Below are 57671 nucleotides of genomic sequence, written 5' to 3' on the forward strand. Positions count from 1 at the left end.
ATATCGGTATGTTTGGCGCTGCCGTGCACGAACGGGTTAATGCCCATCGCCACCCCTTCCGGGTTTTTGTGCACCAGCAGCTCGCAGCCGTAGGCTTTCGCGGTACGATCGCGGAACTCGTACATTTCGCGGAATTTCCAGCCGGTATCCACGTGCAGCAGCGGGAACGGCAGCGTGCCCGGATAAAACGCTTTACGCGCCAGATGCAGCATGACGCTGGAATCTTTACCGATGGAGTACATCATCACCGGGTTAGAAAACTCGGCGGCCACTTCGCGGATAATATGGATACTCTCCGCTTCGAGCTGCCGCAGGTGTGTAAGACGTTTTTGGTCCATAACCGTTCCTTAAGCCAAATTTACGACAGAAGAACCAAAGCCTTCTGTATCGGTTGTGTGTTGGAACCAGGCGAGCGTGCTGTGCAGCTGCACCACTTCACCCACCACGATCAGGGCGGGCATAGGGGCGTCTTTCGCCAGGGTTGCAAGATGTTCCAGCGTGCCCGTCGCAACGTGCTGATCGACGCGCGTGCCGCGAGAAATGACGGCAACGGGCGTCGTCGCCTCGCGACCGTGCTGAATAAGCTGTTCGCTGATGTCCGCCGCCTTCATCGTGCCCATGTATATCGCCAGCGTCTGGCGGCTCTGGGCGAGATGCGACCAGTCGAACGGCGTGCTGTCCGCCTTGTAGTGGCCGGTCACAAAGGTGACGCTCTGGGCGTAATCGCGATGGGTCAGAGGAATACCGGCGTAGGCCGTCACCGCAGAGGCCGCCGTAATGCCGGGCACCACCTGGAACGGTATGCCCGCTTCGGCTGCCGCCTGCAGCTCTTCGCCGCCGCGGCCAAAGATAAACGGATCGCCCCCCTTCAGGCGCACCACGGTTTTGCCCGCTTTGGCTGCGTCAACCAGCATCTGGTTGGTGTCGTGCTGCGGCACCGAGTGCTCGCCAGCCCGTTTGCCCACGCAGATTTGCTCCGCGTCGCGACGGATCAGTTCGCGCACGCTGTCGGTGACCAGATGGTCGTAGAACACGACGTCCGCGTCCTGCAGCACCTGCAGGCCGCGCAGCGTCAGGAGCCCGGCATCGCCAGGCCCCGCGCCCACCAGGATGATCTCCCCACCCGTGCTGCCGGGGTTATCCAGTTCATCCTCGAGGATTTTCTGCGCAGCCGTTTCATTGCCGGCATGCATCAGGCTGGCGAAGCGGCCGCGAAACACGCGTTCCCAGAAGCGACGGCGTTCCGTCACGCTGGTCAGGCGGGTTTTCAGGTGGTTACGCCAGTAGCTGGCTTTCTCCGCCATGCGCCCGAGGCTGGTCGGCAGCAGCGCTTCGATTTTTTCACGCAGCACGCGCGCCAGCACCGGTGCGGTACCGCCGGAGGAGATCGCCACCAGCAGCGGCGAACGGTCAACGATCGACGGAAAGATAAACGAACACAACGGCTGGTCGTCCACCACGTTCACCAGGCGGTAACGGGCCTGCGCGGCGTCGGAGATCCGCTGGTTCAGTTCACGATCTTCGGTCGCCGCAATTACCAGCACCACGCTGTCGATTTGTGACTCGTCGAAATCCGCCTCTGCAACGACCTGCACCTGGGCCCCTGCGCGCTGCAGAAACGCGATTTTGCGATCGGCGATTTCACCCGTGCCAACAACCAGCACCGGTTTCTCTTTAATCGCAGCAAATAAGGGCAGATAGTCCACAGGCAACAACTCACTAACAACGAGGAATAGAGGGACTATAGGGGGCGGCTTAGACCGAATGAAATTACGAATTGGAATGAGTAGTTACTCAATGGAATAACGCCGTAAAAATGCTAATACCAAAAAGTGCTTAACGCGCGAAATTTCGGGCATTTAAGAGCAATTCAAATTGTGTATGGACGATCACAGTTTCATACTAGGCGGGTTATTATTTTGCTCTGTTTTTAAGGACTCACTATGTTTTCCGCAACGCGCCACCGTATTGCTGCCCTGGCGCTCGGCGTTTGCTTTATTCTTCCTGCTCAGGCAAAAAACCAACCTTATGGTGAAATCGCCAATATGCAGGCGCGGCATATTGCCACCGTTTTCCCTGGCCGCATGACCGGCTCGCCTGCGGAAATGCTCTCCGCGGACTATCTTCGCCAGCAGTTTGCTGAGATGGGTTACCAGAGCGACATCCGGTCGTTTCACAGCCGCTACGTCTATACCTCGCGAAATAAAACGAAAAACTGGCATAACGTGACCGGCAGTACGGTGATTGCGGCCCACGAAGGAAGCGCAAAAGAGCAAATTATTATTATGGCGCACCTTGATACCTACGCTCCGATGAGCGATGCCGACACGGATAACAACCTCGGCGGGCTGACGCTGCAGGGCATGGACGACAACGCTGCAGGCCTGGGCGTGATGCTCGAACTGGCCGAGCGGATGAAAGATATTCCAACCCAGTATGGCATTCGTTTTGTTGCCACCAGCGGTGAAGAAGAGGGCAAACTCGGCGCTGAGAATCTCCTTAAACGCATGAGCGCCGAGGAGAAGAAAAATACGCTGCTGGTGATCAACCTCGACAACCTGATCGTCGGCGACAAGCTCTATTTCAACAGCGGGCAGAGTACGCCGGGTACCGTGCGAAAACTGACGCGCGACCGTGCGCTGGCCATTGCCCGCAGCCATGGCGTTTATGCCACCAGCAATCCCGGCGGTAACCCGGATTATCCGCGAGGCACAGGCTGCTGCAACGACGGGGAAGTGTTTGATAAGGCGGGCATTCCGGTGCTGTATGTGGAAGCGACAAACTGGGCGCTGGGCAAAAAAGATGGCTACCAGCAGCGGGCTAAATCGAAAGCCTTCCCGGACGGGACAAGCTGGCACAACGTGATGCTGGATAATCAGCAGCACATCGATCGCGTGCTGCCGCAGCGGATTGAGCACCGCAGTCGTGATGTGGTGAAGGTGATGCTGCCGCTGGTGAAGGAGCTGGCGAAAGCGGGGAAAGCCTGAGGCCGTTAAGCCCGGTGGCGGCTACGCCTTACCGGGCAAAAAGGTTATCACCCTTCGTGCAACCCGCACTCGCGCTTCAGCCCGAAGAATCGCGTCTCTTCTTCCGCCATTCCCGGTTCCCACTTACGCGTGGTGTGGGTATCCCCCACTGACAGATAGCCCTGATCCCACAGCGGATGGTACTTCAGCCCGTGTTTTTGCAGATACTGGTACACCGTCCGGTTATCCCAGTCGATAATCGGCAGCACTTTAAACACCCCGCGCTGCACTGCCAGCACCGGTAAGGTTGCCCGGCTGCCGGACTGCTCGCGGCGCAGGCCCGCAAACCACGTCTGCGCATTAAGCTCTTTCAGCGCCCGGTTCATCGGCTCGACCTTGTTGATCTCATTGTATTTCTCAATGCCCTCAACGCCCTGTTCCCACAGCTTACCGTAGCGCGCCTCCTGCCAGGCCGCGCTTTCCGTCGCGCGGTAGACCTTGAGGTTCAGCCTGAGCTTGTCCGTCAGCTCGTCAATAAACTGATAGGTTTCCGGGAACAGGTAGCCGGTATCGGTGAGGATCACCGGAATGTCCGGACGGATCTGATTCACCAGATGCAGGCTGACCGCCGCCTGAATACCAAAGCTCGACGAGAGCACATATTCTCCCGGCAGGTTTTCCAGCGCCCACGCCACGCGCCCTTCGGCGTCCAGCTTTTCAAGGTGGGCATTGGTTTCTGCCAGCGCCAGAATACGTTCGACTTTTGGCAGGTCATTAAGGGCGTTTAGATCGAGTTCGGACATAGTTACCTCTCGTGGTTACTCCCAGAAATCCCTTGCGGGATCGAGCACCGGGCGAATGATGCCCGCACGCACCGTAAAGTCGCCGAAGCCTTCACCCGCTTCGCGCTCTTTCGCCCAGCGCCCGACAAGCTCGTCGATGGAATCAAGAATTTCCGGCTCGGTGATGTTCTCGCGGAACATGCGCGGAATGCGCGTGCCGATACGGTTACCGCCCAGATGCAGGTTATAGCGCCCCGGCGCTTTCCCCACCAGACCGAGCTCGGCCAGCATCGCGCGACCGCAGCCGTTCGGACAACCGGTGACGCGCATAACAATATGCTCGTCCGGAATGCCGTGTTTTTCCAGAATCGCTTCCACTTTGTCGGTAAACGACGGCAGGAAACGTTCCGCTTCGGCCATCGCCAGCGGGCAGGTCGGGAACGATACGCAGGCCATCGAGTTTTCACGCTGCGGCTTAACCGCATCCATTAACCCGTGTTCGCGCGCCAGCTTCTCGATCTTCGCCTTCTGGCTTTCCGGCACGCCGGCAATAATCAGGTTCTGGTTAGCGGTAATGCGGAACTCACCTTTGTGGATCTTCGCAATTTCCAGCAGACCGGTTTTCAGCGGACGTCCCGGATAATCCAGAATACGGCCGTTTTCAATAAACAGCGTCAGGTGCCATTTATTGTCGATGCCTTTTACCCAGCCAATGCGATCGCCGCGACCGGTGAATTCGTAAGGGCGGATCGGCTCAAATTTGATGCCCGCACGACGCTCCACCTCCGCTTTGAACGTCTCCACGCCCACGCGCTCCAGGGTGTATTTGGTTTTCGCGTTTTTACGATCGGTACGGTTACCCCAGTCGCGCTGGGTCGTCACCACCGCTTCCGCCACGGCCAGCGTATGCTCGAGCGGCAGGAAGCCGAACTCGCTCGCGGTACGGGCGTAGGTTTTCTTGTTACCGTGTTCGATGGACAGGCCGCCGCCCACCAGCAGGTTAAAGCCCACCAGCTTGCCGTTTTCGGCTATCGCCACGAAGTTCATGTCGTTGGCGTGCAGGTCGATATCGTTCTGCGGCGGGATCACTACCGTGGTTTTAAACTTGCGCGGCAGGTAGGTCTGGCCAAGGATCGGCTCTTCGTCGGTGGTCGCGACTTTTTCCTGATCGAGCCAAATCTCGGCATAGGCGCGCGTACGCGGCAGCAGGTGCTCAGAGATCTTCTTCGCCCACTCGTAGGCTTCGGCGTGCAGCTCGGACTCATACGGGTTCGAGGTGCAGAGCACGTTACGGTTCATGTCGTTGGCGGTCGCCAGCGCGTCCAGCCCGACCGAGTGCAGCATCTGGTGCACCGGCTTGACGTTCTTCTTCAGAATGCCGTGGAACTGGAAGGTCTGACGGTTGGTCAGACGAATGCTGCCATAAATCGTGTTTTCACCGGCAAACTTGTCGATCGCCTGCCACTGTTTGGTGGTAATCACCCCACCCGGCAGACGGCAGCGCAGCAGCATCGCGTGACGCGGCTCCAGCTTCTGCTCGGCACGCTCGGCACGGATGTCGCGGTCGTCCTGCTGATACATGCCGTGGAAGCGGATCAGCAGGAAGTTGTCGCCTTTGAAACCGCCGGTGAGACCGTCATTCAGATCTTCAGCAATGGTGCCGCGCAGATAGTTGCTTTCCAGCTTCATGCGCTCGGCGTCTGTCAGTTTACCTTCGACCACCAGTGGCCCTGGATGTTTTTCGCTCATTAGTAGACATCTCGCTGATAACGGCGCTCAACGCGCAGCTCACTTAAAAATTCATCCGCCGTTTCGGCATCCATACCGCCGAATTCGGCAATCACTTCCAGCAGTGCCTGCTCAACGTCTTTCGCCATGCGATTGGCGTCGCCGCAGACATAAATGTGGGCACCGTCATTGATCCAGCGCCACAGCTCTGCGCCCTGTTCGCGCAGTTTGTCTTGTACGTATACTTTTTCTTTCTGGTCGCGGGACCAGGCCAGATCGATGCGGGTCAGTACGCCTTCTTTCACATAGCGCTGCCACTCAACCTGGTAGAGGAAATCTTCGGTAAAGTGCGGATTGCCGAAGAACAGCCAGTTCTTACCCGACGCGCCGTCTGCCGCGCGCTGCTGCATGAAGGCGCGGAACGGCGCAATGCCGGTGCCCGGGCCAATCATGATGACCGGTGTTTCCGGGTTTGCCGGCAGGCGGAAGTTGTCGTTGTGCTCGATAAAAACGCGCACTTCGCCCTCTTCTTCCACGCGATCGGCCAGGAAGCTCGACGCCCCACCCGCGCGCGCGCGGCCTTCGATGTCGTAGCGCACCACGCCGACGGTAACATGCACTTCACTCTCCACTTCGGCCTGCGAAGAGGCGATGGAGTAGAGGCGCGGGGTTAGCGGACGCAGCAGGCCGATCAGCGCATCGGCATCCAGCTGAGCCGGAGAGAAACGCACCATATCGACAATCGGCGTCGTCGCGGCGTAATGCTGCAGTTTCGCCTTGTCGCCCACCAGCGGCAGCAGGGATTCGCTGCGCGTTAAGGTGGCATAATTTTCGACGATATTCGGGGTGTTCACCGTCAGTTCAAAATGCCACTGCAGCGCCTCGGATAACGGCAGCGATTTGCCGTCAACGGTCACAGGCTCGTCGCCTTTCAGCCACAGCAGCTCAACCAGCTCTTTCACCAGCGCCGGATCGTTCTGATACCAGACGCCCAGCGCATCGCCAGGCTGATAGCGCAGCCCCGAGTCGCCTAAATCGATTTCGATATGACGCACGTCTTTTTCTGAGTCGCGGCCGGTAATTTTCTGGTTCACCGACAGGCTCGCCGTCAGCGGCGCCTCTTTGGTGTACGGGCTGGTGTGGATGTCGTTGACAGCACCCGTCGCGGTGAACGCGGCCTGTGCCGACGTCTCTTTCGGCACGCGCGCTTTTAGCACTTCAACGATGCGGGCGCGCCATTCAGCGGCGGCGGTCTGGTATTCGACATCCGCATCAACGCGGTCCAGCAGACGCTCCGCGCCCAGCTCCGCCAGCCTGCTGTCGAAGTCTTTGCCGGACTGGCAGAAGAATTCATAGGAGGTATCGCCCAGGCCAAAGACGGCAAACGCCGTCCCATCCAGCTTCGGCGCTTTTTTCGAGAACAGGAACTTATGCAGCGCCACCGCTTCTTCAGCAGGTTCACCTTCACCTTGCGTAGAGGCGACCACCACCAGCAGTTTTTCCGACGCGATTTGCTTGAATTTATAATCCCCGGCGTTGACCAGGTTCACGTTCAGTTTAGCGGCCAGCAGGTCGTCGCGCAGCGCTTCGGCCACGCGGCGGGCGTTGCCCGTCTGCGAGGCGGAAATCAGGGTAATGGCCGGAATCTCAACGGCCGTAGCCGGTGCACCCGCCACAGCGCCAGGCTGCTGATTGAGCATTCCCCAGAAATAACCGGAGACCCAGGCAAGCTGAGTGGGAGAAAAATCAGAGGTGGCAGCCTGAAGGCGCGCCAGTTGCTCCGGGTTCAGGGGAAGCAAATTTGAAGGTGGGGCCTGTGTTGTCATGCGTCGTTATGTTCCAGTAGCCAAGCGGACTTTAAGCGAATAAATCCAAACTGAAGATAAGGTTAACGGCGAGGATAATAACAATTAAAGAAGGGATGGAAATAATAAATAACCAAATGGACTAACCTGTTTTGGTTGTCATGCTTAGCGATAAAACCGATTAAATAATTATTTGAAATATAAGAACAAATAGCGATAAACACCCCGAATACGAGGCGGTGGACGCTCAGAGCCGTTTTAGTTAATGCTAAAAATTGTGCTTTCCGGTACTATGCGGCGGTTTTTTCCGCATTACTGAGAGCGATCATGTCCACCACACTGTTTAAAGATTTCACCTTCGAAGCCGCCCACCACCTTCCGCATGTCCCTGAAGGACATAAATGTGGCCGTCTGCACGGGCATTCGTTCATGGTGCGTCTTGAGATCACCGGTGAAGTTGATCCGCATACCGGTTGGATCATGGATTTTGCCGAGCTGAAGGCGGCGTTTAAGCCGACCTACGATCGTCTGGATCACTACTACCTGAATGAGATCCCGGGACTTGAAAACCCGACCAGCGAAGTGCTGGCAAAATGGATTTGGGATCAGATGAAGCCGCTGGTACCGCTGCTGAGCGCGGTGATGATCAAAGAGACCTGCACCGCGGGCTGCATTTATCGCGGGGAGTGATTCTCCTCTTCCCCACGCACGTTTAGCGGCGTGAACTCATAGAGCACAAGCGCGTTACTTTCCAGCGATTCAGTAATTTGCCAGCCGTCATAAAGCCGTTCATCGCGTAAGGAAAGCGTTGGGCGCGCTTTGTGCGCAATCCAGCGCCACATCTCCTCATCAGGCCCGCTGTCGCTGTGTACTCCTTCCAGCAACGGATAGAGCGCACCGTTGTGCCGATCGAACAAATGGCTCTTAACGCGCCAGTGACCGCGCATTCCTCGTAGCTCAAGATGATACTGCTGGCGAAAACGCTGAATAAAGGCCTCCTCGCTGGAGAGCAGAGGATTGAAGACCACCACGTTACGCAACAGCAGCTGATATCGCCCCTGATGGCGGAGCAGCAGCACGCTCTTGTCGTTAACGAGCACCTCTCCCCGCAGACGCTGCCACAGCCAGAGTACCCAATAGATGGGCCGTGGAAGGCCGTGATTATATTGAAGCGCAAGGCTTGATGTATCGAGGGTGTTGTTCGCCCTCGCTTCCCCCTGTAAACCAGAATTAAGCCAGAATCCCGCCAGCCATACCTGTTCTGAAAGCCCGAGCAGATTCTGCATCAACAGCGCACCGCGAAAAAACCAGCCGTTGGTCGCCCGCGTATTCCCCGTAAGAGTGTTCCATGAGAGTAACCATACCGGCAGCGTCCGCTGCCGCTGGCGAAGGGCGGCGAGGATCTGGCGGACCTTTAGCACCGGGTAATTTTCAGAAGAGGAAAGATGCGCGGGATCCAGCTGCGCCAGATCGAGCAGCTCGTTGGCATCTGCCGGACATGCGAGGAAATCAGCCTCGTCCAGAATGTCAGAACGGAACAGCGCGTCACCGCTCAGCTCGCTACCAACGGGAGAGAAGCGATGCCACACCCCCAATTTTGCCTGCGGAAGGTAGGCCCTCAGCGCCGCCCGCTGCGCCCGCCAGGCGTGCTCCTGGGTTTCCGCGTTTGCCTGGGGAGACCAGTGCATGACGACGTGCCAGCCAGCGGTAATGTCGGGCAAAAATCGGTTAACCGAAAGCTGCAAAAAGCGCGTCAGGAGATCGCATCGGGTAGTGACCCCCGTGTGCAGCAGGACCGTCCAGCCTTTTTTCGCCACCCAGGTAAACAATTGCTGCAGATGATACCAACAGGCGTAGCCCGCCATTTGGGGATCGTCCCATCCCGTAGCGAACAGACGGCTGCTGAGAAAAGGTTCGGCGATATCAATGCCCTCAATCGGGATCGCCTCGTGTAGCGCCTCCAGATGCCGACGAACATCCTCTCGCAGCAAATCGTCTAGCTCGCGCAGGGTGATGACCAGCCGCGTGCGGCGCAGCGCGGAAGAGAGCGGATAAAGCTGCTGCACATCCAGTATCCGCTCCTGACACGGGGAGTAGGTTAGCGGCGAGGGTTCCCAACCGCGGGTCTCAGCGTCGTTAAGCAGGCTAAATAACGTATCCACCGCAACAGGGAAACGCTGTTCATCCACCGTCGTGCGCGGGCGGAACGCAAGGGGACGATGACGCCCGGCCTTACGAAACTCACCCGGAGACATATTGTGATAGCGCTGGAAACTATCGGTCATCATACGTGTGCTGGCAAATCCGTTCTCCAGCGCAATCTGATGCAGAGGGCGGCTGGTGAGACACAGGGCGTCAGCCGCTTTTTCCAGCCGCAGGGCAGTGATGTACTGCATAAAACTGGCTCCCGTCTCTTTTCGAAAGAGACGAGAGAGCCACGCTTCTGAGACGAACTCACTCTCTGCGATTTCGGCCAACGTAATGCGGCGGGTGTAGCTGGCGTCGATCCGCTCCAGTACACGGGCGATGCGCTTGCTTACGTTGGCGTGCTGGTTCCGGGGTTTCTGGCGGACGGGCTGCTGAAAGCGACCAATCAGCAGCAGCAGGATCTCGCTCAGCCAGCGATTCGCCTCCAGCCGGTAGCGATGCGGATCGTTGACGAGCGTCACCACCAGCAGCTGGCGCAGCAGGTGCCGAAGCTCGTCACACTGCGGCCAGCGCCCGCCTGACTCCTCCGGAACCGCATAATCATGGGCAAAAAAATCATTGTACAGCTGGATTACCCAGCGTCCGGATAGAACGACACGCAGAGTCACATTCGCGTTCTGGCTGATAAGCCTCCATCGCTGATGGCGGTTTATCACTACAAGGCCATTTGTCGGAACCCTTACTTGTCCCGCCTCGGTTTGCAGTTCAGCTTGCCCTTCCAGCACCCACAGTATCGTCAGCAAATCGCCTTCATCCTGCGCGAACAGGCGAATGTCCTCAACGGCTATCGCAAACTCATTTCCACGATGTTCCATTCGCCCCCTCCACGAAGACAAAAAATGAAGCACTCTTTTTTGTCATAACCGAATCGTATGAAAAACAATCAGAAAAAAGGCGTCGATTTACAACAAAAAAGGACATTTTCCGGCAATGCGATCGACATAAACTCGAAACTAACACCATTTGGCAGGAAAAGGATAACAAAAATGACACATCCAATTGTTGACGCGCTGCGAGGCTCCGAGGCTCAGTTCACTGAATTACGCCGCGAGTTTCACCGACATCCCGAAACAGGCTTCGAGGAGCACAAAACCAGCGACCGCGTCGCGTCACTCCTGGAGCAGTGGGGCTATGAGGTCAACCGGGGAATGGCCAAAACCGGGGTGGTCGGCACCCTTAAGGTAGGAAACGGCAGCAAACGTCTGGGCCTGCGCGCCGATATGGATGCGCTGCCGATGCAGGAAAATAGCGGCAAAGCGTGGAGCAGCACGGTTGAAGGTAAATTTCACGGCTGCGGGCACGATGGCCACACCACTACCCTGCTTTATGCCGCAGAGTATCTGGCCCGAACCCGCAACTTTAGCGGCACGCTGCATCTGATTTTTCAGCCAGCCGAAGAGCTGCTGTATGGCGGGCGCGTCATGGTTGAAGATGGCCTGTTTGAACAATTCCCCTGCGACCATATTTTTGGCCTGCACAACATGCCCTCCCAGCCGCTTGGGAAAATTGGCCTGCGCGATGGCGCCATGATGGCCTCCTCTGACACCGTTCATATTGAGGTGAACGGCGTAGGGGGTCACGGCGCCGTTCCGGAACACACCGTTGATGCCACGCTGGTTGCCTGCCATATCACCCTCGCCCTGCAGTCGATTGTGTCGAGGAATATCACCCCATTCCAGCCGGTCGTCGTAACCGTGGGCAGCATCCAGGCGGGACATGCCCCGAATATTATCAACGATAAGGTATTAATGAAGCTGACCGTGCGCACGCTGGACGAAGCGGTGCGTCAAACCGTCCTGCAGCGAATCCACGACATTGCCGTGGCACAGGCTGAAAGCTTCAACGCCACGGCCACGATTCGTCACGTCAACGGCAGCCCGGTGCTGCGCAATAGCCCGCAGGCCAATGACATGGTGCGCACGGTGGCGACCGACCTGTTCGGTCAGGATGCCGTCGCGTCGGTGAATGCTTTTATGGGAAGCGAAGATTTTGCGTTCATGCTCGAGAAAAACCCCAACGGCTGTTACTTCACCCTCGGCGCTGGCGATGAGCCGGACCGCTGCATGGTGCATAACCCAGGCTACGACTTTAACGACAAGCTTCTGCTTACCGGCGCGGCACTCTGGAGTGCGTTGACCGAGCACTATCTGCGCTGATTCGCACCAACCCCGGAGGGCCGCACGATGAGTACCGTACCCCTGACAGGCACACCGTCCTACGCCGGTAACGATCGGCTGCTGGCCGGTATTGTGATGAGCGTTCTGACCTTCTGGTTATTTGCGCAGTCGGTGATAAACGTTGTCCCGGCAATGAAAAACAGCCTCGCTATCTCCCTTGAAACCCTCACGCTGGCGGTCAGCCTTAGCGCCTTGTTCAGCGGCTGTTTTGTCGTTGCCTGCGGCGGCTTTGCCGATAAGTTTGGCCGCGTGCGTATGACCTACATTGGCCTCGCGCTGAGCATCATCGGCAGCGCCCTGCTTTTTTTCTCGTGGGAGCCGGTTCTGTTTCTGCTGGGGAGAGCGATACAGGGGCTGTCAGCGGCCTGCATCATGCCCGCCACCCTGGCGCTGATTAAAACCTGGTATCAAGGCAACGCTCGCCAGCGGGCAATCAGCTTTTGGGTGATTGGTTCATGGGGCGGCAGCGGGCTGAGCTCGTTTGTCGGCGGCGCCATCGCCACCACGCTCGGCTGGCGATGGATCTTTATTTTTTCCATGCTGGTGGCGACGATGGCACTCCTGCTGATCCGCGGCACGCCGGAAAGCCGAAGCGACGGCGCACGTCGCCATAAGCTGGATATTGGCGGCCTGGTGAGTTTTGTCCTTATGCTGGTGCTGCTGAACCTGTTTATTAGCAAAGGCCACGGTTGGGGCTGGAGCAGCGGCCTGTCGCTGCTGGTGCTGGGGGGCGCCGCGCTGGCAGCGGCCTGCTTTGTGCTCACCGGGCGACGCAAGGGTGACGCGGCGCTGATTGATTTTGCCCTGTTTAAAAACCGGGCCTACAGCGCCTCGGTATTCTCTAACTTTTTGCTCAACGGCTGCATTGGCACCATGATGATCGCCAGCATCTGGCTGCAGCAGGGCCACCGTCTGTCGCCATTGCAAACCGGCATGATGACGCTGGGGTATCTGATTACCGTGCTGGCGATAATCCGGGTAGGGGAAAAGCTGCTTCAGCGCTACGGCGCGCGCCTGCCGATGATGACCGGGCCGCTGCTGACCGCAACGGGCATCACGCTCATCTCCTGCACGTTTTTAAGCAAGGAGATCTACATCGTCACCGTCTTTCTCAGTAACATTTTATTTGGTCTGGGGCTGGGATGTTACGCCACGCCGTCAACAGATACGGCGGTGATGAACGCGCCAGAAAACAAAGTCGGGGTGGCCTCGGGGGTGTACAAAATGGGCAGCTCGCTGGGGGGAGCGATGGGGATCGCGGTTACCGCATCGCTCTATGCGCTGCTGCTGCCGCTGGGCATGGCCAGCGCCGCACAGTATGCCCTCCTTTTCAACAGCGCGATGTGTCTCGCTTCGGTGGGAGTGACCTGGGCGTTACTCCCTTCAGGTCGGGCCCCGCGATAGGCGGGGCCACGAAAGGGTCAGGCAATATTCAGGTACTTGTGCGTCTGCATCGACAGGCGCCAGTTGCGCGCAATACAGGTTTCAATGCACAGGCGCGTCGCGTCGTCTTTCTGGCTGATCGGCTGTAGCGCAATGACGCGCTGCTTTTCATCCGTCAGCGTTGCCAGCAGTTCATCCAGCGCTTCGATATCACGCACGCGCCCAACCGGGTGCTTAATCTCATCCGCGCGTTCCAGCGCCTGAGACAGCACGTCATACCCGCCGCGCATATTCACTTTTGGCGATACCGTCACCCAGGTGGTGTGTGAACAGCGCACTTCATGGGTGCCGCTGGTTTCAATCTGGCAGCTGTAGCCGTTCTTTTCGAGCAGCTCGGTCAGCGGCGTCAGATCGTGGATGCAGGGTTCACCGCCGGTGATCACCACGTGACGCGCCGTCCAGCCCTGACGACCAATAATGGCCAGCAGATCTTCTGAACTGCCCGCGCCCCACTTATCGCTCTCTTTGGTTTTCGCCAGAATGCTAAACAGCGACACTTCCCGATCTGCGAGCTTATCCCACGTATGTTTGGTATCACACCAGGCACAGCCAACCGGGCATCCCTGTAAACGAATGAAAATAGCGGGAACGCCGGTAAAGTAACCCTCGCCTTGCAGGGTCTGGAACATCTCGTTAATCGGGTACTGCATAGTCATCTCAGTAAAGGGGATAAACGATAAGTATCGCAGATCCCCGCCGGATGGTCATGCTCCATCGGTGCTTTGCGCGCCAATCGCCGCCATAAAACGCTCGGTAATTTGCTGTGGACGGGTGATCGCACCGCCGACAACGACAGTATGCGCGCCCAGCGCCAGGCATCTGGCCGCGCGTTCAGGCGTATCCACGTTGCCTTCGGCAACCACGGGAACCGTCACGGCGGCCAGCACGGCCTTCAGGAACGCGCAGTCGTTCTCCGGAAGCGAATGGCCCACCGTTTCCGCCGTGTAGCCGTAAAGCGTGGTGCCGACGCAGTCGAAGCCCAGCGCCTGCGCCGTCACGGCTTCGTCCACGGAGGAGATATCCGCCATCAGCAGCACCGCGGGATAGCGTGAGCGGATGCGCGTGACCAGCGTTTCCAGTAATTCCCCACCAGGACGCTCCCGCGCCGTCGCATCAAGCGCAATGATTTCCGGAGAGACGGCCATGAGCTCATCCACCTCTTTCATTGTCGCGGTGATAAATACCTCACTTTCCGGGTAATCCCGTTTGATGATGCCGATAACAGGCAAAGAGACCTGCTGCTTAATGGCCTCGATATCCACCACGCTGTTGGCACGAATTGCGGCGGCCCCGCCCTGTGCCGCTGCCAGCGCCATTCGCGACATAATAAACGGGCTATGCAGCGGTTCATTTTCCAGCGCCTGACAGGAGACGACCAGTTTTCCCTTCAGGGTATCCAGTACAGTTTTCATTACGATAAGATCTCTTCCACTTCGTTTTTGATAATCGTGACGTGCGGGCCATAGATGACCTGAACACCGTTGCCGCGCACGATAACGCCGCGCGCCCCGGTGGCTTTCAGCGCCGAGTCATTCACTTTGCTGCCGTCCTTGACCGTAACGCGAAGACGCGTGGCGCAGCAGTCCACCTCTTCCAGATTGTCTTTTCCGCCTAATCCGGCGATCACCGCAGCGGCGCGTTCGTTTTGCGGCAGGCTGACCTCGTCAGCCATCGCCTCCTTTTCCCGACCCGGCGTGGCAAAATCAAAACGGTTAATCAGATAGCGGAAGGTAAAGTAGTAAAGGAAGAACCACGGTACGCCGACCAGCGGTACGAACATCCAGTTGGTTTTGGCCTCTCCCTGTAAAATGCCGAACAGCACGAAGTCGATGAAGCCGCCGGAGAAGGTTTGCCCGATGGTGATATGCAGCATGTGCGCGAGCATGAATGCCAGCCCGTCAAACAGCGCATGGATGACGTAAAGCACCGGCGCAATAAACAGGAAGGAGAACTCAATAGGCTCGGTAATCCCGGTAAGGAACGAGGTTAACGCCGCAGAGAGCAGCAGCCCGGCAACGCGCTTTTTGTTCTCGGGTTTTGCCGTGTGGTACATCGCCAGACACGCGCCGAGCAGGCCAAACATCATCGTAATAAAGCGCCCGGACATGAAGCGTGACGTGCCCTCATAGAAATGCTGCGTGTTCGGGTCGGCCAGCTGGGCGAAGAAGATCCGCTGCGTGCCTTCCACGAGGTGTCCGTTGACGATTTCACTCCCGCCAAGCGCGGTGGTCCAGAAAGGTAAATAGAAGATGTGGTGCAAACCAAACGGGCCCAGCATGCGGAGAATAAAGCCGTACAGCAGGGTGCCCAGATAACCCGTAGCATCCACCAGCCCGCCCAGACCAAAAATCAGCTTCTGGAAATGCGGCCAGACCACGGTCATGAGCGCACCGACGAGTATCGCCGCCAGGGAGCTGATAATGGGGACAAAGCGCGAGCCGCCAAAAAAGCCCAGGAACTGCGGAAGCGCAATTTTATTAAACCGATGATGGAGCGCGCAGGTCACCAGTCCAATCATCACGCCGCCAAACACGCCGGTTTCCAGCGTCTGAATACCCAGCGTCATGCCCTGCCCCACGGCCCCCGGGTTCTCATGCGCCAGTTTGCCGGTGAGGATCAGCAGCGCGTTGATGGTGGCATTCATCACCAGAAACGCGAGTAATGCCGCCAGCCCGGCCGTGCCCTTATCGCTTTTTGCCAGCCCGACGGCCACCCCAACGGCAAACAGCACCGAGAGGTTCGCAAACACGATGGATCCAGCGCTGCTCATGATGGTGAAAATGGCCTGCAGCCAGCTCACGTCTAAAAACGGATAGGCTGCCAGCGTGTTGGGATTCGATAACGCGCCGCCTATCCCCAGCAGCAGACCCGCCGCAGGCAACACGGCAATCGGCAACATAAAGGATTTGCCAAAGCGCTGCGCTTTTTCAAACCATCCTCCTGAAGAAGCCCCACTGAATATTTGCATCATTTTTTCATCCCCTTATTAAACGATGAAAATTTTTACCATATAAATATTTAATAGTGAAAATTATCATCACAAACCAGGACGACGATCATACTTTTTCAAAATGACTGGCATCTTTCCCCCGCTTTCCGCCACACTAGTCGCAGAGAAACGCATTAAGGATCGAGCATGTCAGACCATGAAAACCTGCTGCTGAAGCTACGCCAGGAGGCTTCCGGGTACAGCCCAACACAACAAAAACTCGGCGAGTTTGTCCTCAGCGATCCTGCCCGGGTGCTCTACCTGACGATCACCGAGCTGGCGCGCGAGAGCCACACCAGCGAGGCCAGCGTCACGCGTCTTTGCCGGACGCTGGGCTGCAAGGGCTATAACGAATTTAAAATGGCGCTTGCGCTGGATATTCAGCAGGGCCAGCCCGCGCGTCAGGCGGGCGATGAGATTGATAACGTCGTGGATGAGTCGGTGCAGGCTTTGCAGGATACCGCCCGGCTCCTTGACCGCACGCTGCTTGAAAAGGCCGCACTGGCGCTGCACCAGGCGCAGTCCGTGCAGATTTATGGCGTTGCGGCCAGCGCGATCCTTGGGGAGTATCTCCACTACAAGCTGTTGCGGTTGGGCAAACCCGCGCAGCTGTTCAGCGATATGCACCGCGCGGCCATGAATGCGACAACGCTTTCAAAAGAGACCCTGGTCGTGGCTATCTCCAGTTCGGGTTCAACGCGGGATTTACTCCACGTGGTGAAGCTTGCCCGCAAGCGCGGCGTTAAGGTTCTGGCACTCAGCAATACGCCCCGCAGCCCGCTGGCATCCCTGAGCGACATGCTGCTGGTTGCGGCCAAACCAGAGGGTCCCCTTAGCGCTGGCGCACTCAATGCTAAGGTTGGGGTTATGCTGCTGGTCGAGCTGCTGACCACGTCCATGATTGCGCTGGATGGTCATTACGGCGACGTTAGCCAGCAAACAGCCAGCGCCACGCTTCCCCTTTTGCTCTGAAAATCATTCGCAGGCTAAATAAATCGGCCTGCGACTTATATTGTCTGATTTTCGTTAAGTGGGGTTTTCATCATTTATCCGGTAAATATTTGGTGTAACAAAGTATTATATTTATTACATTTTGAATTAAGTCCACCATTCGGCACAGACCTTATTAAATCAATTAAATTCAACGAGTTAAAATTTAAATTTTAATAGATTGAATTTTTACCATTGCGATAATGTCCAATATCTTCACCTGATTTCCTTTCCTTAAAATAAGCTTAAGACGCCACTGATTTCGGCGTTTTATTATTTAAATGCCGTTTACTTTTGCCCGCCTACAATCCGCCTCATCAATCATAATGAGACGGTATTAATGAAGATGTTATTGATTACAGGCGTGACCGGATTTCTGGGCGGTGCAGTTCTTGAAAAAATTCTGACCAACGATCAATCCATAGAACTCCTTTTGCTTGCGCGCGCCAGCGATCCGCAGAGCGGGCTGGAGCGCGTGCTGGAGAATATGCGCAAGTTCAACGTTCCTGAGGACAAACTGGCCTCCCTGAATGTGGACAATATCCTGATTGGCGACCTCAGCCAGCCAGAAGCCTTCCTGAACGATCCCCGTCTGGATCGGGTCACGCATGTCGTGAACTGTGCGGCCGTCGCCTCATTTGGTAACAACCCGCTGATCTGGAAGGTCAACGTTGAAGGTACGCTCGCGCTGGCGCGTCGTATGGAGCAGGTCACAGGACTGCAGCGTTTCCTCCACGTCGGCACCGCGATGTCATGCACGCCGGAGCAGGATTCCCTGGTCGCCGAAAGCGCCGAATTCAGAGAGAATGCTGAACACCTGGTGGAATACACGTTTTCGAAGTCAACCATCGAACAGCTGATGCGCCAGGAGTGCCCTAACCTTCCCCTGCTCATCGCCCGTCCGTCCATCGTTGTCGGCCATACCCGTCACGGCTGCACGCCGTCGAGCAGCATTTTCTGGGTCTTTAGCATGGGCCTGATGCTGCAGAAGTTTATGTGCTCCATGGAAGACCGGATTGACGTTGTGCCAGTGGATTACTGCGCCGACGCGCTGTTAATGTTGCTTACCAGCAACGCGCGTCCGGGGGAAGTGGTGCACATTTCTGCGGGTGAAGAGAACAGCGTTCGCTTTGCGGATATCGATCAGGCGATGGCGCAGGCGCTGGAGAAAGCCCCCGTCGGAGATAAATATGCCCAGGTCAGCTACGAAACGCTGGTCCGAATGCGCCGCGAGCTGAAACATATTTTTGGCCCGTGCAACGAGCGTCTGATGCTGAAAGCCATGCGGTTATACGGTGCGTTTGCCACGCTTAACGTGCGTTTCAGCAACGATAAGCTGCTGAGCATGGGAATGCCCAAGCCGCCCCGGTTTACGGATTATATCGCCCGCTGCGTGCAAACTACCCAGGGGCTGACCATTCCGGAGCAAATGGCGGTCGATTTTAAATAGCCAAAAAAAATGCCAGTCATTCGACTGGCATTTTCATTTTAAGGCTTAAGCAATTATGCCTGGCCTTTGATCTCTTTACGACCGTTGTATGGTGCTTTTTCACCCAGCGCTTCTTCGATACGAATCAGCTGGTTGTATTTAGCAACACGGTCAGAACGGCTCATAGAACCGGTTTTGATCTGGCCTGCAGCGGTACCCACAGCCAGGTCGGCAATGGTAGCGTCTTCAGTTTCGCCAGAACGGTGAGAGATAACCGCGGTGTAGCCAGCGTCTTTCGCCATTTTGATCGCCGCCAGAGTTTCGGTCAGAGAACCGATCTGGTTGAATTTGATCAGGATGGAGTTAACGATGCCTTTCTCGATGCCTTCTTTAAGGATCTTGGTGTTGGTTACGAACAGGTCGTCACCAACCAGCTGGATTTTGTCGCCCAGTACTTTAGTCTGGTATGCGAAGCCAGCCCAGTCAGACTCGTCCAGACCGTCTTCGATAGACACGATTGGGTACTGTTTGGTCAGGTCTTCCAGGAAGTGAGTGAACTCTTCGGAGGTGAACGCTTTGTTGCCTTCGCCAGCCAGAACGTATTTACCGTCTTTGTAGAATTCAGATGCTGCACAGTCCATCGCCAGGGTGATGTCTTTGCCCAGCTCGTAGCCAGCAGCTTTAACTGCTTCTGCGATAACAGCCAGTGCTTCTGCGTTAGAACCCAGGTTTGGCGCATAGCCACCTTCGTCACCAACAGCAGTGTTCATGCCTTTAGCTTTCAGTACTTTAGCCAGGTTGTGGAACACTTCAGAACCCATACGTACCGCTTCTTTCAGGGATTTCGCGCCAACTGGCTGAATCATGAATTCCTGAATATCAACGTTGTTGTCTGCGTGCTCACCACCGTTGATGATGTTCATCATTGGTACAGGCATGGAGTATTTGCCTGGGGTGCCGTTCAGTTCAGCGATGTGCTCGAACAGTGGCATACCTTTAGCAGCCGCAGCCGCTTTGGCGTTCGCCAGGGAAACAGCCAGGATTGCGTTCGCACCGAAGTTAGATTTGTTTTCAGTACCGTCCAGATCGATCATGATCTTGTCGATGCCAGCCTGGTCTTTAGCGTCTTTGCCAATGATTGCCTGAGCAATAGGACCGTTTACAGCGCCAACCGCTTTCAGTACGCCTTTACCCAGGAAGCGAGATTTGTCGCCATCGCGCAGTTCCAGCGCTTCGCGAGAACCGGTAGAAGCACCTGATGGAGCAGCAGCCATACCAACGAAACCACCTTCCAGGTGAACTTCGGCTTCAACGGTCGGGTTACCACGGGAGTCGATGATTTCACGACCGATGACTTTAACGATTTTGGACATTAGATTTTCCTCAGTACAAGTTAAACTAAAACTCCAGACAAACAACGCGTACCAAAGGTACGCGTTGCCGTTCTAACTTTTTTTACTTCGCCTGACGCTTCTGGTAGTCGCTGGCGGCTTTAACGAAGCCTGCAAACAGCGGATGCCCGTCACGTGGCGTTGAAGTAAATTCCGGGTGGAACTGGCAGGCGACAAACCACGGATGGTTTGGCACTTCAATGATCTCGACTAACTGATCATCCCCGGAGCGTCCCGCAACACGCAGGCCCGCGGCTTCAATAGGTTTCAACAACATGTTGTTGACTTCATAGCGGTGACGATGGCGCTCGGTGATGACCGGCTCGCCATACAGCTTGCGAACCACGCTATCGTCAGTCAGCTGGCAGGCCTGTGCGCCAAGACGCATGGTGCCACCCAGATCGCTCTTCTCGGTACGGACTTCGACGTTACCTTCTTCGTCACGCCATTCGGTGATAAGCGCCACAACAGGGTACTTACAGTCTGGCACAAATTCCGTAGAGTTCGCGTTTTCCATTCCCGCTACGTTGCGCGCAAATTCGATCAGCGCAACCTGCATACCCAGACAGATGCCGAGGTATGGAATATTGTTTTCACGCGCATAGCGCGCGGTGGCGATCTTGCCTTCTACACCACGGTAGCCGAAGCCGCCAGGTATAAGGATAGCATCCAGATCTTTCAGGATTTCAACGCCACGCGTTTCAACATCCTGCGAATCAATCAGCTTGATGTTCACGGAGACACGGTTCTTCAGACCACCGTGTTTCAGCGCTTCGATCACTGACTTATAGGCATCCGGCAGCTCGATGTACTTGCCGACCATACCGATAGTCACTTCGCCTGCCGGATTGGCTTCTTCGTAAATAACCTGTTCCCATTCAGACAGGTTAGCTTCCGGACAGTTCAAGCTGAATCGTTTACAAATATAATCGTCCAGGCCCTGAGATTTCAACAGGCCCGGGATTTTATAAATGGAATCGACATCTTTCATTGAAATAACGGCTTTTTCAGGCACGTTACAGAACAATGCAATTTTCGCACGTTCGTTCGCCGGAACCGCGCGATCGGAGCGGCAAACCAGGATGTCTGGCTGAATACCAATAGAAAGCAGCTCTTTAACAGAGTGCTGAGTCGGTTTGGTTTTCACTTCACCTGCAGCTGCCATGTACGGCACCAGGGTCAGGTGCATGAACAGCGCGTGTTCACGGCCAATGTCTACCGCCAGCTGACGAATCGCTTCCAGGAATGGCAGGGATTCGATATCACCCACGGTACCGCCGATTTCAACCAGCACCACGTCGTGGCCTTCGCCACCCGCCACAATGCGTTCTTTGATGGCGTTAGTAATGTGCGGGATAACCTGAACGGTTGCACCCAGGTAGTCACCACGGCGCTCTTTACGCAGAACGTCGGAGTAGATGCGGCCGGTCGTGAAGTTGTTACGACGGGTCATTTTGGTGCGGATGAAACGCTCGTAGTGGCCAAGATCCAGATCGGTTTCAGCGCCGTCTTCAGTAACGAACACTTCCCCGTGTTGGATTGGGCTCATGGTGCCCGGATCGACGTTGATGTACGGATCCAGTTTCATCATGGTCACATTGAGGCCACGGGCTTCAAGAATGGCTGCGAGGGAGGCTGCGGCAATGCCTTTACCCAGAGAGGATACGACCCCGCCGGTCACAAAAATATAGTTCGTTGTCATGCTGAACCTGAGAAGTTAGGGTGAAACGATGGAATAACCAGGACGGGAAAGTAGTATACCCGAACACGGCGAGCGCCACAAACTTTCATTCTCCGTCTCCATTCCAGGCCATGACAAACATAAGGAGTGAGAAAATAGCCCCTTTTGGGTAAATGTTTTTGACGCAAATCAAGCGCTTGTCATTTAAAAAATCACACAAATTGCGCTTGATCGCAAAATTTCGTTAGAGATCAGATTCCTGGCGCTTTACTTCCTGCCAGACTTCTTCCATCGCGTCGAGGTCAATACCGCTCATTTCCAGGCCGCGCGAGGCGACAATCCGCTCTACTTCGCGGAAGCGGCGTTCGAATTTCAGGTTGGCTTTTTGCAGCGCCGTTTCCGCTTTTACACCCAGGTGGCGAGAAAGGTTGACGGTCGCAAACAGCAGGTCGCCCATCTCTTCCTCAAGCTTTGCTTCATCCACCACCGCCTGCTGCGCTTCATGCATGACCTCGTCAATCTCTTCGTGCACTTTATCCAGCACCGGGCCGAGAGAGGTCCAGTCAAACCCCACCGCGGAGCAGCGTTTCTGGATTTTGTGCGCACGCATCAGTGCGGGCAAGCTCAGCGGAATGTCGTCCAGCGCGGAGTGCTGGGATTTTTCTGCCCGCTCGGCGCTTTTGATCTGCTCCCAGCGGGCCAGGACTTCGGTGCTGTTTCCTGCGGTAGCGTCACCGAAAATATGAGGATGACGGCGCTCAAGCTTGTCGCTGATTGCTGCGCAGATATCGTCAAAGTTAAAGCGCCCTTCTTCCTGCGCCATTTGGGCATAGAACACCACCTGGAACAGCAGATCGCCCAGCTCGCCGCGCAGGTCGTCAAAGTCTTCGCGGGAAATGGCGTCCAGCACCTCATAGGCCTCTTCAAGGGTGTACGGGGCAATGGTAGCGAAAGTCTGCTCTTTGTCCCACGGGCAGCCGTTTTCCGGGTCGCGCAGGAGCTTCATGATGCCGAGCAGGCGGTCGATTTGAGTCATGGTTATGTCCTGATAAAAAAATGCCGGGTGGCGGCGTTGCCTAACCCGGCCTACGGAAGAGGATGTTTAGCCGCCGTGCAGACGACGCGCGTCAATCACATCCGGCACCTGGTTCAGCTTGCCAAGCACGCGGCCCAGCACCTGCAGGTTATAGATTTCGATGGTCATATCGATGGTGGCAAGCTGCTCGCGGGTATCGCTGCGGCTGGCGACGCCCAGCACGTTGACCTTCTCGTTGGCAAGAATGGTCGTGATGTCGCGCAGCAGGCCGCTGCGGTCGTTGGCAGTAACGCGCACCACCAGCGAGTAGCCAGCGGAATAGCTTTCCCCCCAGACCGCTTCCACGATGCGCTCCGGCGCATGGGACTGCAGCTCGGCAAGCTGGTCGCAGTCGGAACGGTGAATCGAAATTCCGCGCCCCTGGGTGATAAAGCCGACGATATCGTCGCCTGGAATTGGCTGACAGCAGCGGGCAATGTGATGCATCAGGTTACCTACACCCTCGACCACCACGCGGCCGTTGTCTTTACTGCGCTGCTGCGGCGCGTAGGTTTTCTGCTGCAGCTGCTTCAGCGCCGCAGCATCCTGCTCTTCCGCGCTTGGCTTATTGAACTGCGCCTGCAGGAAATTCACCATCTGATTCAGACGAATATCACCGCCGCCAATGGCCGCTAACAGCTCGTCAAGCTCGTTGAAGTTGTAGCGCGGCAGCAGGAATTTTTCCGCCTCTTTCAGGCTGATTCCGATATGCTCCAGCTCGTCGTCGAGGATTTGGCGACCGGCAAGGATGTTCTTGTCACGATCCTGCTTACGGAACCAGGCGTGAATCTTCGAGCGCCCGCGGCTGGTGGTGACGTAGCCCAGGTTAGGGTTAAGCCAGTCCCGGCTCGGGTTGGGCTGCTTCTGGGTAATGATTTCAATCTGGTCACCCATCTGCAGCTGATAGGTGAACGGTACAATACGCCCGCCGATTTTCGCCCCGATGCATCGGTGTCCCACATCGCTGTGGATATGGTAGGCAAAATCAAGCGGTGTAGAGCCGGCCGGCAGGTCGACAACGTCCCCTTTCGGCGTAAAGACATACACCCGATCGTCAAAGACCTGGCTGCGCACCTCGTCGAGCATCTCGCCGGAATCGGCCATCTCTTCCTGCCACGCAATCAGCTTGCGCAGCCAGGCAATGCGGTCTTCGTGGCCAGAACGCGCCCCGCCGGAGGTGCCTTCTTTGTATTTCCAGTGCGCGGCAACGCCCAGCTCGGCGTCTTCATGCATCTGTTTGGTGCGGATCTGAATCTCAACCGTTTTACCGCCAGGGCCAAGCACCACGGTATGGATAGACTGGTAGCCGTTCGGTTTTGGGTTGGCGACATAGTCGTCGAACTCATCGGGCAGATGACGGAAGTGAGTGTGTACTATCCCCAGCGCGGCGTAGCAGTCCTGCAGACGCTCCGCCACGATGCGCACGGCGCGCACGTCAAACAGCTCGTCAAAGGCGAGGTGTTTCTTCTGCATTTTGCGCCAGATGCTGTAGATATGCTTAGGCCGACCATAGACTTCGGCGCGCACGTTCTCTTCTTTCATCGCCTGGCGCAGGCCGCCGACAAACTCCTCGATATAGTGCTCGCGGTCGATACGGCGCTCGTGCAGAAGTTTGGCAATCCGTTTATATTCCGCCGGGTGCAGATAGCGGAAGCAGTAATCTTCCAGCTCCCATTTCAGCTGACCAATCCCTAAGCGGTTCGCCAGCGGCGCATAGATGTTCGTACACTCTTTGGCAGCCAGCACGCGCTCGTCTTCCGGCGCATCCTTTACCTCTCGCAGGTGGGCAATACGCTCGGCCAGCTTGATGACCACGCAGCGGAAATCATCCACCATGGCCAGCAGCATCCGGCGAACGTTATCGACCTGCTCTGAGGAGACGGAATCGGTATGAGCGGCTTTAAGCTGACGAATGGCCGCCATATCGCGCACGCCGTGGATCAGCGCGACGACGGATTTCCCGACGCTGTCGCGCAGCACGTCTTCGCTGACCACGTCCGCATCCGCGAGGGGGAAGAGCAGCGCGGCCTGCAGCGTTTCGATGTCCATGTTCAGCATGGACAAGATTTCAACCATCTCCACGCCGCGCCACAGGAGAAGATCGGCGTCGGGATGCCCCTGCGTGGTGCGCAGACAATAGGCCCAGGTTTCGGTTAAGCGTTCACACGACTGCTGGCTGGAAATTCCCAGACTTGCGATCCATTTTTGTGGGTCAAACTCCCCAGCTTTATTGAGATGTGCACTTCTTACCGCAACCATTGTCCTCTCCTTTAGGGACCAGGGCCTGTCGAAGTCGACAAGCCAAACAAATTAGATGTGCTCGAACAACACCATCGATTCCAGATGCCCAGTGTGCGGGAACATGTCCAGCATTGCCAGACGCTGAATCTGGTAACCCGCGCTGAGTAATGCCTCGCTGTCCCGGGCAAGCGTTGCCGGGTTACAGGAAACATAGACCACACGCTTCGGCGCGAGTTTAATAATATGTGCCATCACGCCCGGGGCACCGGCACGTGCCGGATCGAGCAAAATTTTATCAAAGCCCTGCTTTGCCCACGGCTGTTGGGTGACATCGTCCTCAAGATTTTGATGAAAGAATGTCACATTTTGCAAGCCGTTCTGCCGCGCGTTCTCCTGCCCTTTCGCCACCAGCGCCTCAACGCCTTCCACGCCGACGACGCTGGCCGCTTCTCGCGCCAGCGGCAGCGTGAAGTTGCCCATTCCGCAGAACAGATCGAGCACCCGATCGCTTTTCTGGACATCCAGCCACGCCAGCGCTTTCGCCACCATCTGCTGGTTAACGCCATCATTGACCTGAATGAAATCCCGCGGGCTAAACGTTAAGCGTAGCCCGTTTGACGCATACCAGGGCGCCTCACCGGTAACCTGCTCAAGTATCTCGCTTTGTGGTGCCAGGAAAAGCGCCAGGTCGTGGGAATGCGAAAAGCGTTCCAGTTTTTCGCGATCTTTTTTCGACAGCGGTGCGGTGTGGCGCAGCACCATCAGCGGGCCATTGTTTGCCATGACCAGTTCGACGTGCCCGAGATGGCGTACGCCGTCCAGCCCGGAGAGGCAGATGCGCACTTCCGGAAGCAACGCCTCAAGATGGGGCGCCAAAATGGGGCACTGCTTCACGTCAACGATGTCGCTGGAGCCGGCCTTGCGAAACCCCATCTCCAGACGATCCGTTTTTGGCTGATAGCTGAGGCTCAGGCGCGCGCGCCGACGATAGCCCCAGGGCTCGTCGGCAACAATTTCGTTAACGTCATGTTTGAGCAGACGCGCCAGCGCGCGGCTTTTACTTTTTTGCTGTAATTCTGTGCTCGCATGCTGTTGCTGGCAGCCGCCGCAAACGCCAAAATGCGGGCAGCGGGGCTTCACGCGCTCCGGGCTATCGTTGAGACGACGCTTAACCTGTCCGCGCGCGAACTGGCGTTTATCTTCCGTCAGCGTAATTTCTGCTCGTTCTGCTGGCAGTAAACCTGTTATAAACAGAGCCTTACCATTGTGACGTGCTACTCCCTGACCAAACGGATCGAGGTCCGTGGCTTCAACAGTAATGATTTCACGCGTCGTCACGCGTCGCTTTGCAGAGTAGAATTGCGCCATCGCCGAGATTTTTCTCACATAAACATAATTATCTTAATTGTCCCATAACGGAACGCCATGACCAACTACAGCCTGCGCGCGCGCATGATGATTTTGATCCTCGCCCCCACCGTTCTTATCGGTTTGCTGCTGAGTATCTTCTTTGTGGTGCACCGCTATAACGATTTGCAGCGGCAGCTGGAGGATGCAGGCGCCAGCATCATCGAACCGCTGGCCGTATCCAGCGAGTACGGCATGAACCTGCAAAACCGCGAATCCATTGGGCAGTTAATCAGCGTACTCCACCGCCGCCACTCGGACATCGTACGCGCCATTTCCGTGTACGACGAACATAACCGGCTGTTTGTCACCTCGAACTTTCATCTCGATCCGGCGGCCCTGAAGATCCCGGACGGTACGCCGTTCCCGCGCCACCTCACCGTATTGCGGCGCGGCGATATCATGATCCTGCGCACGCCGATCGTGTCGGAAAGCTATTCCCCCGATGAGTCCGCGCAATCCGACGCCAAATCCAGCAATAATATGCTGGGATATGTGGCGCTGGAGCTGGATCTCAAGTCGGTACGGCTACAGCAGTACAAAGAAATCTTCATCTCTGGCGTGATGATGCTGTTCTGCATTGGCATTGCGCTGATCTTCGGCTGGCGCCTGATGCGCGACGTGACGGGCCCCATCCGCAACATGGTTAACACGGTTGACCGCATCCGCCGGGGACAGCTCGACAGCCGTGTGGAAGGGTTTATGCTGGGCGAGCTGGACATGCTGAAAAACGGCATCAACTCGATGGCGATGTCGCTGGCGGCCTATCACGAAGAGATGCAGCACAACGTTGACCAGGCGACGTCCGACCTGCGCGAAACGCTGGAGCAGATGGAGATCCAGAACGTTGAGCTGGATCTGGCGAAAAAGCGCGCCCAGGAAGCGGCGCGTATCAAGTCGGAATTCCTTGCCAATATGTCGCACGAGCTGCGCACGCCGCTCAATGGCGTGATCGGCTTTACCCGCCTGACGCTCAAAAGCGAGCTCAACCCCACTCAGCGCGATCACCTGCACACCATTGAACGCTCGGCCAACAACCTGCTGGCGATCATCAACGACGTGCTGGACTTCTCCAAGCTGGAAGCGGGCAAGCTGATCCTGGAAAGCATTCCCTTCCCGCTGCGCAGCACGCTTGATGAAGTGGTGACGCTGCTCGCGCACTCGTCGCACGATAAAGGCCTGGAGCTGACGCTTAACATTAAAAACGACGTGCCGGATAACGTTATTGGCGATCCGCTGCGCCTGCAGCAGGTCATTACCAACCTTGTCGGGAATGCCATTAAATTCACCGAAAGCGGTAATATCGACGTCCTGGTAGAGAAACGCTCGATCAGCAGCAATAAGGTTCAGATTGAAGTCCAGATCCGCGATACCGGCATCGGTATTCCGGAGCGCGACCAGTCGCGTCTGTTCCAGGCGTTCCGTCAGGCGGACGCCAGTATCTCCCGCCGTCATGGCGGCACCGGTCTGGGGCTGGTGATCACCCAGCGTCTGGTGAACGAGATGGGCGGCGATATCTCTTTCCACAGCCAGCCAAACCGCGGTTCAACCTTCTGGTTCCACATTAATCTGGACCTTAATCCGAACGTGCTGACCGACGGTCCGATGACGGACTGCCTGAAGGGCAAGCGACTGGCCTATGTTGAGCCTAACGCCGCGGCGGCGCAGTGTACGCTCGACATATTAAGCACCACGCCGCTGGAGGTGGTCTACAGCCCAACCTTCTCCGCCCTGGCCGTTGAGCATTACGACATCCTGCTGATGGGGATCCCGGTCACCTTTACCGGCGAGCTGACCATGCAGCAGGAGCGGCTGGCGAAAGCCGCGTCGATGACCGACTATCTGCTGCTGGCGCTGCCTTGCCACGCTCAGCTGAATGCAGAAGAGTTAAAAAATGACGGAGCCGCCGCGTGTCTGCTAAAACCGCTCACCGCGACCCGTCTCCTTCCCGCGCTCACGGAGTATTGCCGTCTTAGCCAGCATGCCCTTCCGCTGATTAACGATGAGCAAAAATTGCCGATGAGCGTGATGGCGGTGGATGATAATCCGGCCAACCTGAAGCTGATAGGCGCATTGCTTGAGGACCAGGTTCAGCATGTTGAGCTGTGCACCAGCGGCGCGCAGGCGGTTGAACAGGCTAAGCAGATGCAGTTCGATTTAATCCTGATGGATATTCAGATGCCGGGCATGGACGGCATCCGGGCCTGCGAGCTGATCCACCAGCTGCCGCATCAGCAGCAAACGCCGGTCATTGCGGTCACCGCACATGCGATGGCGGGCCAGAAGGAGAAGCTGCTGAGCGCCGGGATGAACGATTACCTGGCAAAGCCCATCGATGAAGAGAAACTTCATAGCCTGCTGCTGCGATATAAGCCGGGTCATATCGGCGGGACGTACACGGTTTCCAGCGAGCAGGCTGAGGTAAGCGTTAATCAGAACGCCACCTTTGACTGGCAGCTTGCGCTGCGCCAGGCGGCAGGTAAACCCGATCTCGCCCGCGACATGCTGCAAATGCTGGTCGCGTTTCTGCCGGAGATCCGCAATAAGGTGGAAGAGCAGCTGGTGGGTGAAAATCCGGAAGATCTGCTGGACGCGATCCACAAGCTACACGGCAGCTGCGGGTACAGCGGCGTGCCGCGGCTGAAAAACCTCTGCCAGCTGCTGGAGCAGCAGCTGCGTGCCGGTACGCCGGAATCGGAGCTTGAACCGGAGTTCCTGGAGCTGCTGGATGAAATGGATAATGTGACGCGGGAAGCGATGAAGGTGTTGGGGAGCTGAGGTAAATGCCCGGTGGCGCTACGCTTACCGGGCCTACAGGTGCACTAACGTAGGCCGGTTAAAGCGAAGCCGCCACCCGGCAACCACAGCTAAAATGCCTGCCCCACTTTCAGCACCGCAGCGATATTCCTTGCGGTCATCCTGACGTTCTCGCTGGCATTTTCCAGCGCGTCTTCCAGCGAGCAGATGGTGTAGATCACGCTAAAGACCGCATCAATGCCGTGATCGTGTACTACGCCAACGTCCGCCGTCAGGCTGCCAGCAATGCCAATAACGGGTTTGTTAAAGCGTTTCGCCACCTTCGCCACCCCCACCGGGACTTTGCCGTGGATCGTCTGGCTGTCAATGCGGCCTTCCCCGGTGATCACCAAATCCGCATCGGCCACCTGGTCGGCCAGGTGTAGCGCATCGGTCACGATCTCAATGCCCTGGCGCAGCTGCGCGCCGCAAAAGGCGTACAGCGCCGCCCCCATGCCACCTGCCGCTCCGCCGCCAGCAAGGTTTAGCACGTCGATATCCAGATCCCGGGCAATGACTCTCGCATACTGCGCCAGCGCGTTGTCCAGGGTGACGATCATCTCGGGTGTGGCACCCTTTTGCGGTCCAAATACGGCTGACGCACCGTCCTTTCCGGTGAGTGGATTCGTGACATCACAGGCGACTTCTATCCGACACTCCGCCAGACGTCTGTCCAGCCCGCTCAGGTCGATACGCGCGAGTTTTCCCAGTTCACCTCCGCCCTGCCCAAGAGGCTGTTCATTCGCGTCGAGCAATTTAGCGCCCAGCGCCTGCACCATCCCTGCTCCGCCGTCATTGGTGGCGCTGCCGCCAATGCCAATGATGATATGCTTAACGCCCGCATCCAGCGCATGCCGAATCAGTTCGCCCGTGCCCCAGGAGGTGGTTTTCAGGGGATTACGCTGTGAAGGGACGACCAGCTCCAGGCCGCTTGCCGCCGCCATTTCAATAAAGGCGCTCTGCTCGTCACCGGATAAGCCATAAAACCCGTCCACCCGCTCACCCAGCGGGCCGGTCACCGGAACATGCACAATGCGTCCCTGCGTTGCCGCGATCATCGCCTCAACCGTCCCTTCGCCGCCGTCCGCAACCGGCAGTTTGACGTAAACCGCCTCGGGAAAGATCTCGCGAAAACCACGTTCTATCGCTGTCGCAACCTCAAGCGCACTCAAACTTTCCTTATACGAGTCCGGTGCGATAACAATTTTCATAAGCCATCCTTACGCATAGTCGTTACGTTAAGCATACACCACGTAAAAGACCGTTCATGGGAGCGGTCCCAATGCGTTTATCGTACCATGCACGGGCATTTATTGTCGAATGTCCAGTCGGGGATCAGATACTGCATCGCCATCGCGTCATCGCGCGCGCCCAAACCGTGTTTCTGGTACAGCTCATGGGCCTTCATCACCTGGTCCATATCCAGCTCAACCCCCAGCCCCGGAGTGGAAGGCACCTGCACCATGCCACCTTTGATTTCAAACGGCTGCTTAGTCAGACGCTGATTACCCTCCTGCCAGATCCAGTGCGTGTCGATAGCGGTAATCGTCCCCGGAGCGGCAGCGGCAACGTGCGTGAACATTGCCAGCGACACGTCGAAGTGGTTGTTAGAGTGCGAACCCCAGGTCAGGCCAAACTCATGACACATCTGCGCCACGCGCACCGAGCCCTGCATCGTCCAGAAGTGCGGGTCCGCCAGCGGAATGTCGACAGACTGCAATGACAGCGTGTGTCCCATCTGACGCCAGTCGGTAGCAATCATATTGGTCGCGGTTGGTAGCCCCGTTGCTCGGCGGAATTCCGCCATCACTTCACGGCCCGAGAAGCCTTGTTCAGCCCCGCACGGATCTTCCGCATACGCCAGCACGCCTTTCAGCTGTTTACCAATTTTGATCGCTTCATCAAGCGACCATGCTCCGTTAGGATCCAGCGTCACGCGCGCCTGTGGAAAACGTTTTGCCAGTGCGGTGACGGCTTCCGCCTCTTGTTCCCCGGCCAGCACGCCGCCCTTCAGTTTGAAATCATTAAAGCCATATTTTTCGTATGCGGCTTCTGCCAGGCGCACCACCGCATCCGGGGTCATCGCCTCGTCGTGGCGGAGTCGGTACCAGTCGCATTGTTCATCCGGCTGGCTCTGGTACTGCAGCGGTGTCAGCCTGCGGTCGCCGACAAAGAACAGATAGCCCAGCATTTCCACTTCGCTGCGCTGCTGTCCTTCACCCAACAGCGACGCGACGTTGACCCCCAAATGCTGACCCAACAGATCCAGCATCGCGGATTCAATCCCGGTCACCACGTGAATGGTGGTACGCAGATCGAAGGTCTGCAGGCCACGTCCCCCGGCATCGCGATCGGCAAAGGTGTTGCGCACGGTGTTCAGGACATTTTTGTACTCACCCAGCGTTTTGCCCACGACCAGCGGAATGGCATCTTCCAGCGTCTGGCGGATCTTCTCCCCGCCCGGAATTTCGCCCACGCCCGTATGGCCGGAATTGTCTTTGATAATGACAATATTGCGGGTAAAGAATGGCGCATGCGCGCCGCTCAGGTTCATCAGCATGCTGTCATGGCCCGCAACCGGAATGATTTGCATGGAAGTGACGACAGGGGTCGTAAAGGTACTCATCGTGTAATCCTTTTATCAGTGACGTCCAAAAACAGGGCGCTTACGGTCAAATGTCCAGCCGGGGATAAGGTACTGCATCGGGCCCGCGTCGTTACGCGCGCCGCCCGGTAGCTTTTTATACGCCTCATGGGCTTTATGGATCCGATCCCAGTCCAGCTCCACGCCCAGACCCGGCGCATCCGGTACGGCAATTTTGCCATCTATGATTTCCAGCGGATTTTTCGTCAGTCGGGCTTCACCTTCCTGCCAAATCCAGTGGGTATCGATGGCGGTCGGGTTACCCGGCGCCGCCGCGCCAACGTGGGTAAACATCGCCAGCGAAATATCAAAGTGATTGTTCGAGTGACAGCCCCAGGTGAGCCCCCACTCATCGCACAGCTGGGCCACGCGGACTGCGCCTGAGAGCGTCCAGAAGTGCGGGTCCGCCAGCGGTATGTCGACGGCGTTAAGCATCACCGCGTGACCCATTTCGCGCCAGTTGGTGGCGATCATATTGGTCGCGACCGGCAGCCCGGTGGCGCGACGGAACTCAGCCATGACTTCACGACCCGAGAATCCTTGCTCCGCGCCACAGGGGTCTTCTGCATAGGTCAGGACATCGCCCAGCCCTTTGCACAGGCTAATGGCTTCATCCAGCAGCCATGCGCCGTTGGGATCGACGGTGATCCGTGCATCAGGGAAGCGTTTTTTCAGCGCCCGGGCCGTTTCAATCTCCCGCTCGCCGGGCAGCACGCCGCCCTTCAGCTTGAAATCCTTAAAGCCGTAGCGATCCTGCGCCGCCTCGGCCAGCCGCACCACCGCGCCGCTGGAGAGCGCTTCCTGATGGCGCAGCTGATACCAGTCGTGATCGCCCGCGGTTCGGGCCAGATAGGGGAGATCGGACTTATTGCGATCGCCAACGTAGAACAGATAGCCCAGCACGGTGACCGCATCGCGCTGTTTGCCGGGCCCCAGCAGTTCGCAGACCGGGACATTGAGCGCCTTCCCCAGTAAATCAAGCAGAGCCGCTTCCAGGGCAGCAACCGCGTTGACGCGCAGTTCAAACGTCCAGGCACCTTTACCGAACGTATCAAAGTCTGCCGACTGATTGCCCTTATGCACCCGCTGAACCACCTTGTTCAGACGGGCGACCTCCTGACCCACTACCTGCGGAATGGCATCAACCAGCGTCTGGTAAATCACCTCTCCGCCAGGGGCCTCGCCCACGCCGGTATTCCCTGCGCTGTCTTTCAGCACGACGATATTACGGGTAAACCAGGCATTATGCGCACCGCCAATATTGAGCAGCATGCTGTCCTGCCCGGCCACCGGGATGACCTTCATCTCCATGACGGTTGGGCTCGATTGCGTTGTCATGATCTACGCTCCGCAACAGGTTTAAGTTCGACGCGTTTGATATCCCCCACCAGCACCAGGTAACTCAGTACCGCCACCAGCGCATGCACACCCACGTAAATCAGCGCACCGTTGAAAGAGCCGGTGGTGCCGACGATGTAGCCGATAGCGATGGGCGTAACAATCCCGGAGATGTTGCCGAACATGTTGAACAGACCGCCGCTCAGGCCGCTGATCTCTTTCGGTGCCGTATCCGCCATCACCGCCCAGCCCAGCGCGCCAATGCCTTTGCCGAAGAAGGCCATCGCCATAAAGCCGATAATCATCCACTCGGCATTGACGTAGTTACAGAACACCATGGTCATGGAGAGCAGCATGCCGAGCACGATAGGCGTTTTACGCGCGATGTTCAGGGAACCGGTGCGGCGCATCAGCCAGTCGGAAATCACCCCGCCGAGCACGCCCCCCACGAAGCCGCAGATGGCCGGGACCGAGGCGACAAACCCCGCTTTCAGAATCGACATTCCGCGTGCCTGCACCAGGTAAACCGGGAACCAGGTGATGAAAAAGTAGGTCAAGGCGTTGATACAGTACTGGCCCAGATAGATGCCGATCATCATGCGCGAGCCGACGAGCTGCCTGATCTGCGCCCATTTCTGGCTGAACGGCACTTTCGCCGTCGAGGATTTCTGATCCATGTTGATCAGCGCGCCGCCTTCCGCGATGTACTCCAGCTCTTTTTTGTTTACGCCAGGATGCTGGTTGGGTTCGTGGATCACTTTCAGCCAGATAAAGCTGATGACGATCCCAAGCCCGCCCATGAAGAAGAAGACGTGTGACCAGCCCACCTCATGGGTCAGCCAGCCCATAATGGGCGCAAAGATCACCGTCGCGAAGTACTGTGCGGAGTTGAAAATCGCCACCGCCGTTCCCCTCTCCTGCGCCGGGAACCAGGCCGCCACAATGCGGCTGTTGCCCGGGAAGGAAGGTGCTTCCGCTAGCCCCACCAGGAAGCGCAGCGTGAAGAGCGCCACGATAATGCCGAAGCCGCTGAAGATATCGACGAAGCCCTGCAGCAGGGTAAAGGCAGACCAGATGAAGATGGACCAGAAATAGACGCGTTTCGAGCCAAAACGGTCCAGCAGCCAGCCGCCAGGAATTTGCCCGATGACGTAGGCCCATGAGAATGCGGAGAAAACGTAACCCATCCCCACCGGATCAAGGCCGATATCTTTTGCCATTTCCGAACCGGCAATCGACAGCGTGGCGCGGTCACCATAGTTAAAGGACGTGACGATAAACAGCATCACCACTATCCAGTAGCGGGCATAGGTGCGCTTTTCAGCGCTGCTCGCTGCGTGGCTTAATGTACTCATTGTTGCACTCCTGAAACATAGCTTTCGCCTGGTTCATTCTGTACAGCACCGGTAGGGTAATCAGAATGAGATTGGTTTTTGTCGTTTTAGTACGGCCTGAAGCCGTTTTATAGTGACCGGGAAAGTATATGAAGGAGAGCCTCTTCTCCTCACCGTGCAAAAACACAACATTGAAAGGAGTAGGGAACGTGGTTTGGGGCATAAGCCCAAAGCAGTGGAAGATGCTTCACGGAATCGAGGATTTGGTGTGGCTTCGTTGCCGGGTGGCGGTTAAGCCTTACCCGGCCTGGAGAACTATTTAAGCAGCGTTGCCCAGTGTTCGACCCACGGGTTTGATTCGCTTTCTGGCTCCGGGTGCTCACCCGCGTCAATCAGCAGCATCTCGCCGACGCGCTGGGCGCTCTGTTCCTGCAGGAGCGCATCGAACTGCTTGCCGCCGCCGCAGAAGTTGGCGTAAGAGCTGTCGCCGAGGGCGATGATGCCGTAGTGAACATCTGGCTGATAGCCAAGCAGGTCTTTAATGCCCTGGAACAGCGGCACGATGCTGTCCGGCAGGTCGCCCTGCCCGGTGGTGGAGGTCACCACCAGAATGTATTTATCTTTATACTTTTCCCAGTCCGCCAGCTCCGGATCTTCATAGACCGTGGCTTGATGGCCCTGGCTGGCGAGTATTGCCTCAGCCTCTTCCGCTACCAGCAGCGAGTTGCCGTACATTGTGCCGACAAAAATGCCTACTTCAGCCATGCTATTTTCCCATATTGAATGCGTTTACTGTTCATCCTGAACGTTGCCCGATACAAACTCAACCCTTTCATTTTCGGGGAGTTGTCCCAGCCAGCCAAACTGTGACAGCGCCTGCATCCAGACGTCGTCCAGCCGCGCACGGATAGTCAGCGGCTCGCCGGTAAACGGGTGCGTCAGGCTGAGCTCGCTCGCGTGCAGCATCAGACGATGGCAGCCAAAGTGTTCGGCCGCGCTGCGGTTCTGGCGTAAATCACCGTGTTTGCTGTCGCCAATAATCGGGTGGCGCAGATGCGCAAGGTGGCGTCGCAGCTGGTGCTTACGCCCGGTTTTGGGCAGAAGCTCAACCAGGCTATAGCGCGTGGTCGGAAATTTGCTGGTTGCCACCGGCATTTCCGTCGTCGCCATACCGCGATAATCCGTCACGGCGGGCTGGGGGCCTTTGTCATCGCGGGCAAATTTATCGGCGATTTTGTCCAGCTCCTCCACCAGCGGGTAGTCCAGCGTGGCGGACTCGGTCAGCCAGCCCCGCACGATCGCGTGGTAGCGCTTCTGGATCTGATGTTGTTCAAACTGCTGCGCCAGCAGACGCCCCGCCTCGCTGGAAAGCCCCATCAGCAGCACGCCGGAGGTCGGCCGGTCGAGACGATGGGCGGTAAAAACATGCTGACCAATCTGATCGCGAACGGTCTGCATCACCACCACTTTCTCATCACGATCGAGCCAGCTGCGGTGTACCAGCCAGCCGGACGGTTTATTCACCGCCACCAGCCACTCGTCCTGATAGAGGATCTCAAGCGTCATGCATCTTCACCGGCAAACAGGGAATCCAGTTTTTCCAGTTCGACCAGCATGACGTCGCGCGCAGGATGCGTCGCTTCGAGCGCCATTTCATAATAGGGAGAGACAGCAAACGCCTGCGGCAGCGGATGACCGCCCTCAAGCAGGGCGTGCATGCGCGGAATTAACACCCACTGCAGCCACTCAAACGGGGCCAGCGTATCCAGGCAGAAAGGCTGGGTGCTCGCGAACGCTTCTGGCTGCGGCGCGGTCTCCTGCCACAGCTGATGTTGGCGCAAAAGGGCTTCGATGGCGTGCAACTGAGCACGAACGCTATCGTGTTGCGTCATAGTAACCTCAACTGAAAAAGTGAACGGCGCGCAGCATAGCATTGCGGAAGGCAGAAATAAAAAAAGGGAGCACTGTAAAAACAGTGCTCCCGGTTCGTTTCGCAGCATTCCAGCTACAATTCGTGCTCCCTGCTCATCCGTGACAACTTTTCCTGAAGCCCGAAGGCCTGGTCATCCGTCTACCTTTTGCATCCTTCACACATCTTCCTGACGTGTTTGTTTCATCCTGAAACGTCCTGGCCTTCCTGACCCACCGACCATCCTGACCGGCTCTCTTTCTCCTTCCTGGAGGTGTCCCTTACGCATCCTGCGTTATCCGCTTCGCTTCATCCTGAAGCCTTCCTGCAGCGCCATCCTGACGAGTCCTGACTGAGAAACGCCATCATCCTGATGTTCGTTTCTCGTGTCGGCTTCCTGTCGACGGAGATAGAATCCGCTATTCCGCTTCGTCTTACAACCCACTCAGCCAGCGTTGTAAGACGCCGGGACTCCCTAAAAATAATAGGCAAAACAACTAATTCATTGAAAAATAGAGTGATATTAATCTGAATTAAATGAGGTAATACTGAATGTTCCAGCGATCTCTCACAAACGTTGTAAGAGATCTCTCACACGCGATATAGCATCAGGGATTACAGAAGTGGCTCAAGTCGGGTGAGGAAATCCGCAAGAGAGGGGGCGAGAGTCTCGCGATTGCGGGTACCGATAGTCTCTTTAACCACTTCACCTGACAGGTTACAGACGGAGATAACGTCGAGCTCGCTGTCCAGCGTGGCAATAAAGAGCGTCGGAGAAAGCTTAAGGCGTTTTTGCGTGACAAGATGACCAATCAGGTTTTCCTGAACACGCTGCAGATCGTCTTCGCTCCAGGTCTGCAACAGCGTCAGCGTGATATCGGCAAAGCGCGCGGGCATATCCCCTGCAAACTGCGCGGTATAAAATGCGTGAACCGCTGGTTGTACCACAATGTCCATTGCCCGCTCAACCGCATTTACATTTTGCTCGCCGTCGAAGGGTTTTGGTTGCCAGATAACGTAACCGTCGAGCGAAGAGATAATACACGGTGAAGGTACGCCATATAAATCAGAACTTTGCGGCCACGAGCCCTGCTTTTCATGCCATGCGTCGCAGTAGCGGGTCGTAAAGGTAGTGAGGGCATTTGCAGTTTCGATGTCCACCGATTTCTCTCTTCTTGTCAGACAGGATAAACTCAGGCCATAAGTGTACCTGTAAAGTGGCTATGAAACATGTCTTACGAAAATCATCAGGCGTTAACCGGCTTAACGCTGGGTAAATCGACCGATTACCGCGATACCTACGATGCAAGCCTGCTGCAGGGCGTGCCGCGCAGCCTGAACCGCGATCCTCTGGGTCTGCACGCAGACGCGCTGCCGTTCGTGGGTGGCGATATCTGGACGCTGTACGAACTCTCGTGGCTCAACGCACGCGGCCTGCCGCAGGTGGCGGTGGGCCACGTTGAGCTGGACTATGCCAGCGTGAATCTCGTCGAGTCTAAAAGCTTTAAGCTCTATCTCAACAGCTTTAACCAGACAAAATTTAACAGCTGGGACGACGTTCAGCACACGCTGGAACGTGATTTAAGCGCCTGCGCGCAGGGAAAGGTGAGCGTTTCACTGTATCGCCTGCACGAGCTGGAAGGGCAGCCAATCGCCCACTTCAACGGGACCTGCATCGACGATCAGGATATTGAGGTGGAGAATTATGAATTTAGCGCCGATTACCTCGAAAACGCGGCGAGTGGCAAGGTGGTCGAAGAGACGCTGGTCAGCCATCTGCTGAAATCCAACTGCCTGATCACCCACCAGCCGGACTGGGGCTCGGTGCAGATCCAGTACCGCGGCCCGAAAATTGACCGGGAAAAATTGCTGCGCTACCTGGTGTCATTCCGACATCACAACGAATTCCACGAGCAGTGCGTGGAGCGCATCTTTAGCGATATTCAGCGCTTCTGCCAGCCAGAAAAACTGAGCGTTTATGCGCGCTATACCCGCCGCGGCGGTCTGGACATCAACCCGTGGCGCACCAACACCGATTTTGTGCCGGCGACCGGACGGCTGGTGCGTCAATAATATAAATATTTTCACAATATGCGCGGTATCTTCCGCGCTTTAGGTTGTGAAACGTCACGCGCCAGGGCTATTGTAATCAACAGGGAAAGACGATAATCGTCCCGTAAGGAGCTCACTTGATTACACATATTAGCCCGCTTGGCTCAATGGATATGTTGTCGCAGCTGGAAGTGGACATGCTTAAGCGCACGGCCAGCAGCGATCTTTATCAACTGTTTCGTAACTGTTCACTTGCCGTACTGAACTCCGGAAGCCTGACAGATAACAGTAAAGAACTGCTGTCCCGCTTCGAAAGCTTTGATATCAACGTGCTTCGCCGCGAGCGTGGCGTGAAGCTTGAAGTCATCAACCCGCCGGAAGAGGCCTTTGTTGACGGGCGTATCATTCGTTCACTTCAGGCTAACCTGTTTGCCGTGCTGCGTGACATCCTGTTTGTTAACGGGCAGATCCACAACGCAGGTCGTTTCCAGCATCTCGATCTGGAAAGCTCGGTCCATATCACTAACCTGGTGTTCTCCATTTTGCGTAACGCCCGTGCGCTGCACGTCGGCGAAGCGCCGAACATGGTTGTCTGCTGGGGCGGCCACTCCATTAACGAAACCGAATACCTTTATGCCCGTCGGGTTGGAACGCAACTCGGCCTGCGTGAGCTGAATATCTGTACCGGCTGCGGTCCGGGTGCGATGGAAGCACCAATGAAAGGAGCGGCGGTTGGGCATGCGCAGCAGCGCTACAAAGAGGGACGGTTTATTGGCATGACCGAACCGTCCATCATCGCCGCTGAGCCACCTAACCCGCTGGTTAATGAGCTGATTATCATGCCGGATATTGAGAAGCGTCTTGAAGCGTTTGTCCGTATCGCCCACGGCATTATCATCTTCCCGGGCGGCGTGGGGACAGCGGAAGAGTTGCTCTATCTGCTGGGTATTCTGATGAACCCGGCCAACAAGGATCAGGTTCTGCCGCTGATCCTGACCGGGCCAAAAGAGAGCGCCGACTACTTCCGCGTGCTGGACGAGTTTATCGTGCACACGCTGGGTGAAGCCGCGCGTCGTCACTATCGCATCATCATTGACGATGCCGCGGAAGTGGCGCGCCAGATGAAAAAAGCGATGCCGCTGGTGAAGGAGAACCGTCGCGATACCGGCGATGCGTACAGCTTTAACTGGTCAATCCGTATTGCGCCAGACCTGCAGATCCCGTTCGAGCCAACGCACGAAAATATGGCGAACCTGAAACTCTACCCGGACCAGCCGGTGGAAGTGCTGGCTGCCGATCTGCGTCGCGCCTTCTCCGGTATTGTCGCGGGCAACGTGAAAGAGATGGGCATCCGCGCCATTGAACAATACGGTCCGTACAAGATCCACGGCGACCCGGAGATGATGCGCCGCATGGACGACATGCTGCAGGGCTTTGTCGCCCAGCACCGCATGAAGCTGCCAGGCTCAGCCTATATTCCTTGCTACGAAATCTGCACATAACGCTTAGCGATATCTCATCAAAGCCGGATCGCCCTGTTGCGCGTCCCGGCTTTTTTTATTCCTGATGTAATTCATACGAATCACTTATGTCTTTAACAAACTATGCCCAAACGCAAACGATTACCTTGTTTTCTCAACCGTAAATTATCAGCCTTAATCTAAATTACCCGTCAGAAAATACTAAAAACCCCTTTCTTTACAGCTAAAGACACCTATATCACGGGCCAGTCTTTCAGCTCACATGTCGTTGGTGGTAGCCTTCGCGCCCGTAAATTCTCTTTGGTGTTTTTTTAACAGATAAATGGTCTAAAGATGCCCACATCATAAGTGGATTATTGCATTTGGGATCAGGATCACTGATAGATTCATAACTAGAATGTATCTTTCCGCCCGCCAATAGTTACGGGCAAAAATTATTAAAAAACCGTCACTGAACGAATTTCATATTACCGTCAGGCACTTTTTCATCGGATTTGACTAAAAACCTGACAATTCGCTTCCTCCAGGAGATATAGATGGAAACCACTCAAACCAGCACCGTTGCTTCGATTGAATCCCGAAGTGGTTGGCGCAAAACGGATACCATGTGGATGCTTGGCCTTTACGGCACGGCAATCGGCGCTGGTGTACTGTTCCTTCCTATCAACGCAGGCGTCGGCGGTCTGATTCCGCTGATCATTATGGCTATCATTGCTTTCCCGATGACCTTCTTTGCACACCGCGGTTTGACCCGCTTCGTGCTGTCCGGTAAAAACCCGGGCGAAGACATCACTGAAGTGGTTGAAGAGCATTTCGGCGTGGGCGCAGGTAAGCTGATTACCCTGCTCTACTTCTTCGCGATTTACCCTATCCTGCTGGTTTACAGCGTGGCGATTACCAACACCGTTGAAAGCTTCATGCTGCACCAGCTGCACATGACGCCGCCTCCGCGTGCCATCCTGTCTCTGATCCTGATTGTCGGCATGATGACCATCGTGCGCTTCGGTGAGCAGATGATTGTGAAGGCGATGAGCGTGCTGGTGTTCCCGTTTGTGGCTGCACTGATGCTGCTGGCCTGCTACCTGATCCCACAGTGGAACGGTGCAGCGCTGGAAACCCTGTCCCTAAGCAGCGCATCGGCGACCGGTAACGGCCTGCTGATGACCCTCTGGCTGGCGATTCCGGTAATGGTCTTCTCCTTCAACCACTCTCCAATCATCTCTTCCTTCGCCGTTGCGAAACGTGAAGAGTACGGTAACGGCGCAGAGAAGAAGTGCTCCAGCATCCTGGCACGCGCTCACATCATGATGGTTCTGACCGTTATGTTCTTCGTCTTCAGCTGCGTACTGAGCCTTTCCCCGGCGGATCTGGCTGCAGCGAAAGAGCAGAACATCTCTATCCTGTCTTACCTGGCGAACCACTTTAACGCACCGCTGATTGCGTGGATGGCACCGATCATCGCGATTATCGCCATCACCAAATCCTTCCTGGGCCACTACCTCGGCGCACGTGAAGGCTTCAACGGTATGGTGATTAAATCTCTGCGCGGTAAAGGCAAGAGCATTGAAATCAACAAGCTGAACAAAATCACCGCGCTGTTCATGCTGCTCACCACCTGGGCAGTAGCGACCCTGAACCCAAGCATTCTGGGCATGATTGAAACCCTGGGCGGCCCGGTCATCGCGATGATTCTGTTCCTGATGCCGATGTACGCGATTCAGAAAGTCCCTGCTATGCGTAAGTACAGCGGTCATGTGAGCAACGTGTTTGTGGTTATCATGGGTCTTATCGCAATCTCTGCGATCTTCTACTCCCTGTACACCATGTTCTGATTACCACCCGCGCCGTTTTCGGACGGCGCACTCCTCCCTCTCTGACTGAAAGCAATGGACGCATCATGATTAGCGTATTCGATATCTTCAAAATCGGTATTGGTCCTTCCAGCTCTCATACCGTCGGACCGATGAAAGCCGGTAAGCAGTTCACGGATGACTTGATTGCACGCGGCATCTTGCACGACATCACCCGCGTGGTTGTCGATGTATACGGCTCGCTTTCTCTGACCGGGAAAGGCCACCATACCGATATCGCCATTATCATGGGCCTGGCGGGAAACCTGCCGGATACCGTTGATATTGATGCGATCCCTGGTTTCATCCAGGACGTTAATACCCACGGGCGCCTGCTGCTGGCGAACGGCGAGCACGAGGTTGAATTCCCGGTTGACCACTGCATGAATTTCCATGCGGACAACCTGTCGCTGCACGAAAACGGCATGCGCATTACCGCGCTGGCCGGCGAAAAAGCGGTATACAGCCAGACGTATTACTCAATCGGCGGCGGCTTTATCGTCGACGAAGACCACTTTGGTCAAACCAGTACTTCCTCTGTCGAGGTGCCGTATCCGTACAAAACGGCGGCAGACCTCCAGCGCCACTGCCAGGAGACGGGCCTTTCCCTCTCCGGCCTGATGATGAAAAACGAGCTGGCACTTCACAGCAAAGAGGAGCTCGAACAGCACTTCACTAACGTCTGGGAAGTGATGCGCGGCGGTATTGAGCGCGGGATCACCACCGAAGGCGTTCTTCCGGGCAAACTTCGCGTGCCGCGTCGTGCTGCAGCGCTGCGCCGTATGCTGGTGAGCACCGACAAAACGACCACGGACCCGATGGCCGTGGTGGACTGGATCAACATGTTCGCCCTGGCGGTAAACGAAGAGAACGCCGCAGGGGGCCGTGTGGTCACCGCGCCGACCAACGGTGCCTGCGGTATCGTTCCGGCGGTGCTGGCGTACTACGACAAGTTTATCCGTGAAGTGAACGCGAACTCGCTGGCGCGCTACCTGCTGGTGGCCAGTGCAATTGGTTCGCTGTATAAGATGAACGCGTCTATTTCCGGTGCGGAAGTGGGCTGTCAGGGTGAAGTCGGCGTGGCGTGCTCTATGGCGGCGGCGGGTCTGGCGGAACTCTTGGGCGCAAGCCCGGCGCAGGTGTGCATCGCAGCGGAAATCGGCATGGAACATAACCTGGGGCTGACCTGTGACCCGGTTGCCGGCCAGGTACAGGTGCCGTGCATCGAGCGTAACGCGATTGCCTCCGTGAAGGCGGTTAACGCGGCGCGAATGGCGCTGCGCCGCACCAGCGAGCCTCGCGTCTGTCTCGATAAGGTTATCGAAACCATGTACGAAACCGGTAAAGATATGAACGCCAAATACCGCGAAACCTCTCGCGGCGGCCTGGCGATGAAGATCGTAACCTGCGATTAAGCCTCTCAGGAAGCCTCGTTTTGCGAGGCTTCTTCCTGTTTTCCCCACCATTCATAGTTTCACGCTGCTGACAGTGTTACCCTTCACGTATGAGATAGAAGGGAGATTATCTGTGGCCGTTCATTTACTTATCGTCGATGCACTAAACCTGATTCGCCGTATCCATGCGGTACAGGGGACGCCTTGTAAAGACACCTGCCTGCACGCTCTGGAACAGCTTATCCGCCACAGCGAGCCCACCCATGCGGTCGCGGTTTTTGATGACGAAGACCGCAACACGGGCTGGCGACACCAGCGTTTGCCCGACTACAAAGCCGGACGCGCACCGATGCCGGACGATCTTCACGCTGAATTGCCCATGCTGCGCGCTGCATTTGAACAGCGGGGCGTCCCCTGCTGGGGCGCACAGGGAAATGAAGCCGACGATCTCGCGGCCACTCTGGCCGTAAAGGTAGCCAGCGCCGGGCAACAGGCCACTATTGTTTCAACTGACAAAGGCTACTGTCAGCTGCTCTCCCCAACTATCCGCATTCGCGACTATTTTCAAAAACGCTGGCTGGACGCGCCATTTATTGCCAGCGAGTTCGGCGTCTCGCCTGGACAACTGCCTGATTACTGGGGGCTGGCAGGCATCAGCAGCTCTAAGGTTCCGGGTGTCGCCGGTATTGGGCCGAAAAGCGCCGCGCAGCTGCTGGCCGATTTTCAGAGTCTGGAAGGGATTTACGCCCGTCTGGATGAGGTGCCGGAAAAGTGGCGCAAGAAGCTGGAGGCGCATAAAGAGATGGCGTTTATCTGCCGGGAAATCGCAACGCTACAGACGGATTTACAGCTCGACGGGAATTTACAGCAGCTGCGTTTAGAACGTTAAAACCACTACACAGTTTTTTTGCCCGGTAAGCGCAGCGCCACCGGGCAAAACAAAGCACGTACTATCGCTCGTCGCGACGTCCGCCGACCGCAGCCCACCAGCGACGAATGTGCACCGTCACCTCTTCGCGGTCGTGATACAGCTGACGCGCCTGGATCTCCACGTTAATACCGTGTTCATCCATCTGCTCCTGAATGTAGGCCAGGTTCTGCGACACTTCCTCATAGCGCTTTTTCATCGGCAGCTTGAGGTTGAAAATGGTCTCACGACACCAGCCGTTGACAAGCCAGGAGGCCATCAGCGCGGCGACTTTTGCCGGCTTCTCAACCATATCGCACACCATCCACGAGATGTTGTTACGGTTCGGGCGATAGCGGAAACCGTCTTCACGCAGCCAGGTGACCTGCCCGGTGTCCATCAGGCTTTGCGCCATTGGGCCGTTATCAACGGACGATACCCACATGTTGCGTTTCACCAGCTGATAGGTCCAGCCGCCCGGGCACGCGCCAAGGTCGACGGCGTACATGCCGTTTGCCAGACGCTCATCCCACTCATCCGCCGGGATAAAGACGTGGAACGCCTCTTCCAGCTTGAGCGTGGAACGGCTTGGCGCATCGGCCGGGAAGCGCAAACGCGGGATGCCCATAAAGAAGGGAGAGTTGTTGGTGGTGTACGAATAGCCTGCATAGCAGCAGCCCGGTGCGATAAAGAAGATATGCACCACCGGACGCTTCGGCGTTTCGTAGTTCGTCAGCACGCCCGCATCACGCAGTGCCGCACGCAGCGGCACGGTGAACTTACGGCAGAACTTCATCAGCTCTTTACTTTCGTTGGTATCCGCCACTTCAACGCGCAGATCGCCGCCCTTTTCAACCACGCCCTGCAGCATGCCGACAATTGGCGTAATGCGGTCCTCCGGCGGAAGATCCTTCAGCAGCTCACCCGCAACAAACATCTGGCGAGCAAAGATCAGCGAGCTGAACGGCAGCTCGCGTGCCAGCTTGTCTGCGTCTTCGGGCTGGTAGCACTCGAATACCACATAGCCCGCGTTCTCTTTTACGCGGGCAAAGCCGAAGACTTCGCGCTTCGCCGCTTTATCGGTAATTTCCGCGGCGCACTCTTTCTCAAACCCCGGGCGACAATATAAAACAACCTTATTCATGAACAACGCCCTTGCGTTTCAGACGGATAGCTCCGATAAACATTAATACCCAACCCGCCAGGAAGCTGAAGCCACCGACGGGTGTAACGAACGCCCACAGGCGTAGATGTGAGAGTGCAAGGCAGTACAGGCTACCGCTGAATAACACGGTACCCAGCGCCATAAACACGCTGCTCCAGTAAAACCAGATACTGATACGACGCTGCATCGCCACCGCCAGCCCAAAAATAGCCAGCGTGTGGAATGCCTGATATTCAAGGCCGGTCTGGATCCAGCCCATCTCTACAGCGCCCAAAGACTTGCTTAATACATGTGCGCCAAAGGCGCCCAGTGCAACAAAAATAAAGCCACTCACCGCGGCAAAAATCAGCATGAATCGGCTGGTCATGTTTAAGTCCTGAGTTGATGCGTGCCCGGCACACAAACGTTATTGTTCATACCTGAAGCGGAATTTTTCTTGCTCGGTTGCCGCTTTCGCCAGTATCCACTGCCGGAAGGCGGCTATTTTACCCAGTTCTGCCTGACTGTCATGACAAACCAGATAAAACGCATTCTTGCTGACCAGTACATCATTAAAAGGGCAGACCAGGCGGCCTGCCTCAATTTCAGACTGCGCCATGACGTTGTTCGCCAACGCCACGCCTTGTCCGTGAATGGCAGCCTGTAACACCATCGCACTGTGGCTAAAGATGGGTCCCTGCTGCACGTTTATATGAGTAAGACCTAATTGACGGGTATAAGTTTGCCAGTCGCGGCGAGAGGCATCATGCAAAAGCGTATGCTGCGCCAGATCAGCGGGAGACTTCAGCGCCTTGTCGCCCGTTAACAGCAGGGGAGAACAGACCGGCAGGAGATATTCTGCGTATAATTTCTCAACACGCAAGCCCGGCCAGTTACCGCGACCATAAAAAATGGCGACATCCACGTCATCGGCCAGCTTGTCCTCCTGACGATCTACCGCCTGGATTCGAACGTCGATCCCCGGATAAGCTGAGTTAAAGCTTGAGAGTCTGGGCACCAGCCATTGAATCGCAAAACTGGGCAATAAACTGACAGTCAGGGCACCTTTTGCACTGCGAGCCTGCAGCTTACGCGTGGCTTCCGTAAGCTGGGAAAAAATCTCTTTAATATCCTGAAAATAACTCTGCCCCTCTTCGGTCAACAGCAACGAACGGTTGCGTCGACGAAACAGCTTAAGGCCCAGAAAATCCTCCAGAGACTTGATTTGGTGACTTACTGCGGCCTGTGTCACAAAAAGCTCATCTGCTGCGCGGGTAAAGCTCAGGTGACGTGCTGCTGCATCAAAAACACGTAATGCATTAAGAGGTGGCAATCGCTTTGACATGGTTATCTGGCTTAGATGTTAACGGATTTTAACAAACAGGAAACAACGTTTAACCTATTAGTTTTTTTTATCTGAGCCATTATAATTTGTCCGTTGAGGAACTACCAGCAAATACCTATAGTGGCGGCACTTCCTGAGCCGGAACGAAGAGCTTTTTTCGGAATGCGTGTTCTGAAGGGCTTTTGGCTTACGGTTGTGATGTTGTGTTGTTGTGTTTGCAATTGGTCTGCGATTCAGACCACGGTAGCAACGCTACCAATTTTTCACTTCCTGTACATTTACCCTGTCTGTCCATAGTGATTAATGTAGCACCGCCAATTTGCGGTGCTTTTTTTTCGCTTGCGATCTGTTAATGCTCGATCTCTTTCATCTCTTTCACGTCCGTGCGGTTGATCTGCTGCTTGTTCCCGTTAGCATCTTTGTACGAAATCATCCCGGTATCATTATCGGTAGTCGGTTTCCCTTCCGAAACGATAGAACGACCATCGTTGGTGTGCATCACGTAGTTATTACCAGAACAGGCGCTCAGGGCAAAAGTAAACGCACAGGCAGAAATGATTGCAGCTGTCTTATTCATGATTATTCTCCTTTAGCAATTAATGCTATTCAAACCTCGATTTATAACAGGCTAAAACATCCGCCTAACACTATTTAGCATAACCTGCTTTTTTAGGGTCATCAGGATAAGCAGACAATTCTGATAGATATCAACCTCCTTGCCCTGCAGCTGAAATTGCGCGACGATCGCTATATTGAAATGAGGAATCCCATGAACGCTTTCAGCCCTGCGCAGTTCCGCGCACAGTTTCCGGCCCTGGCCGATGCCGGTATTTATCTGGATAGCGCCGCCACCGCCCTTAAGCCCCAGGCGGTGATTGAGGCCACTCAGCAGTTCTACAGCCTGAGCGCCGGGAACGTACATCGCAGCCAGTTTGCCGAAGCGCAGCGGTTAACCGCGCGCTATGAAGCGGCACGCGATCAGGTCGCTCGCCTGATCAATGCCGAAAGCGGGAAAAACATCGTCTGGACGCGCGGCACGACCGAGGCCATCAACATGGTGGCCCAGTGCTACGCGCGCCCGCTGCTTCAGCCGGGCGATGAGATCGTCGTCAGCGAGGCGGAACATCACGCCAACCTGGTGCCGTGGCTGATGGTGGCCGAGCAGACGGGCGCACGCGTGGTGAAGCTTCCGCTGGGTGCAGACCTTCTGCCCAACGTGGCCCGCCTCCCCGAGCTGATTACCTCCCGCAGTCGCATTCTGGCGCTCGGACAGATGTCGAACGTCACGGGAGGTTGCCCGGATCTGGCTCAGGCCATTCGCATAGCCCATGCCTGCGGGATGGTGGTGATGGTTGACGGCGCTCAGGGCGTGGTGCACTTCCCCGCCGACGTGCAGGCGCTGGATATCGATTTCTATGCCTTCTCAGGACATAAACTTTATGGGCCAACCGGTATTGGGGCGTTGTACGGCAAGCCAGAACTGCTGGCAAAAATGACGCCGTGGCTTGGTGGCGGCAAAATGATTACCGAAGTGTCGTTCGAGGGCTTCAAAACGCATGACATCCCCTATCGTCTGGAAGCCGGTACGCCGAACGTGGCGGGGGTGATTGGCTTAAGCGCGGCGCTGGAGTGGCTGGCTGAAATCGACATTGTTCAGGCTGAAAGCTGGAGCCGGGGGCTGGCGACGCTGGCAGAGGAAGAACTCAAAAAGCGCCCGGGCTTCCGCTCGTTCCGCGTTCAGGACTCAAGCCTGCTCGCCTTTGATTTTGCGGGCGTACATCACAGCGACATGGTGACGCTGCTGGCCGGGTATGGCATTGCCCTGCGTGCCGGACAGCACTGCGCCCAGCCGCTGCTGGCGGCGCTTGGCGTTAACGGTACGCTGCGCGCCTCGTTTGCGCCGTATAATACCCAAAGCGATGTCGACGCGCTGGTTGCCGCCGTTGACCGTGCCCTTGAAATACTGGTGGATTAATGACTAGCGCTGCTTTAGCCGGACATCCGTTTGGCACCGTCATCACAGAAGAGACCTTGAAACAGACCTTCGCCCCGCTCCAGCAGTGGGAAGATAAATATCGACAGCTGATCCTGCTGGGTAAACAGCTCCCTGCCCTTTCAGACGATCTCAAAGCGCAGGCGAAAGAGATCGCAGGCTGTGAAAACCGCGTCTGGCTTGGCGTGAGCGTCTCCGGCGAAAAGCTGCACTTCTTCGGCGACAGCGAAGGCCGGATTGTCCGGGGCCTGCTGGCAGTATTGTTGACCGCTGTTGAAGGAAAAAGCGCGGCGGAACTGCTGGCCCATTCGCCGCTGGCGTTATTTGATGAGCTTGGGCTGCGCGCGCAGCTCAGCGCCTCGCGCGGTCAGGGGCTGATCGCGCTAAGCGAAGCCGTGCAGGACGCCGCACGCCAGGCTCAGGCCTGACGCTCCGCTTTCGCCATCATCTTCTTCAGGGCGTGTGACACCGCCACAAAGCCAAAGGAAGCGGTCACCATCGTGGCCGCGCCAAAGCCTGAGGCGCAATCCATTCTCTTTGGTCCTTCCGCCGTGCTTTTCATCGCGCACACGGAGCCGTCCGCCTGCGGGTAAACCAGCGCTTCGGTCGAGAACACGCAGTCAACGCCCAGCTTGCCTTTGCTGTTCTTCACCACGTTAAAGTCGCTCTTCAGGCGCTCACGCAGCTTAGCCGCCAGCGGATCCTGAATGGTTTTCGCCAGATCGGCTACCTGGATCTGCGTAGGGTCGATTTGCCCGCCCGCGCCGCCCGTCGTCACCAGGGGAACCTTGTAACGACGACAGTAGGCGATCAGCGCCGCTTTTGGCCGCACGCTGTCGATGGCGTCAATCACATAGCTGTAGCCTTTGCTCATATACTCCGCGACGTTATCTGCCGTCACAAAGTCGTCGATCACCGTGACCTGACATTCCGGGTTGATCAGGCGGATACGCTCCGCCATGACCTCAGACTTCGCCAGACCAACGTTATCGCGCAGGGCGTGGATTTGACGGTTGGTGTTGGTGACGCAAACGTCATCCATGTCTATCAGCGTGATTGCGCCAATACCGGTTCTCGCCAGTGCTTCTGCCGCCCACGACCCCACACCACCAATGCCCACGACGCAGACATGCGCATCCGCAAACAGCTGCAGGGCTTTTTCACCATATAAACGTGCCGTCCCGCCAAAACGCTGGCGCCAGGCATCGCTGATTACCACAGACATAAAACCTCAGATGTAAAAAGGGTGAGGTTATCCTCACCCTGAACAGTAATCCGTATTGCGCTCAGAATACCACAATCAGCCGCTGAATACGTTTCCGGCACCTGGTGCCGCCTTCAGTACCCACACGCGTCCGTAGTGATTATACCAGCCCGCGCGATGGCCTGCGTCAGGGCCAATACCCTGATAGATGTCGAAGTGCTGGCCTTTAATCGCCCCGCCGACGTCCAGCGCCACCATCAGACGCAGCTCATACTGGCCGTTGAACTTGCCGTTGTTGTCCAGCAGCGGGACCTCAGCAAGCAGCGTGGTGCCTGCAGGAATAATCGAACGATCGGATGCTACCGACGCGCGGCCAATCAGCGGAACTGCGCTCGCCCCTTTCACCGGCGCGAAGTTTTGCGGTTTGAAGAAGACGAACGACGGGTTCTGCTCAAGCAGCTCGCGCACCTCGGCTTCGCTGTGTTTCTCGCCCCACTCGCGGATCGCCTGCATCGACATATCTTCTTTCTTCACTTCGCCGCGGTCGATCAGCACCTTGCCGATACTGCGATAGGCGTGGCCGTTTTTACCGGAATAGCTGAAGAAGTTAAGTGGCGAACCGTCGCCAAAATCAATGTAGCCGCTGCCCTGAACGTCCATGATGAAGTTATCCATCAGGGAGTTGCTGTAGGCCAGAACGTAGTTTTCGCTCAGCGCACCGGCGTAGATCTCGGCGCGCGACGGGAGGCGACCGCGTTTTGGCGGCATACGGTAGATAGGATACTGGAACTCGCCCTGACGCGAGTGTCGTGCCTGGATAACTGGGGTGTAATAGCCGGTAAACTGGACGTTGCCGTAGTTATCGGCCCCTTCCATCTGCCAGGCGTCGATACCAAACTGGCGCATATTGCGCGTATCGCCGCCTGCTTTAAGCCAGTCCTGGACCGCGTTATACACGCTACTCTGGGCGCCATACAGACGCGGCGACGCGTTGCGGATCTGGTAGACCTGCTCGGAGAAATCACCGGCATTAATCGGTGCGCCGACAGCATCAGGCTGATTAACTAAAGAGAAAGGCTGGGATAACTTCCCGTCTTTATACTGTTGACCGCGATCGGTCGGTTTGGAAGAACAGGCCGCAAGAATCGCTACCATTGCGCCCGTCATCAGATACTTCGCCCAACGTCCTTTCATTATATCTCGTCTTTAAGTTGCCCATTTCCGCGTGATGAAGATAACAAACCGCCAGGGCTAATGAAATGCGATCGCATGCCCTCTGGCAAATTTTGCGCAAAAAATAGTCCAAACAACGCCATGTCGTTCAATTTGCATACAAAATCATGATAAATGTGAAAAAGGGGTTGCATCACAAGTCTATCCGAGTATAGTGCGCATCCACGGACGCGGGGTGGAGCAGCCTGGTAGCTCGTCGGGCTCATAACCCGAAGGTCGTCGGTTCAAATCCGGCCCCCGCAACCAATTAAAATTTGATGAAGTATCTTCTACGACCAGTAGAAAGACGGACGCGGGGTGGAGCAGCCTGGTAGCTCGTCGGGCTCATAACCCGAAGGTCGTCGGTTCAAATCCGGCCCCCGCAACCAATCAAATTTGAAGAAGTAAGTTTCTACAAGAGTAGAAAGACGGACGCGGGGTGGAGCAGCCTGGTAGCTCGTCGGGCTCATAACCCGAAGGTCGTCGGTTCAAATCCGGCCCCCGCAACCAACACTTCTAAAACAACAAACACCCTGAAGGGTGTTTTTTTGTATCTGTCGTTTGTGAATTTGCCGGGCGTGTACCCGGCTGAAAGCGTTATCCGCGCCGCGCCAGCGTCGCCCCGTCAGAGAAATACGCACGAATCCCTGCCAGAATCGACTCCGCAACCTCCTGCTGGAATTTTGCCGTCTTGAGCTTACGCTCCTCTTCCACGTTACTGATAAACGCGGTTTCAACCAGGATGGACGGAATATCCGGCGCCTTGAGTACCGCAAATCCGGCCTGTTCAACGCTGTTCTTATGCAGCTTATTGATGTTCCCCAGCTTGCCCAGCACCGCTTTACCAAACTTCAGGCTGTCGTTAATGGTCAGCGACTGCACCATATCGAACATGGTGTGGTCGACGTAGCGATCGCCGCTTTTGCTTACGCCACCAATCAGGTCCGAGGCGTTCTGGGTGTCCGCAAGGTATCTCGCGGCGGTACTGGTCGCGCCTTTGGTTGAGAGCGCGAACACGGACGAACCGCTTGGCTGGCGGCTGGTAAACGCATCCGCATGGATCGACACGAACAAATCTGCGCGCTGCTTCTGTGCTTTCGCCACCCGGACCTTCAGCGGAATAAAGATATCTTCATTGCGCGTCATATAGGCGCGCATATTGCCTTCTTTATCAATCAACGCCTTCAGGCGACGGGCAATTTGCAGCACCACGTCTTTTTCACGCGTACGGTATTTTCCCACCGCACCGGAGTCTTCGCCGCCGTGGCCAGGATCGAGCATGATCACAATCGGACGATCGCGCCCTGCTTTCCCCGGCTGCGGACCACTTTGCGCGGGCGGCACCTGACGCTGAAGATCGCCTTTGTTGTAATCCTCCAGCAGGGCGAGAAGCGGATCCTGAATATCCGTCGCACTCGCCGGGTAAAGATCCATCACCAGACGCTCTTTAAACGTCGCGACGGGTGCCAGGGCGAACAGCTGCGGCTTCACGTTCTGCTTAAGCTCAAACACCATGCGCACGGTTTGCGGATCGAACTGCCCGACGCGCGCCGATTTAATAAACGGATCGTCGCCGCGGATCTGCGCCGCCATCCCTTTTAGCACGGAGTTGAGGTTAACGCCTTCGAGATCCACCACCACGCGTTCCGGGTTGCTGAGGGCAAATTGCTTATATTTCAGCACGCGATTGGATTCGACCGTCACGCGCGTATAGGTCGACGATGGCCAGACGCGCACCGCTACCACCTGACTGGTTGCGGCAAGACCGACCTGACTGACGCTAAGCAACCACATTGCCCCGGCCCCTTTTAACAAACGGCGGCGGCTTATTGCTGAATTGGATCCCGACATGCTTCTCCCGAGCAAGAACACTGACTGATATACAAAATGTCCAGATTGACCGAAAACTTTAACGAATGACGCATAAACTGTCATCTATAAAAGGGTAAACAATCATACGCTAACGCACGGATTACTTATCATTTTCTGTGGGTCGCGGAAAATTTGCGCTTGCACACGCGGCCACAATCGAATAAAAATACATAAATTACGAATAAACATTCATTAAGGGTTGTGCCATGGTGAAGGAACGTAGAACCGAACTGGTCCAGGGATTCCGCCATTCTGTTCCCTATATCAACGCCCATCGGGGAAAAACGTTTGTCATCATGCTTGGCGGCGAAGCCATTGAGCATGAAAATTTTTCCAGCATCGTCAATGACATTGGCCTGCTGCACAGCCTCGGGATCCGCCTGGTGGTGGTTTATGGCGCCCGTCCGCAGATCGACGCCAACCTGGCCGCTCATCACCACGAGCCGATTTACCACAAACATACCCGCGTCACGGATGCTAAAACCCTTGAACTGGTGAAACAGGCGGCAGGTCTGCTGCAGCTGGATATTACCGCTCGCCTGTCCATGAGCCTGAACAACACGCCGCTGCAGGGCGCGCATATCAACGTCGTGAGCGGCAACTTTATCATTGCCCAGCCGCTCGGCGTGGACGATGGCGTGGATTACTGCCACAGCGGTCGCATTCGTCGTATTGATGAAGAAGCTATTCACCGCCAGCTGGACAGCGGAGCCATCGTCCTGATGGGCCCGGTCGCCGTTTCCGTGACTGGCGAAAGCTTTAACCTGACGTCCGAAGAGATTGCCACGCAGCTGGCAATCAAGCTGAAGGCGGAAAAAATGATTGGGTTCTGCTCCTCCCAGGGCGTCGTGAACGATGAGGGAACGATCATACCGGAACTCTTCCCGAATGAAGCCCAGGCCCGCGTGGAGGCGCTGGAAGCCGAAGGCGATTACTACTCCGGCACCGTCCGCTTCCTGCGTGGTGCCGTGAAGGCCTGCCGCAGCGGCGTGCGCCGCAGCCACCTTATCAGCTATCAGGAAGACGGCGCCCTGCTGCAGGAGCTGTTCTCCCGCGACGGTATTGGTACGCAGATTGTCATGGAAAGCGCGGAGCAGATCCGCCGCGCCACCATCAACGACATCGGCGGTATTCTGGAGCTGATTCGCCCGCTGGAACAGCAGGGTATCCTGGTGCGTCGTTCACGCGAGCAGCTGGAGATGGAGATCGACAAATTCACCATTATTCAGCGCGATAACCTGACCATCGCCTGCGCCGCGCTCTATCCGTTCCCGGAAGAGAAGATCGGTGAAATGGCCTGCGTGGCGGTGCATCCTGATTACCGTAGCTCTTCACGCGGTGAAATGCTGCTTGAGCGCGTGGCGGCACAGGCGCGCCAGATGGGGCTGAGCAAGCTGTTCGTCCTGACGACGCGCAGCATTCACTGGTTCCAGGAGCGCGGGTTCACGCCGGTGGATATCGATTCTCTACCGGAAACAAAGAAAGAAATGTACAACTATCAGCGTCGTTCAAAAGTGCTGATGGCGGACCTGGGATGATACTAGGCCCTCACCGTCCGGCGAGGGCTTTCGTTCAGAGGGACTCAAATATCGCGCTCAGCCCGCTTCGGCGTTCCGTACGGGTGGCGATCGCCTGCACCAGCACCCGTTCATCGGCATAAAGCGACAGGCGCTGACGCGCGCGCGTAATGGCGGTATAGATCAGCTCGCGGGTAATAACGGGTGAAAGCTGAGTAGGCAGGATCAGCGCCGCATGGTTAAATTCGGAGCCCTGGGATTTATGCACCGTCATCGCCCAGGCGGTTTCATGCTCGGGTAAACGGCTGGGCTGGAAGGACTTCACGCTCCCGTCCGGCATCTGGAACCAGACGCGTAGTCCCTGACCGCAGTCGAGCGCAATCCCGATATCCCCGTTAAACAACCCCAGCGCGCTGTCGTTACGGGAGATCATCACCGGTCGCCCTTCATACCAGCGCGAATGCGGGGTACGGTTAATTTTGCGTTTTTGCGCCAGCAGCTGTTCCAGCCTGTCGTTGAGACCCCGGACGCCAAAGGGGCCTTCCCTCAGCGCACAGAGCAGCTGGTATTCGCCAAACGCGGCAATGACCTGCTCCGGCGCACTTTGCTGTTGTACGCTTGTCAGAAAGTGCTGATACCCCTGCAGGGCGTCGTCCAGCATCGCCTGATACTCTTCCCCGTTTTGCAGCGATTTTTTCTCAATATCCGTAAAGGTTCCGGCAAACACCGCTGAGGTGGCGTGTCTGTCTCCCCGGTTTACGGCCGCCGCAAGCTGGCCGATGCCGGAATCGCTGCCGAAACGGTAGCTTTTCTGCAGCAGACACAGGCTGTCGCGCAACGCCCCTGCAAGCGAGTGGCTTTCAGAGGTGAGCGTACATCCGGTGAGACTCGCTAACTCCTGAGCGCGTTCAGCGGTATATCCCAGACTGGCATAGGTGCAAATATCGCCCAGCACGGCCCCCGCCTCTACGGAGGCAAGCTGGTCACGATCGCCGAGGAAAATGACGCGCGCGTGCGGCGGTAGCGCATCAATCAAACGCGACATCATCGTCAGATCAATCATTGAGGCTTCATCCACCACCAGCACATCCAGGTGCAGCGGGTTACCGGCATGGTAGCGCAGACGCTGGCTGCCAGGCTGTGCGCCAAGCAAACGGTGCAGCGTGCTGGCTTCATTGGGAAAAAGCGCAAGCTGCTCCCCGGTAAGCGGCAGCTTTTGCAGCGCGCCGCCTAACGACTCCGTCAGACGCGCAGCGGCTTTACCGGTGGGGGCCGCCAGGCGAATACGGCACTTTTGCTCCCCCGATAACTGAATCAGCGCGGCGAGCAGTTTTGCCACGGTGGTCGTTTTCCCGGTGCCCGGACCGCCAGAAATGACCGAGATCCGTCGCGTTAACGCCACGGCAGCTGCCACTTTCTGCCAGTCTGTCGCGTCGTCAGAGGTAAACAACGCATCCAGCGTTTGCCGGAGCTGCGTTTCATCGCAGGGAAGCGGCGCGTTGCTCTCGCTGAAGAAGCGCGCCACCGTCAGTTCGTTACGCCACAGCCGGTTAAGATACAAACGTTCGCCGACAAGGATCATCGGCGTCCCGATATCGGCTCCGCTTACGGCAGGCGAGCCGAGTAATATCACCTGCCAGTCCACGGCGTCACCGAGCTGCGCGAAACACGCCTGTAAAGCTGGCGGCATTTTCTCATCCACCGCCAGACGCGACAGCGGCAGGCACACGTGCCCTTCCCCCGCGTCTTTGCTAAGAATGGCTGCGGCAAGCATGACGGCAGGCTCCTCACCTGCCACCATCATGGCAAACTGCACGTCCAGGTGGCGCAGTAATCGTTGTTCAACTGCGTCCAGCAGTAGCGCCTGCATCGTCATGCCACCTCCTCCGTGCCTGCAGCAAACAGGTTATCCATTTTTTCAATCAGTTCCTCAGCCGGCCGCGTACTAAAGATGCCGGAACGCGGGTCGTTAGCATCCACGCCGCGCAGGAACAGGTAAATCACGCCGCCAAAATGCGCTTCGTAACGGTAATTGGCCATGCGATGGCGCAGATAACGGTGCAGCGCCAGGGTGTAAAGCTGGTACTGCAGATCGTAGCGATGCAGTTGCATTGCCGACGCCATCGCCTGTTGGGTATAGGCTTCGCTGCTGTCACCGAGCCAGTTCGATTTGTAATCCAGCAGGTAGTAGCGTCCTTCGTGGCGAAAAACCAGGTCGATAAAGCCTTTGAGCATCCCCTGCACCTGGCGGAAGTTCAGCGGCGGGCATCCGGCAGATAGCGGATCGTACTCGCGGATCAGCGCATCAAGCGCCTCGGCCCTGAGCGGGCTGGCTATGGGGAGATAAAACTCCATCTCCACCTGCTTATCTTTGGCGGTCAACTGATTCAGCGAAATCCCCTGCGTCGTGAGCGGCGCGTGCAGAACCGCGCGGATCCAGTCGGTGAGAACCGGCTGCCACTGTGCGTCGTAACCACCGCTCTGTAACATCTTCAGCACCCACTCTTCGGAAACCGGCTGGGTGAAATCTAGCTCTTCAAACAGGCTGTGCAAAAACGTGCCCGGAGAAGCGCCGCGAGGGAACTGGTGCGGCGTCAGCACAGGCTCAGCCGGCACGCTACCGGCGCCTGCGGCATCCACGTCCAGTTTTGGCATCAGATCCTGCGCAATACTCTGCCCGTGCTGCTGTAAGCCGGAGTAGCTGGTAACGCGCCAGTCGTCGGCAATGGTACGTACCACCTGACGGGCATGGAGATCTGACTCGTGCGGATCCGGCATGTGCCAGCGGCTGTTATCGGGCAGCGATGGAATATGCAGGGCAACATGCTCAGTGCAAAGCGATTCGATGCACTGGCGCAGGCCCGCCGCGTCTTTGGGCTCACCCTGTTGAATAAGCCGCCCCAGCGCGCTCAGATGAAAATCGCTCTCCCCGGTCTTTTCACCACGGCGACGGAACAGCGGCGCAACGCCCAGGCTGCAGTGCCATACCGAACGGGTCAGCGCCACGTAAAGCAGGCGCAGGTCTTCCGCCAGACGCTCGGCTTCGGCCAGCTCAACGCTGGACTCCGCGTTGCTGAGATCGAGCACCGCCTCAAAAGATTCGCGATCGTGGTAAAAAGCCTGATCCTGCACGCGGTAATTGGCGATAAACGGCAGCCAGACCAGCGGATATTCCAGGCCTTTCGACTTGTGAATGGTGACGATCTGCACCAGATGTTTATCACTCTCGAGGCGCATCTGCTGGCTGGATGAATTGCTGTTCGGATCGGCAATCTGCTGCGCCAGCCATCGCACCAGGGCGTGCTCGCTCTCCAGCTGCGTACCGGCTTCCTGCAAGAGTTCGCTGATGTGCAAAATATCGGTCAAA

The 57671-nt window shown here is 56.6% G+C and carries 46 protein-coding genes and 3 tRNA genes (2 of these 49 cut by a window edge); 18 read left to right on the forward strand and 31 right to left on the reverse strand.

Features of this window, described 5'->3' with window-relative positions:
* Together cysD and cysG are read right to left on the reverse strand one after the other, a co-directional pair.
* A protein-coding gene (gene cysD, locus ELK40_RS18290; protein WP_006811770.1) for a sulfate adenylyltransferase subunit CysD crosses the window boundary here: on the reverse strand, positions 1 to 338 show its 5' portion. The gene continues 571 nt to the left of window position 1, outside the view; the window shows 338 of its 909 coding nt (coding positions 1-338); it begins with the start codon at positions 336 to 338; its stop codon lies beyond the left edge, outside the window.
* Between the two features lie 9 nt (positions 339 to 347).
* Positions 348 to 1697 (reverse strand): siroheme synthase CysG, encoded by a 1350-nt coding sequence (gene cysG, locus ELK40_RS18295; protein ID WP_164850660.1) that lies wholly within the window; start codon positions 1695 to 1697, stop codon positions 348 to 350.
* Positions 1698 to 1943: 246 nt separating this feature from the next.
* Here cysG and ELK40_RS18300 point away from each other — a divergent pair, with 246 nt between their 5' ends.
* Positions 1944 to 2987: an aminopeptidase gene (locus tag ELK40_RS18300; protein WP_115876173.1), complete on the forward strand. Its 1044-nt coding sequence runs from the start codon at positions 1944 to 1946 to the stop codon at positions 2985 to 2987.
* Between the two features lie 47 nt (positions 2988 to 3034).
* On the opposite strand, the gene cysH is transcribed toward ELK40_RS18300, so the two are convergent.
* Genes cysH through cysJ form a run of 3 tightly spaced genes read right to left on the reverse strand, consistent with a single transcriptional unit; the run spans position 3035 to position 7302 of the window.
* Positions 3035 to 3769, reverse strand: a complete 735-nt coding sequence (cysH, locus tag ELK40_RS18305; RefSeq protein WP_023344813.1) for a phosphoadenosine phosphosulfate reductase — start codon at positions 3767 to 3769, stop codon at positions 3035 to 3037.
* 15 nt (positions 3770 to 3784) lie between these two features.
* A complete protein-coding gene (cysI, locus tag ELK40_RS18310; RefSeq protein ID WP_008499617.1) occupies positions 3785 to 5497 on the reverse strand; it encodes an assimilatory sulfite reductase (NADPH) hemoprotein subunit in 1713 nt (570 codons plus the stop codon).
* Positions 5497 to 7302 carry an NADPH-dependent assimilatory sulfite reductase flavoprotein subunit gene (gene cysJ, locus ELK40_RS18315; protein WP_127732160.1) on the reverse strand — a complete coding sequence of 602 codons (1806 nt, stop codon included), beginning with the start codon at positions 7300 to 7302 and terminating at the stop codon, positions 5497 to 5499. Before cysJ ends, cysI begins: the two co-directional genes overlap by 1 nt.
* A 306-nt stretch (positions 7303 to 7608) precedes the next feature.
* On the opposite strand from cysJ, the gene queD reads away from it, so the two are divergent.
* The gene (queD, locus tag ELK40_RS18320) at positions 7609 to 7971 is read left to right on the forward strand and encodes a 6-carboxytetrahydropterin synthase QueD (protein ID WP_111965448.1); all 363 of its coding nucleotides are present in this window, start codon (positions 7609 to 7611) and stop codon (positions 7969 to 7971) included.
* Here queD and ELK40_RS18325 read toward each other — a convergent pair.
* Entirely contained in the window at positions 7956 to 10304 is a 2349-nt protein-coding gene (locus tag ELK40_RS18325; protein ID WP_127732162.1) for a helix-turn-helix domain-containing protein, read from the reverse strand. The two genes, queD and ELK40_RS18325, sit on opposite strands and share 16 nt — an antisense overlap.
* A gap of 171 nt (positions 10305 to 10475) precedes the next feature.
* Here ELK40_RS18325 and ELK40_RS18330 point away from each other — a divergent pair, with 171 nt between their 5' ends.
* Positions 10476 to 11645 (forward strand): M20 aminoacylase family protein, encoded by a 1170-nt coding sequence (locus ELK40_RS18330; RefSeq protein WP_127732164.1) that lies wholly within the window; start codon positions 10476 to 10478, stop codon positions 11643 to 11645.
* Between the two features lie 27 nt (positions 11646 to 11672).
* Complete coding sequence (locus ELK40_RS18335) at positions 11673 to 13070, forward strand: MFS transporter (RefSeq protein ID WP_127732166.1); 1398 nt, start codon at positions 11673 to 11675, stop codon at positions 13068 to 13070.
* Between the two features lie 17 nt (positions 13071 to 13087).
* On the opposite strand, the gene queE is transcribed toward ELK40_RS18335, so the two are convergent.
* The 3 genes from queE to ELK40_RS18350 are packed head-to-tail and all read right to left on the reverse strand — an operon-like array spanning position 13088 to position 16080.
* Complete coding sequence (gene queE, locus ELK40_RS18340; protein ID WP_023333236.1) at positions 13088 to 13759, reverse strand: 7-carboxy-7-deazaguanine synthase QueE; 672 nt, start codon at positions 13757 to 13759, stop codon at positions 13088 to 13090.
* Between the two features lie 54 nt (positions 13760 to 13813).
* Entirely contained in the window at positions 13814 to 14521 is a 708-nt protein-coding gene (locus ELK40_RS18345; protein WP_115876178.1) for an N-acetylmannosamine-6-phosphate 2-epimerase, read from the reverse strand.
* Entirely contained in the window at positions 14521 to 16080 is a 1560-nt protein-coding gene (locus ELK40_RS18350; RefSeq protein ID WP_127732168.1) for a PTS transporter subunit EIIC, read from the reverse strand. The genes ELK40_RS18345 and ELK40_RS18350 overlap by 1 nt, the downstream gene beginning before the upstream one ends.
* A 165-nt stretch (positions 16081 to 16245) precedes the next feature.
* On the opposite strand from ELK40_RS18350, the gene ELK40_RS18355 reads away from it, so the two are divergent.
* Together ELK40_RS18355 and ELK40_RS18360 are read left to right on the forward strand one after the other, a co-directional pair.
* Positions 16246 to 17070 carry a MurR/RpiR family transcriptional regulator gene (locus tag ELK40_RS18355; protein WP_024909265.1) on the forward strand — a complete coding sequence of 275 codons (825 nt, stop codon included), beginning with the start codon at positions 16246 to 16248 and terminating at the stop codon, positions 17068 to 17070.
* A gap of 358 nt (positions 17071 to 17428) precedes the next feature.
* Positions 17429 to 18538: an SDR family oxidoreductase gene (locus ELK40_RS18360; protein WP_127732170.1), complete on the forward strand. Its 1110-nt coding sequence runs from the start codon at positions 17429 to 17431 to the stop codon at positions 18536 to 18538.
* Between the two features lie 53 nt (positions 18539 to 18591).
* On the opposite strand, the gene eno is transcribed toward ELK40_RS18360, so the two are convergent.
* From eno to rlmD, 5 genes are all read right to left on the reverse strand, one after another.
* Positions 18592 to 19890, reverse strand: coding sequence for a phosphopyruvate hydratase (eno, locus tag ELK40_RS18365; RefSeq protein WP_024909267.1), 1299 nt, complete (start codon positions 19888 to 19890; stop codon positions 18592 to 18594).
* An 82-nt stretch (positions 19891 to 19972) separates the two neighbouring features.
* Complete coding sequence (gene pyrG / locus ELK40_RS18370) at positions 19973 to 21610, reverse strand: glutamine hydrolyzing CTP synthase (RefSeq protein WP_032648095.1); 1638 nt, start codon at positions 21608 to 21610, stop codon at positions 19973 to 19975.
* A 223-nt stretch (positions 21611 to 21833) separates the two neighbouring features.
* Positions 21834 to 22625 (reverse strand): nucleoside triphosphate pyrophosphohydrolase, encoded by a 792-nt coding sequence (mazG, locus tag ELK40_RS18375; RefSeq protein ID WP_127732172.1) that lies wholly within the window; start codon positions 22623 to 22625, stop codon positions 21834 to 21836.
* Positions 22626 to 22691: 66 nt separating this feature from the next.
* Positions 22692 to 24923, reverse strand: a complete 2232-nt coding sequence (relA, locus tag ELK40_RS18380; RefSeq protein WP_008499628.1) for a GTP diphosphokinase — start codon at positions 24921 to 24923, stop codon at positions 22692 to 22694.
* Between the two features lie 51 nt (positions 24924 to 24974).
* Entirely contained in the window at positions 24975 to 26273 is a 1299-nt protein-coding gene (gene rlmD / locus ELK40_RS18385; protein ID WP_115876182.1) for a 23S rRNA (uracil(1939)-C(5))-methyltransferase RlmD, read from the reverse strand.
* Positions 26274 to 26330: 57 nt separating this feature from the next.
* Between rlmD and barA the strand changes: the two genes are divergently transcribed.
* On the forward strand, positions 26331 to 29090 hold the full coding sequence (gene barA, locus ELK40_RS18390) for a two-component sensor histidine kinase BarA (protein ID WP_111965439.1): 2760 nt from the start codon (positions 26331 to 26333) through the stop codon (positions 29088 to 29090).
* 89 nt (positions 29091 to 29179) lie between these two features.
* Here barA and ELK40_RS18395 read toward each other — a convergent pair whose 3' ends face one another.
* The 8 genes from ELK40_RS18395 to syd all read right to left on the reverse strand — a co-directional run bounded on the left by ELK40_RS18395 (position 29180) and on the right by syd (position 37494).
* The gene (locus tag ELK40_RS18395; RefSeq protein WP_127732174.1) at positions 29180 to 30319 is read right to left on the reverse strand and encodes a glycerate kinase; all 1140 of its coding nucleotides are present in this window, start codon (positions 30317 to 30319) and stop codon (positions 29180 to 29182) included.
* Between the two features lie 77 nt (positions 30320 to 30396).
* A complete protein-coding gene (gene gudD / locus ELK40_RS18400; protein ID WP_127732176.1) occupies positions 30397 to 31734 on the reverse strand; it encodes a glucarate dehydratase in 1338 nt (445 codons plus the stop codon).
* Positions 31735 to 31749: 15 nt separating this feature from the next.
* Positions 31750 to 33090, reverse strand: coding sequence for an enolase C-terminal domain-like protein (locus tag ELK40_RS18405; protein ID WP_127732178.1), 1341 nt, complete (start codon positions 33088 to 33090; stop codon positions 31750 to 31752).
* A complete protein-coding gene (locus ELK40_RS18410) occupies positions 33087 to 34445 on the reverse strand; it encodes an MFS transporter (protein WP_127732180.1) in 1359 nt (452 codons plus the stop codon). The genes ELK40_RS18405 and ELK40_RS18410 overlap by 4 nt, the downstream gene beginning before the upstream one ends.
* Positions 34446 to 34739: 294 nt before the next feature.
* Entirely contained in the window at positions 34740 to 35189 is a 450-nt protein-coding gene (locus ELK40_RS18420; RefSeq protein ID WP_127732182.1) for a flavodoxin, read from the reverse strand.
* A gap of 24 nt (positions 35190 to 35213) precedes the next feature.
* Positions 35214 to 35990, reverse strand: a complete 777-nt coding sequence (truC, locus tag ELK40_RS18425; protein WP_127732184.1) for a tRNA pseudouridine(65) synthase TruC — start codon at positions 35988 to 35990, stop codon at positions 35214 to 35216.
* Complete coding sequence (locus ELK40_RS18430; protein ID WP_047173524.1) at positions 35987 to 36316, reverse strand: YqcC family protein; 330 nt, start codon at positions 36314 to 36316, stop codon at positions 35987 to 35989. Before ELK40_RS18430 ends, truC begins: the two co-directional genes overlap by 4 nt.
* A 632-nt stretch (positions 36317 to 36948) precedes the next feature.
* On the reverse strand, positions 36949 to 37494 hold the full coding sequence (gene syd / locus ELK40_RS18435) for a SecY-interacting protein (RefSeq protein ID WP_127732186.1): 546 nt from the start codon (positions 37492 to 37494) through the stop codon (positions 36949 to 36951).
* A gap of 69 nt (positions 37495 to 37563) precedes the next feature.
* Here syd and queF point away from each other — a divergent pair, with 69 nt between their 5' ends.
* The 5 genes from queF (at position 37564) to xni (ending at position 43999) form a co-directional block, all read left to right on the forward strand.
* The gene (gene queF / locus ELK40_RS18440; RefSeq protein WP_127732188.1) at positions 37564 to 38406 is read left to right on the forward strand and encodes an NADPH-dependent 7-cyano-7-deazaguanine reductase QueF; all 843 of its coding nucleotides are present in this window, start codon (positions 37564 to 37566) and stop codon (positions 38404 to 38406) included.
* Between the two features lie 116 nt (positions 38407 to 38522).
* A complete protein-coding gene (ppnN, locus tag ELK40_RS18445; RefSeq protein WP_023309027.1) occupies positions 38523 to 39887 on the forward strand; it encodes a nucleotide 5'-monophosphate nucleosidase PpnN in 1365 nt (454 codons plus the stop codon).
* Between the two features lie 515 nt (positions 39888 to 40402).
* The gene (locus tag ELK40_RS18450; protein WP_111965430.1) at positions 40403 to 41698 is read left to right on the forward strand and encodes an HAAAP family serine/threonine permease; all 1296 of its coding nucleotides are present in this window, start codon (positions 40403 to 40405) and stop codon (positions 41696 to 41698) included.
* A 65-nt stretch (positions 41699 to 41763) separates the two neighbouring features.
* Positions 41764 to 43131: an L-serine ammonia-lyase gene (locus ELK40_RS18455; RefSeq protein ID WP_111965429.1), complete on the forward strand. Its 1368-nt coding sequence runs from the start codon at positions 41764 to 41766 to the stop codon at positions 43129 to 43131.
* A 112-nt stretch (positions 43132 to 43243) separates the two neighbouring features.
* Entirely contained in the window at positions 43244 to 43999 is a 756-nt protein-coding gene (xni, locus tag ELK40_RS18460) for a flap endonuclease Xni (protein WP_127732190.1), read from the forward strand.
* Positions 44000 to 44060: 61 nt separating this feature from the next.
* Here the strand turns inward: xni and rlmM are convergent, their stop codons facing one another.
* The 4 genes from rlmM to ELK40_RS18480 all read right to left on the reverse strand — a co-directional run bounded on the left by rlmM (position 44061) and on the right by ELK40_RS18480 (position 47083).
* Positions 44061 to 45161, reverse strand: coding sequence for a 23S rRNA (cytidine(2498)-2'-O)-methyltransferase RlmM (gene rlmM / locus ELK40_RS18465; RefSeq protein WP_111965427.1), 1101 nt, complete (start codon positions 45159 to 45161; stop codon positions 44061 to 44063).
* On the reverse strand, positions 45154 to 45549 hold the full coding sequence (locus tag ELK40_RS18470) for a DUF423 domain-containing protein (protein ID WP_023309031.1): 396 nt from the start codon (positions 45547 to 45549) through the stop codon (positions 45154 to 45156). Before ELK40_RS18470 ends, rlmM begins: the two co-directional genes overlap by 8 nt.
* Positions 45550 to 45588: 39 nt before the next feature.
* Positions 45589 to 46506, reverse strand: a complete 918-nt coding sequence (gene gcvA / locus ELK40_RS18475) for a glycine cleavage system transcriptional regulator GcvA (protein WP_032643156.1) — start codon at positions 46504 to 46506, stop codon at positions 45589 to 45591.
* A 349-nt stretch (positions 46507 to 46855) separates the two neighbouring features.
* A complete protein-coding gene (locus tag ELK40_RS18480; RefSeq protein WP_008499648.1) occupies positions 46856 to 47083 on the reverse strand; it encodes a YgdI/YgdR family lipoprotein in 228 nt (75 codons plus the stop codon).
* A gap of 192 nt (positions 47084 to 47275) precedes the next feature.
* Here ELK40_RS18480 and csdA point away from each other — a divergent pair, with 192 nt between their 5' ends.
* Positions 47276 to 48481, forward strand: a complete 1206-nt coding sequence (csdA, locus tag ELK40_RS18485) for a cysteine desulfurase CsdA (RefSeq protein ID WP_127732192.1) — start codon at positions 47276 to 47278, stop codon at positions 48479 to 48481.
* Positions 48481 to 48927 carry a cysteine desulfurase sulfur acceptor subunit CsdE gene (gene csdE / locus ELK40_RS18490; protein WP_115876194.1) on the forward strand — a complete coding sequence of 149 codons (447 nt, stop codon included), beginning with the start codon at positions 48481 to 48483 and terminating at the stop codon, positions 48925 to 48927. Before csdA ends, csdE begins: the two co-directional genes overlap by 1 nt.
* Here the strand turns inward: csdE and tcdA are convergent.
* Together tcdA and mltA are read right to left on the reverse strand one after the other, a co-directional pair.
* On the reverse strand, positions 48918 to 49724 hold the full coding sequence (gene tcdA, locus ELK40_RS18495; protein WP_003862764.1) for a tRNA cyclic N6-threonylcarbamoyladenosine(37) synthase TcdA: 807 nt from the start codon (positions 49722 to 49724) through the stop codon (positions 48918 to 48920). The genes csdE and tcdA overlap by 10 nt on opposite strands.
* Positions 49725 to 49799: 75 nt before the next feature.
* Positions 49800 to 50897, reverse strand: coding sequence for a murein transglycosylase A (gene mltA / locus ELK40_RS18500; RefSeq protein ID WP_111965423.1), 1098 nt, complete (start codon positions 50895 to 50897; stop codon positions 49800 to 49802).
* Positions 50898 to 51105: 208 nt separating this feature from the next.
* Between mltA and ELK40_RS18505 the strand changes: the two genes are divergently transcribed.
* The 3 genes from ELK40_RS18505 to ELK40_RS18515 all read left to right on the forward strand — a co-directional run bounded on the left by ELK40_RS18505 (position 51106) and on the right by ELK40_RS18515 (position 51425).
* Positions 51106 to 51182: transfer RNA gene (locus tag ELK40_RS18505), tRNA-Met, on the forward strand.
* A 45-nt stretch (positions 51183 to 51227) separates the two neighbouring features.
* Positions 51228 to 51304: transfer RNA gene (locus ELK40_RS18510), tRNA-Met, on the forward strand.
* Positions 51305 to 51348: 44 nt separating this feature from the next.
* Positions 51349 to 51425, forward strand: a tRNA-Met gene (locus ELK40_RS18515).
* A gap of 87 nt (positions 51426 to 51512) precedes the next feature.
* On the opposite strand, the gene amiC is transcribed toward ELK40_RS18515, so the two are convergent.
* Entirely contained in the window at positions 51513 to 52766 is a 1254-nt protein-coding gene (gene amiC / locus ELK40_RS18520) for an N-acetylmuramoyl-L-alanine amidase AmiC (protein WP_111966073.1), read from the reverse strand.
* A gap of 227 nt (positions 52767 to 52993) precedes the next feature.
* Here amiC and argA point away from each other — a divergent pair, with 227 nt between their 5' ends.
* Positions 52994 to 54325 carry an amino-acid N-acetyltransferase gene (gene argA / locus ELK40_RS18525; protein WP_127732194.1) on the forward strand — a complete coding sequence of 444 codons (1332 nt, stop codon included), beginning with the start codon at positions 52994 to 52996 and terminating at the stop codon, positions 54323 to 54325.
* A gap of 34 nt (positions 54326 to 54359) precedes the next feature.
* Here argA and recD read toward each other — a convergent pair whose 3' ends face one another.
* Together recD and recB are read right to left on the reverse strand one after the other, a co-directional pair.
* Positions 54360 to 56180 (reverse strand): exodeoxyribonuclease V subunit alpha, encoded by a 1821-nt coding sequence (gene recD / locus ELK40_RS18530; RefSeq protein ID WP_127732196.1) that lies wholly within the window; start codon positions 56178 to 56180, stop codon positions 54360 to 54362.
* Positions 56177 to 57671, reverse strand: partial view of an exodeoxyribonuclease V subunit beta gene (gene recB / locus ELK40_RS18535; RefSeq protein WP_127732198.1) — the end only. 2048 nt of this gene lie beyond the right edge of the window; 1495 of the gene's 3543 nt are visible here — the last part of the coding sequence; its start codon lies off the right edge, out of view; it ends in the stop codon at positions 56177 to 56179. The genes recD and recB overlap by 4 nt, the downstream gene beginning before the upstream one ends.

It is taken from the genome of Enterobacter sp. N18-03635, assembly GCF_004006055.1.
Classification (GTDB): Bacteria; Pseudomonadota; Gammaproteobacteria; order Enterobacterales; family Enterobacteriaceae; genus Enterobacter; species Enterobacter vonholyi.

What these genes read in the sequence shown, in the direction of transcription:
- gudD (WP_127732176.1), bottom strand. Translation starts at nt 31,734, where the DNA reads ATGAGTACCTTTACGACCCCTGTCGTCACTTCCATGCAAATCATTCCG.
- queF (WP_127732188.1), top strand. Translation starts at nt 37,564, where the DNA reads ATGTCTTACGAAAATCATCAGGCGTTAACCGGCTTAACGCTGGGTAAA.
- ELK40_RS18345 (WP_115876178.1), bottom strand. Translation starts at nt 14,521, where the DNA reads ATGAAAACTGTACTGGATACCCTGAAGGGAAAACTGGTCGTCTCCTGT.
- pyrG (WP_032648095.1), bottom strand. Translation starts at nt 21,610, where the DNA reads ATGACAACGAACTATATTTTTGTGACCGGCGGGGTCGTATCCTCTCTG.
- cysH (WP_023344813.1), bottom strand. Translation starts at nt 3,769, where the DNA reads ATGTCCGAACTCGATCTAAACGCCCTTAATGACCTGCCAAAAGTCGAA.
- ELK40_RS18395 (WP_127732174.1), bottom strand. Translation starts at nt 30,319, where the DNA reads ATGAAAATTGTTATCGCACCGGACTCGTATAAGGAAAGTTTGAGTGCG.
- mltA (WP_111965423.1), bottom strand. Translation starts at nt 50,897, where the DNA reads ATGAAAGGACGTTGGGCGAAGTATCTGATGACGGGCGCAATGGTAGCG.
- ELK40_RS18480 (WP_008499648.1), bottom strand. Translation starts at nt 47,083, where the DNA reads ATGAATAAGACAGCTGCAATCATTTCTGCCTGTGCGTTTACTTTTGCC.
- ELK40_RS18325 (WP_127732162.1), bottom strand. Translation starts at nt 10,304, where the DNA reads ATGGAACATCGTGGAAATGAGTTTGCGATAGCCGTTGAGGACATTCGC.
- ELK40_RS18410 (WP_127732180.1), bottom strand. Translation starts at nt 34,445, where the DNA reads ATGAGTACATTAAGCCACGCAGCGAGCAGCGCTGAAAAGCGCACCTAT.
- eno (WP_024909267.1), bottom strand. Translation starts at nt 19,890, where the DNA reads ATGTCCAAAATCGTTAAAGTCATCGGTCGTGAAATCATCGACTCCCGT.
- tcdA (WP_003862764.1), bottom strand. Translation starts at nt 49,724, where the DNA reads ATGTCTGTGGTAATCAGCGATGCCTGGCGCCAGCGTTTTGGCGGGACG.
- barA (WP_111965439.1), top strand. Translation starts at nt 26,331, where the DNA reads ATGACCAACTACAGCCTGCGCGCGCGCATGATGATTTTGATCCTCGCC.
- queD (WP_111965448.1), top strand. Translation starts at nt 7,609, where the DNA reads ATGTCCACCACACTGTTTAAAGATTTCACCTTCGAAGCCGCCCACCAC.
- recD (WP_127732196.1), bottom strand. Translation starts at nt 56,180, where the DNA reads ATGACGATGCAGGCGCTACTGCTGGACGCAGTTGAACAACGATTACTG.
- ELK40_RS18430 (WP_047173524.1), bottom strand. Translation starts at nt 36,316, where the DNA reads ATGACGCAACACGATAGCGTTCGTGCTCAGTTGCACGCCATCGAAGCC.
- relA (WP_008499628.1), bottom strand. Translation starts at nt 24,923, where the DNA reads ATGGTTGCGGTAAGAAGTGCACATCTCAATAAAGCTGGGGAGTTTGAC.
- ELK40_RS18335 (WP_127732166.1), top strand. Translation starts at nt 11,673, where the DNA reads ATGAGTACCGTACCCCTGACAGGCACACCGTCCTACGCCGGTAACGAT.
- ELK40_RS18350 (WP_127732168.1), bottom strand. Translation starts at nt 16,080, where the DNA reads ATGATGCAAATATTCAGTGGGGCTTCTTCAGGAGGATGGTTTGAAAAA.
- rlmD (WP_115876182.1), bottom strand. Translation starts at nt 26,273, where the DNA reads ATGGCGCAATTCTACTCTGCAAAGCGACGCGTGACGACGCGTGAAATC.
- ELK40_RS18450 (WP_111965430.1), top strand. Translation starts at nt 40,403, where the DNA reads ATGGAAACCACTCAAACCAGCACCGTTGCTTCGATTGAATCCCGAAGT.
- mazG (WP_127732172.1), bottom strand. Translation starts at nt 22,625, where the DNA reads ATGACTCAAATCGACCGCCTGCTCGGCATCATGAAGCTCCTGCGCGAC.
- ELK40_RS18470 (WP_023309031.1), bottom strand. Translation starts at nt 45,549, where the DNA reads ATGACCAGCCGATTCATGCTGATTTTTGCCGCGGTGAGTGGCTTTATT.
- cysJ (WP_127732160.1), bottom strand. Translation starts at nt 7,302, where the DNA reads ATGACAACACAGGCCCCACCTTCAAATTTGCTTCCCCTGAACCCGGAG.
- queE (WP_023333236.1), bottom strand. Translation starts at nt 13,759, where the DNA reads ATGCAGTACCCGATTAACGAGATGTTCCAGACCCTGCAAGGCGAGGGT.
- cysI (WP_008499617.1), bottom strand. Translation starts at nt 5,497, where the DNA reads ATGAGCGAAAAACATCCAGGGCCACTGGTGGTCGAAGGTAAACTGACA.
- truC (WP_127732184.1), bottom strand. Translation starts at nt 35,990, where the DNA reads ATGACGCTTGAGATCCTCTATCAGGACGAGTGGCTGGTGGCGGTGAAT.
- ELK40_RS18405 (WP_127732178.1), bottom strand. Translation starts at nt 33,090, where the DNA reads ATGACAACGCAATCGAGCCCAACCGTCATGGAGATGAAGGTCATCCCG.
- argA (WP_127732194.1), top strand. Translation starts at nt 52,994, where the DNA reads ATGGTGAAGGAACGTAGAACCGAACTGGTCCAGGGATTCCGCCATTCT.
- ELK40_RS18360 (WP_127732170.1), top strand. Translation starts at nt 17,429, where the DNA reads ATGAAGATGTTATTGATTACAGGCGTGACCGGATTTCTGGGCGGTGCA.
- gcvA (WP_032643156.1), bottom strand. Translation starts at nt 46,506, where the DNA reads ATGTCAAAGCGATTGCCACCTCTTAATGCATTACGTGTTTTTGATGCA.
- csdE (WP_115876194.1), top strand. Translation starts at nt 48,481, where the DNA reads ATGACTAGCGCTGCTTTAGCCGGACATCCGTTTGGCACCGTCATCACA.
- ELK40_RS18300 (WP_115876173.1), top strand. Translation starts at nt 1,944, where the DNA reads ATGTTTTCCGCAACGCGCCACCGTATTGCTGCCCTGGCGCTCGGCGTT.
- ELK40_RS18330 (WP_127732164.1), top strand. Translation starts at nt 10,476, where the DNA reads ATGACACATCCAATTGTTGACGCGCTGCGAGGCTCCGAGGCTCAGTTC.
- csdA (WP_127732192.1), top strand. Translation starts at nt 47,276, where the DNA reads ATGAACGCTTTCAGCCCTGCGCAGTTCCGCGCACAGTTTCCGGCCCTG.
- amiC (WP_111966073.1), bottom strand. Translation starts at nt 52,766, where the DNA reads ATGTCGGGATCCAATTCAGCAATAAGCCGCCGCCGTTTGTTAAAAGGG.
- ELK40_RS18455 (WP_111965429.1), top strand. Translation starts at nt 41,764, where the DNA reads ATGATTAGCGTATTCGATATCTTCAAAATCGGTATTGGTCCTTCCAGC.
- rlmM (WP_111965427.1), bottom strand. Translation starts at nt 45,161, where the DNA reads ATGAATAAGGTTGTTTTATATTGTCGCCCGGGGTTTGAGAAAGAGTGC.
- ELK40_RS18420 (WP_127732182.1), bottom strand. Translation starts at nt 35,189, where the DNA reads ATGGCTGAAGTAGGCATTTTTGTCGGCACAATGTACGGCAACTCGCTG.
- ELK40_RS18355 (WP_024909265.1), top strand. Translation starts at nt 16,246, where the DNA reads ATGTCAGACCATGAAAACCTGCTGCTGAAGCTACGCCAGGAGGCTTCC.